This is a genomic window from Rhizobium sp. Root1212 (assembly GCF_001424985.1).
Classification (GTDB): domain Bacteria; phylum Pseudomonadota; class Alphaproteobacteria; order Rhizobiales; family Rhizobiaceae; genus Pararhizobium.
Window position 1 is genome coordinate 56,960 of sequence record NZ_LMDA01000028.1, and the last position, 56,376, is coordinate 113,335.

At 61.6% G+C, this 56,376-nt stretch carries 51 protein-coding genes, 5 tRNA genes and 1 pseudogene (2 of these 57 only partly in view); 37 read left to right on the top strand and 20 right to left on the bottom strand.

Going from position 1 to position 56,376, the window contains the following annotated elements; all coding sequences use genetic code 11:
- From ASC86_RS24290 to exoR, 3 genes are all read left to right on the top strand, one after another.
- On the top strand, window positions 1-1,894 hold the 3' portion of the coding sequence (locus tag ASC86_RS24290) for a valine--tRNA ligase (protein ID WP_056327328.1). 947 nt of this gene lie to the left of the window's left edge; the window shows 1,894 of its 2,841 coding nt (coding positions 948-2,841); its start codon lies off the left edge, out of view; its stop codon occupies window positions 1,892-1,894.
- A gap of 425 nt (window positions 1,895-2,319) precedes the next feature.
- Window positions 2,320-3,564: an OmpP1/FadL family transporter gene (locus ASC86_RS24295; RefSeq protein WP_056327329.1), complete on the top strand. Its 1,245-nt coding sequence runs from the start codon at window positions 2,320-2,322 to the stop codon at window positions 3,562-3,564.
- 531 nt (window positions 3,565-4,095) lie between these two features.
- The gene (exoR, locus tag ASC86_RS24300) at window positions 4,096-4,893 is read left to right on the top strand and encodes an exopolysaccharide production regulator ExoR (RefSeq protein WP_056327331.1); all 798 of its coding nucleotides are present in this window, start codon (window positions 4,096-4,098) and stop codon (window positions 4,891-4,893) included.
- 22 nt (window positions 4,894-4,915) lie between these two features.
- On the opposite strand, the gene xth is transcribed toward exoR, so the two are convergent.
- Entirely contained in the window at window positions 4,916-5,707 is a 792-nt protein-coding gene (xth, locus tag ASC86_RS24305; protein ID WP_056327532.1) for an exodeoxyribonuclease III, read from the bottom strand.
- A 152-nt stretch (window positions 5,708-5,859) separates the two neighbouring features.
- On the opposite strand from xth, the gene ASC86_RS24310 reads away from it, so the two are divergent.
- Window positions 5,860-7,317, top strand: a complete 1,458-nt coding sequence (locus ASC86_RS24310; protein WP_056327333.1) for a phospholipase D-like domain-containing protein — start codon at window positions 5,860-5,862, stop codon at window positions 7,315-7,317.
- Between the two features lie 6 nt (window positions 7,318-7,323).
- Here the strand turns inward: ASC86_RS24310 and erpA are convergent, their stop codons facing one another.
- Window positions 7,324-7,656, bottom strand: coding sequence for an iron-sulfur cluster insertion protein ErpA (erpA, locus tag ASC86_RS24315; protein WP_056327335.1), 333 nt, complete (start codon window positions 7,654-7,656; stop codon window positions 7,324-7,326).
- A gap of 189 nt (window positions 7,657-7,845) precedes the next feature.
- Between erpA and ASC86_RS24320 the strand changes: the two genes are divergently transcribed.
- The 16 genes from ASC86_RS24320 to ASC86_RS24395 all read left to right on the top strand — a co-directional run bounded on the left by ASC86_RS24320 (window position 7,846) and on the right by ASC86_RS24395 (window position 25,554).
- A complete protein-coding gene (locus ASC86_RS24320) occupies window positions 7,846-9,081 on the top strand; it encodes a deoxyguanosinetriphosphate triphosphohydrolase (RefSeq protein WP_056327337.1) in 1,236 nt (411 codons plus the stop codon).
- Window positions 9,082-9,176: 95 nt separating this feature from the next.
- Entirely contained in the window at window positions 9,177-10,937 is a 1,761-nt protein-coding gene (argS, locus tag ASC86_RS24325) for an arginine--tRNA ligase (protein WP_056327534.1), read from the top strand.
- 78 nt (window positions 10,938-11,015) lie between these two features.
- On the top strand, window positions 11,016-13,784 hold the full coding sequence (locus ASC86_RS24330; protein WP_348270779.1) for an SPOR domain-containing protein: 2,769 nt from the start codon (window positions 11,016-11,018) through the stop codon (window positions 13,782-13,784).
- Between the two features lie 132 nt (window positions 13,785-13,916).
- Window positions 13,917-14,927 (top strand): beta-N-acetylhexosaminidase, encoded by a 1,011-nt coding sequence (gene nagZ, locus ASC86_RS24335; protein ID WP_056327536.1) that lies wholly within the window; start codon window positions 13,917-13,919, stop codon window positions 14,925-14,927.
- A gap of 111 nt (window positions 14,928-15,038) precedes the next feature.
- A complete protein-coding gene (locus tag ASC86_RS24340; RefSeq protein WP_056327340.1) occupies window positions 15,039-15,845 on the top strand; it encodes a ScpA family protein in 807 nt (268 codons plus the stop codon).
- Window positions 15,842-16,570: an SMC-Scp complex subunit ScpB gene (gene scpB / locus ASC86_RS24345; RefSeq protein WP_056327342.1), complete on the top strand. Its 729-nt coding sequence runs from the start codon at window positions 15,842-15,844 to the stop codon at window positions 16,568-16,570. The genes ASC86_RS24340 and scpB overlap by 4 nt, the downstream gene beginning before the upstream one ends.
- A 106-nt stretch (window positions 16,571-16,676) precedes the next feature.
- Window positions 16,677-17,789, top strand: a complete 1,113-nt coding sequence (locus ASC86_RS24350) for an ABC transporter ATP-binding protein (protein WP_056327538.1) — start codon at window positions 16,677-16,679, stop codon at window positions 17,787-17,789.
- Window positions 17,790-17,821: 32 nt separating this feature from the next.
- Window positions 17,822-18,022, top strand: coding sequence for a twin-arginine translocase TatA/TatE family subunit (locus ASC86_RS24355; protein ID WP_056327344.1), 201 nt, complete (start codon window positions 17,822-17,824; stop codon window positions 18,020-18,022).
- An 80-nt stretch (window positions 18,023-18,102) separates the two neighbouring features.
- Entirely contained in the window at window positions 18,103-18,699 is a 597-nt protein-coding gene (gene tatB, locus ASC86_RS24360) for a Sec-independent protein translocase protein TatB (protein ID WP_056327346.1), read from the top strand.
- Window positions 18,696-19,514, top strand: a complete 819-nt coding sequence (gene tatC, locus ASC86_RS24365) for a twin-arginine translocase subunit TatC (RefSeq protein WP_056327348.1) — start codon at window positions 18,696-18,698, stop codon at window positions 19,512-19,514. Before tatB ends, tatC begins: the two co-directional genes overlap by 4 nt.
- A 66-nt stretch (window positions 19,515-19,580) precedes the next feature.
- A complete protein-coding gene (serS, locus tag ASC86_RS24370; protein WP_056327350.1) occupies window positions 19,581-20,864 on the top strand; it encodes a serine--tRNA ligase in 1,284 nt (427 codons plus the stop codon).
- Window positions 20,865-20,883: 19 nt separating this feature from the next.
- A complete protein-coding gene (surE, locus tag ASC86_RS24375; RefSeq protein ID WP_056327352.1) occupies window positions 20,884-21,654 on the top strand; it encodes a 5'/3'-nucleotidase SurE in 771 nt (256 codons plus the stop codon).
- Window positions 21,651-22,304: a protein-L-isoaspartate(D-aspartate) O-methyltransferase gene (locus ASC86_RS24380; protein ID WP_056327354.1), complete on the top strand. Its 654-nt coding sequence runs from the start codon at window positions 21,651-21,653 to the stop codon at window positions 22,302-22,304. The genes surE and ASC86_RS24380 overlap by 4 nt, the downstream gene beginning before the upstream one ends.
- Window positions 22,301-23,041, top strand: coding sequence for a class I SAM-dependent methyltransferase (locus tag ASC86_RS24385; RefSeq protein ID WP_056327356.1), 741 nt, complete (start codon window positions 22,301-22,303; stop codon window positions 23,039-23,041). Before ASC86_RS24380 ends, ASC86_RS24385 begins: the two co-directional genes overlap by 4 nt.
- A gap of 205 nt (window positions 23,042-23,246) precedes the next feature.
- Entirely contained in the window at window positions 23,247-23,894 is a 648-nt protein-coding gene (locus ASC86_RS24390; protein ID WP_056327358.1) for a hypothetical protein, read from the top strand.
- 139 nt (window positions 23,895-24,033) lie between these two features.
- Window positions 24,034-25,554 carry a LysM peptidoglycan-binding domain-containing protein gene (locus ASC86_RS24395; protein WP_056327360.1) on the top strand — a complete coding sequence of 507 codons (1,521 nt, stop codon included), beginning with the start codon at window positions 24,034-24,036 and terminating at the stop codon, window positions 25,552-25,554.
- 68 nt (window positions 25,555-25,622) lie between these two features.
- On the opposite strand, the gene ASC86_RS24400 is transcribed toward ASC86_RS24395, so the two are convergent.
- Window positions 25,623-26,495 carry an ATP-binding protein gene (locus ASC86_RS24400; protein ID WP_056327363.1) on the bottom strand — a complete coding sequence of 291 codons (873 nt, stop codon included), beginning with the start codon at window positions 26,493-26,495 and terminating at the stop codon, window positions 25,623-25,625.
- A 228-nt stretch (window positions 26,496-26,723) separates the two neighbouring features.
- Here ASC86_RS24400 and yajC point away from each other — a divergent pair, with 228 nt between their 5' ends.
- The 5 genes from yajC (at window position 26,724) to ASC86_RS24425 (ending at window position 31,409) form a co-directional block, all read left to right on the top strand.
- The gene (yajC, locus tag ASC86_RS24405; protein ID WP_056327365.1) at window positions 26,724-27,056 is read left to right on the top strand and encodes a preprotein translocase subunit YajC; all 333 of its coding nucleotides are present in this window, start codon (window positions 26,724-26,726) and stop codon (window positions 27,054-27,056) included.
- Between the two features lie 60 nt (window positions 27,057-27,116).
- Window positions 27,117-29,642, top strand: a complete 2,526-nt coding sequence (gene secD, locus ASC86_RS24410) for a protein translocase subunit SecD (protein ID WP_056327367.1) — start codon at window positions 27,117-27,119, stop codon at window positions 29,640-29,642.
- Window positions 29,643-29,648: 6 nt separating this feature from the next.
- Window positions 29,649-30,035, top strand: a complete 387-nt coding sequence (locus tag ASC86_RS24415) for an Mth938-like domain-containing protein (protein WP_056327369.1) — start codon at window positions 29,649-29,651, stop codon at window positions 30,033-30,035.
- A 1-nt stretch (window position 30,036) separates the two neighbouring features.
- Window positions 30,037-30,882, top strand: coding sequence for a phytoene/squalene synthase family protein (locus ASC86_RS24420; RefSeq protein WP_056327371.1), 846 nt, complete (start codon window positions 30,037-30,039; stop codon window positions 30,880-30,882).
- Between the two features lie 89 nt (window positions 30,883-30,971).
- Window positions 30,972-31,409 carry a hypothetical protein gene (locus tag ASC86_RS24425; protein ID WP_056327373.1) on the top strand — a complete coding sequence of 146 codons (438 nt, stop codon included), beginning with the start codon at window positions 30,972-30,974 and terminating at the stop codon, window positions 31,407-31,409.
- A 1-nt stretch (window position 31,410) separates the two neighbouring features.
- Here ASC86_RS24425 and trmFO read toward each other — a convergent pair whose 3' ends face one another.
- From trmFO to ASC86_RS25450, 3 genes are all read right to left on the bottom strand, one after another.
- Window positions 31,411-32,832, bottom strand: a complete 1,422-nt coding sequence (gene trmFO, locus ASC86_RS24430; RefSeq protein WP_156387186.1) for a methylenetetrahydrofolate--tRNA-(uracil(54)-C(5))-methyltransferase (FADH(2)-oxidizing) TrmFO — start codon at window positions 32,830-32,832, stop codon at window positions 31,411-31,413.
- A gap of 125 nt (window positions 32,833-32,957) precedes the next feature.
- Window positions 32,958-33,101, bottom strand: a complete 144-nt coding sequence (locus ASC86_RS25445) for a DUF1127 domain-containing protein (RefSeq protein WP_082510453.1) — start codon at window positions 33,099-33,101, stop codon at window positions 32,958-32,960.
- A 464-nt stretch (window positions 33,102-33,565) separates the two neighbouring features.
- Window positions 33,566-33,709 (bottom strand): DUF1127 domain-containing protein, encoded by a 144-nt coding sequence (locus tag ASC86_RS25450; protein ID WP_082510455.1) that lies wholly within the window; start codon window positions 33,707-33,709, stop codon window positions 33,566-33,568.
- An 866-nt stretch (window positions 33,710-34,575) separates the two neighbouring features.
- On the opposite strand from ASC86_RS25450, the gene ASC86_RS24435 reads away from it, so the two are divergent.
- The 4 genes from ASC86_RS24435 to tig all read left to right on the top strand — a co-directional run bounded on the left by ASC86_RS24435 (window position 34,576) and on the right by tig (window position 38,191).
- Window positions 34,576-35,685, top strand: coding sequence for a DUF2157 domain-containing protein (locus tag ASC86_RS24435; RefSeq protein WP_056327377.1), 1,110 nt, complete (start codon window positions 34,576-34,578; stop codon window positions 35,683-35,685).
- Between the two features lie 4 nt (window positions 35,686-35,689).
- Window positions 35,690-36,286 (top strand): GDYXXLXY domain-containing protein, encoded by a 597-nt coding sequence (locus ASC86_RS24440; RefSeq protein WP_056327379.1) that lies wholly within the window; start codon window positions 35,690-35,692, stop codon window positions 36,284-36,286.
- Between the two features lie 171 nt (window positions 36,287-36,457).
- Window positions 36,458-36,542 (top strand) — tRNA-Leu (locus ASC86_RS24445).
- A gap of 173 nt (window positions 36,543-36,715) precedes the next feature.
- The gene (gene tig, locus ASC86_RS24450; protein WP_056327540.1) at window positions 36,716-38,191 is read left to right on the top strand and encodes a trigger factor; all 1,476 of its coding nucleotides are present in this window, start codon (window positions 36,716-36,718) and stop codon (window positions 38,189-38,191) included.
- Between the two features lie 228 nt (window positions 38,192-38,419).
- Here tig and sthA read toward each other — a convergent pair whose 3' ends face one another.
- On the bottom strand, window positions 38,420-39,826 hold the full coding sequence (gene sthA / locus ASC86_RS24455) for a Si-specific NAD(P)(+) transhydrogenase (RefSeq protein ID WP_056327381.1): 1,407 nt from the start codon (window positions 39,824-39,826) through the stop codon (window positions 38,420-38,422).
- Between the two features lie 188 nt (window positions 39,827-40,014).
- Here sthA and ASC86_RS24460 point away from each other — a divergent pair, with 188 nt between their 5' ends.
- Window positions 40,015-41,079 carry a magnesium and cobalt transport protein CorA gene (locus ASC86_RS24460; RefSeq protein WP_082510457.1) on the top strand — a complete coding sequence of 355 codons (1,065 nt, stop codon included), beginning with the start codon at window positions 40,015-40,017 and terminating at the stop codon, window positions 41,077-41,079.
- Between the two features lie 61 nt (window positions 41,080-41,140).
- Here the strand turns inward: ASC86_RS24460 and radC are convergent.
- From radC to phaC, 4 genes and pseudogenes are all read right to left on the bottom strand, one after another.
- A pseudogene (gene radC, locus ASC86_RS24465) lies at window positions 41,141-41,809 on the bottom strand (DNA repair protein RadC); the annotation flags it as partial.
- A 101-nt stretch (window positions 41,810-41,910) separates the two neighbouring features.
- Window positions 41,911-42,750 (bottom strand): type I methionyl aminopeptidase, encoded by an 840-nt coding sequence (gene map, locus ASC86_RS24470; protein ID WP_056327385.1) that lies wholly within the window; start codon window positions 42,748-42,750, stop codon window positions 41,911-41,913.
- A 32-nt stretch (window positions 42,751-42,782) separates the two neighbouring features.
- Window positions 42,783-43,505, bottom strand: a complete 723-nt coding sequence (sfsA, locus tag ASC86_RS24475) for a DNA/RNA nuclease SfsA (RefSeq protein WP_056327387.1) — start codon at window positions 43,503-43,505, stop codon at window positions 42,783-42,785.
- 20 nt (window positions 43,506-43,525) lie between these two features.
- Entirely contained in the window at window positions 43,526-45,373 is a 1,848-nt protein-coding gene (phaC, locus tag ASC86_RS24480) for a class I poly(R)-hydroxyalkanoic acid synthase (RefSeq protein WP_056327389.1), read from the bottom strand.
- A 193-nt stretch (window positions 45,374-45,566) separates the two neighbouring features.
- Here phaC and ASC86_RS24485 point away from each other — a divergent pair, with 193 nt between their 5' ends.
- The 4 genes from ASC86_RS24485 to recJ all read left to right on the top strand — a co-directional run bounded on the left by ASC86_RS24485 (window position 45,567) and on the right by recJ (window position 50,544).
- The gene (locus ASC86_RS24485; RefSeq protein WP_082510475.1) at window positions 45,567-45,884 is read left to right on the top strand and encodes a hypothetical protein; all 318 of its coding nucleotides are present in this window, start codon (window positions 45,567-45,569) and stop codon (window positions 45,882-45,884) included.
- Window positions 45,885-46,007: 123 nt separating this feature from the next.
- Window positions 46,008-47,228: an LL-diaminopimelate aminotransferase gene (locus ASC86_RS24490; RefSeq protein ID WP_056327393.1), complete on the top strand. Its 1,221-nt coding sequence runs from the start codon at window positions 46,008-46,010 to the stop codon at window positions 47,226-47,228.
- Between the two features lie 74 nt (window positions 47,229-47,302).
- Complete coding sequence (locus ASC86_RS24495) at window positions 47,303-48,625, top strand: homoserine dehydrogenase (RefSeq protein ID WP_056327396.1); 1,323 nt, start codon at window positions 47,303-47,305, stop codon at window positions 48,623-48,625.
- A gap of 116 nt (window positions 48,626-48,741) precedes the next feature.
- Complete coding sequence (gene recJ, locus ASC86_RS24500; RefSeq protein ID WP_056327398.1) at window positions 48,742-50,544, top strand: single-stranded-DNA-specific exonuclease RecJ; 1,803 nt, start codon at window positions 48,742-48,744, stop codon at window positions 50,542-50,544.
- Between the two features lie 31 nt (window positions 50,545-50,575).
- On the opposite strand, the gene ASC86_RS24505 is transcribed toward recJ, so the two are convergent.
- The 5 genes from ASC86_RS24505 to ASC86_RS24525 form a co-directional block, all read right to left on the bottom strand.
- A tRNA-Glu gene (locus tag ASC86_RS24505) sits at window positions 50,576-50,650 on the bottom strand.
- Window positions 50,651-50,800: 150 nt separating this feature from the next.
- Window positions 50,801-50,875: transfer RNA gene (locus ASC86_RS24510), tRNA-Glu, on the bottom strand.
- A 169-nt stretch (window positions 50,876-51,044) separates the two neighbouring features.
- A tRNA-Glu gene (locus tag ASC86_RS24515) sits at window positions 51,045-51,119 on the bottom strand.
- 133 nt (window positions 51,120-51,252) lie between these two features.
- A complete protein-coding gene (locus tag ASC86_RS24520) occupies window positions 51,253-52,470 on the bottom strand; it encodes a D-Ala-D-Ala carboxypeptidase family metallohydrolase (protein WP_244477692.1) in 1,218 nt (405 codons plus the stop codon).
- A 119-nt stretch (window positions 52,471-52,589) separates the two neighbouring features.
- Window positions 52,590-53,030, bottom strand: coding sequence for a VOC family protein (locus tag ASC86_RS24525; protein WP_056327400.1), 441 nt, complete (start codon window positions 53,028-53,030; stop codon window positions 52,590-52,592).
- A gap of 194 nt (window positions 53,031-53,224) precedes the next feature.
- Here ASC86_RS24525 and ASC86_RS24530 point away from each other — a divergent pair, with 194 nt between their 5' ends.
- Both ASC86_RS24530 and ASC86_RS24535 read left to right on the top strand, forming a co-directional pair.
- Window positions 53,225-53,803: a cold-shock protein gene (locus tag ASC86_RS24530; protein ID WP_056327401.1), complete on the top strand. Its 579-nt coding sequence runs from the start codon at window positions 53,225-53,227 to the stop codon at window positions 53,801-53,803.
- Window positions 53,803-54,273, top strand: coding sequence for a DUF192 domain-containing protein (locus ASC86_RS24535; protein WP_056327403.1), 471 nt, complete (start codon window positions 53,803-53,805; stop codon window positions 54,271-54,273). Before ASC86_RS24530 ends, ASC86_RS24535 begins: the two co-directional genes overlap by 1 nt.
- Window positions 54,274-54,278: 5 nt before the next feature.
- On the opposite strand, the gene ASC86_RS24540 is transcribed toward ASC86_RS24535, so the two are convergent.
- From ASC86_RS24540 to ASC86_RS24550, 4 genes are all read right to left on the bottom strand, one after another.
- On the bottom strand, window positions 54,279-54,617 hold the full coding sequence (locus ASC86_RS24540; protein WP_056327405.1) for a YnfA family protein: 339 nt from the start codon (window positions 54,615-54,617) through the stop codon (window positions 54,279-54,281).
- 98 nt (window positions 54,618-54,715) lie between these two features.
- Window positions 54,716-55,138, bottom strand: coding sequence for a hypothetical protein (locus ASC86_RS26060; protein WP_156387187.1), 423 nt, complete (start codon window positions 55,136-55,138; stop codon window positions 54,716-54,718).
- 285 nt (window positions 55,139-55,423) lie between these two features.
- Window positions 55,424-55,500, bottom strand: a tRNA-Arg gene (locus ASC86_RS24545).
- A gap of 42 nt (window positions 55,501-55,542) precedes the next feature.
- Complete coding sequence (locus ASC86_RS24550) at window positions 55,543-55,848, bottom strand: ETC complex I subunit (RefSeq protein ID WP_056327408.1); 306 nt, start codon at window positions 55,846-55,848, stop codon at window positions 55,543-55,545.
- A 240-nt stretch (window positions 55,849-56,088) separates the two neighbouring features.
- On the opposite strand from ASC86_RS24550, the gene ASC86_RS24555 reads away from it, so the two are divergent.
- On the top strand, window positions 56,089-56,376 hold the 5' portion of the coding sequence (locus ASC86_RS24555) for a hypothetical protein (RefSeq protein ID WP_056327410.1). Its footprint extends 18 nt past the window's final position; only the first 288 of its 306 coding nucleotides appear in the window; the start codon lies at window positions 56,089-56,091; its stop codon lies off the right edge, out of view.

Below are 56,376 nucleotides of genomic sequence, written 5' to 3' on the forward strand. Positions count from 1 at the left end.
CCTGAGCATCGACGCCCATGTCACGCTCGCCGGCAACGAGGATTTCCTGCATGAGCTGCCGGAAACGCCGGAGCTTGAGCCGATCATATCGAAGCTCGACGGCATGGACCGCTTTGCCGCGCGCAAGGCGATCGTCGAGATGTTCGAGGAGCGTGGCCTGCTCGATCGCATCGAGCCGCACAAACACATGGTTCCCCACGGCGACCGTGGCGGTGTGCCGATCGAGCCGCGCCTGACGGAACAGTGGTATGTCGATGCCGCGACGCTGGCCAAGCCCGCGATTGCGTCCGTTCGTGAGGGCCGCACCAATTTCGTCCCGAAGAACTGGGAAAAGACCTATTTCGAATGGATGGAAAACATCCAGCCGTGGTGCGTCTCCCGTCAGCTCTGGTGGGGACATCAGATTCCGGCCTGGTACGGCCCGGATGGTCAGGTCTTCGTCGAAAAGACCGAGGAAGAGGCGCTGCACGCCGCCATCCAGCACTATCTCAGCCATGAAGGCCCGATGAAGGCTTACGTCGAGGACTTGCTCGAAAACTTCCGGCCGGGCGAAATCCTCACCCGCGACGAAGACGTGCTCGACACCTGGTTCTCCTCGGCGCTCTGGCCCTTCTCCACCCTCGGCTGGCCGGATGAAACGCCGGAACTGGAAAAATATTACCAGACCGACGTTCTCGTCACTGGCTTCGACATCATCTTCTTCTGGGTCGCCCGCATGATGATGATGGGTCTGCACTTCATGAAGGATAGTGACGGCACGCCGGTCGAGCCGTTCCATACCGTCTATGTCCACGCGTTGGTTCGCGACAAGAACGGCCAGAAGATGTCGAAGTCCAAGGGCAACGTCATCGATCCACTGGAGCTGATCGACGAATACGGCGCCGACGCGCTGCGCTTCACGCTCGCCATCATGGCGGCACAGGGGCGTGACGTGAAGCTCGACCCGGCACGTATCGCCGGCTATCGCAATTTCGGCACCAAGCTCTGGAACGCCACGCGTTTTGCCGAGATGAACGGCGTCGCCAACGATCCGAAATTCGTTCCCGAGACCTGCTCGGTGACGATCAACCGCTGGATTCTGACCGAGCTGTCGCGCACCATCCGGGATGTGACGGAGTCGATCGAAGCCTATCGCTTCAACGAAGCCGCAGGCAGCCTCTATCGCTTCATCTGGAACCAGTTCTGCGACTGGTATCTGGAACTCCTGAAGCCGATTTTCAGCGGCGAGGATCAGGCGGCCAAGACCGAATCCCAGGCCTGCGTCGCCTATGTTCTCGACGAAGCCTACAAGCTGTTGCACCCCTTCATGCCCTTCATGACGGAAGAGCTGTGGGCGCAGACGGCGGGTGAGGGCAAGGAGCGGGACACGCTGCTGTGCCATGCCGAATGGCCGGCTGCATCTTATGCGGACGACAATGCTGCAGCCGAGATCAACTGGCTGATCGAACTCGTCTCCGGCATCCGCTCGGTCCGCTCGGAAATGAACGTGCCGCCGGCCTCGGTCGGTCCGATGGTCATCGTCGGCGCAAGCACCCTGACCCGCGAGCGTCTCGATCGCCATGCCGGCGCGATCCGCCGGCTAGCGCGCATCGACGACATCTCGCTGTCTGCGGAAGCGCCTAAGGGCAGCGCCCAGATCGTCCTCGGCGAGGCGACCGTCTGCCTGCCGCTCGGCAATCTGATCGATCTCGCTGCCGAGACCGCGCGTCTCGAAAAGGCGATCGCCAAGGTCAATCAGGAGCGCGAGCGTATTCTCGGCAAGCTTTCCAACGAGAAGTTCGTGGCCAATGCCCGCCCCGATGTCGTCGAGGCGGAACGTGAACGGCTGGCGGAACTCGACGGCCAGCGGGCCTCTCTTGCGGTCGCTCTGGCGCGCGTGACGGAAGCCGGCTGAACCCTCAGGAATCGTGTTTTGGAAAGGCGGGCGCTCTCATGAGCGCCCGCCTTTTGTCATCTTGCGGGTTGTTCCGGTTGATTCCCTAATCGGCTTCGCGCGCTGGTGTTCGTCAGATGGAATTTCAAGCCCCAAATCCTTGCAAAAACACGCGGCCGAGCAAAAAGCGGCATTGTTGTGTCGATGTGACACGTTTCCGCCACGAAGGAAACGCGTTCCATTAATGGGCGTTGTGAAGGTGGTTTTTCGAAAATAATTCCAATTATTTCCGATTTTCGTCGTTTGTGGAAATTCTTACGTCAATTTTCGGAGAATGCTGCAGTGCGCTCGCTAAATTTCGCCATTTGCTAAGCCATCCGTCCTGCCGGTACCTTCCTGCCATCGGTCGGCCCTGCGCCGTCCACAGTGTTCATGGGGAGGAATATATGAACAAAAATACGACCAAGACGGCGGTGATGACAGCGCTCACGTTCGCCATGGTCGCAGGCACGGCTCAGGCAGGCGGCCTCGAGCGCGGCGGCTACAACATCGATCTTCTGTTCGATCCGTCGACCTATGCAGCGGAAGCGACGGCAACCTACGTCAACCCGCAGCGCGAACTGAACAATGTCGAAGATATCAATGCCGGTAACGGTAATCTCAACCCTGGCAATCCTCTGGGGCGACCGAACAACGGTATCGGTGACACCGAAGGCTATTGGGTTCCGCGCGTTGGCGTGAAGGCCGCATTCGGCGACAGCATCGACTGCATGGCCGACTATTCCCAGCCATGGGGCGCTCATACCAATCCCGGCGCGAACTGGGCAGGCGCCAATGACAATATTGAAACGAAGATCGAGAGCGATAACTACGCCGCGACCTGTTCCTACAAGTGGGACGTCGGTCAGGGCCAGTTTCGCATCATCGCCGGTGGTTTCTATCAGGAAGTCGGCGGCTTTAAGGAGCGTCTGGTATCTCCACCTGTGCCGGCGCTTGGCCTTTCGGGCGTCGGTCGTCTCGATCTTGAGGGGAGCGGTTGGGGCTGGCGTGCCGGCGTTGCATATGAAATTCCGGAATATGCGTTGCGGGCAAGCCTCGTTTACAACAGTGCTGTCGATCTCGACAATTTGGACGGCTCGGTCGATCTGAGCAAAGTCATACTCGGCTTTGTCGGTAGCGATCCGATCATCGGTTCACGTTACGATGTCTCCAGTTTCGCTTCCATGCCGGATTCTCTGGAACTCAAGGTGCAGTCGGGTATTGCGCCCGGTTGGCTGGCGTTTGGTTCGGTAAAGTGGACCGACTGGAGCCAGCTGCAGATCGTTGAGGTGAATCCGGTATCGCCGTCACCTACGCACCCAGCCACCAGCCTCGATCTGCTCTATCGTGACGGTTGGACCGTGACCGGCGGCGTCGGCCACAAGTTCAACGATCAGTGGAGCGGTGCGGTCAGCCTGACCTGGGATCGCGGCACCAGCCACGGCTACGGCAACCAGAGCGACACCTGGACTGTCGGCACCGGTGTTTCCTACGCTCCGACCGAAAATGTCGAACTGCGCCTTGCCGGCGTCGTTGGTATCATGACGAGCGGCAGCTCCGCTCCCATGGATGGCAGCTCATCTGAAATCACCTACGACTTCGGCACGGATATCGTCAGCGCGGTCTCCACCTCGCTCAAGGTCAAGTTCTAACAAGAACACCTCGAAAAAGCCCGGAGATTTCTCCGGGCTTTTTATTGCGGCCGCCGTCCTGGCGGCCTTTGTAATTGTGACGATTCAGCAACACATTTTTTCTATAGTCCGAGAACCTGGGCAGGGGGCAGTTTATGTCCATTTCCCGCCACAAACTGGGCGCACCCGTCATCCCAACAGACGTGCGGAAAGTTTAAAGCGTACGGCGTTTGAGGTGAAACAAAGCATGTCCATTCTTCTCGCTCTTTCATAAAATTACGGGGTGTTGGCGCTCTTCATAGAGCGTGAACGCTCTTGGAATAACGTGCGGACTGGAAGGAAATATACGGCTGCGGGGGCAGGCCGTACTCTCGCCGAAAACGGCTCCTAAAGTAGGGAACGGTCGAAGGCGATGAACTGAAGCGCGGCTGAAGGGGCAGGGCTCCGAAGGTCGAAAAAGTGTTTCGATTGGGGTTTTCAACGCCAACGACGAGAGACGGTCCAAATGTGGAAACGTCAGGCTCTCGGTGTTGATGGGAAAAATTGACTAAGATGCTGCTACGCGAATACAGGTCGTTGAGGTTTCTGGTTCTGGGTATGACGCTCACGCTTGGCGGGCTTGGTGGGCATGCTTATGCATTTGACCCTGGCGCCGGAGTCTCCAAGGAGTCGGGTCCCTTTGCCCTCTTCAAATTCGGTTTTTCCGCCTACAAGAGCGGCCGCAAGGACGAAGCGGTCGAAGCCTATCGCTACGCCGCCGAAAAGGGCCATACCGGCTCGCGCTGGGCGCTGGCCAATATGTATGCCGATGGCGACGGCGTCGCCGAAAACGATCTCGAAGCTTTCAAGATTTACAGCGAGATCGCCCAGAAGGGCATCGAGCCGGGTTCCGAAGACACCGGTTATTTCGTCAATGCGTTGATCTCGCTCGCCGGCTACTACCGCCGCGGCATTCCCGACAGCCCGGTCAAGTCTGATCTCGCCCAGGCGCGGCAGCTCTATTTCCAGGCGGCCTCGACCTTTGGCGTGCCGGAGGCGCAGTTCCAGCTCGCCCGCATGCTGCTTTCGGGCGATGGCGGCAGCGTCAATGTCCAGCAGGCGAAGAAGTGGCTGAACCGCGCGCGCAAAAGTGGCCACACCGGCGCCATGGGCGTTTTCGGCAACGTGCTCTTCCAGGAAGGCCAGACGGTGCGCGGGCTCGCCTATATGACGGCGGCGCTCAACCAGTGTACGCCCAAGGAACGCACCTGGCTGCAGCCGCTGCAGGAGCAGGCGTTCTCGCTTGCCACCGAAGACGACCGCCGCTCGGCCATCGTCATGTCGCATGACATGCATGCGGACGCTGACTGAGACCAAAGCGGGCTGAGGCTGATCAGGCAGCCTCGAAAGCAAATTCCCCGATGACCGGCACGTGGTCCGACGGTTTTTCCCAGGCGCGGACGTGTTTGTCGATCGATGTCGAGACGAGTTTGTCGAGCGCTTCGGCCGATAGCATCAGATGGTCGATGCGGATGCCGAAATTCTTCGGCCAGCAGCCGGCCTGATAATCCCAGAACGTATAGAGCGGCACCGTGTCGTTGGTGGCGCGCACCGCATCGGTGAAACCGAGGTTTTCCAGCCTGCGGAAGGCGTTGCGCGTCTGCGGCAGGAACAGCGCGTCGTTTTCCCACACCTTCACGTCCCAGCAATCGTGCGGCTCGGGAATGACATTGTAGTCGCCGGCCAGAATCAAAGGCTCTTCCAGTGCAAGCCGTGCTTCGGCATAGGCCTGCAGGCGCTCCATCCAAGCGAGCTTGTAGCTGTATTTTTCCGTGCCGGCCGGATTGCCGTTCGGCAGGTATATCGAGCAGACGCGGATCGCGCCGCCCTTGACAGAGAAGACGCCCTCGATGAAACGAGATTGCACGTCCTCATCATCGCCGGGCAATCCGCGGATCACTTCATCCGGCTTGATGCGCGAGAGCAACGCCACGCCATTGAAGCCCTTCTGGCCGTGGGTCTCGACATGATAGCCCAAGGCTTCGATCTCAAGGCGCGGAAAGCCCTCGTCGATGGTCTTGATCTCCTGCAGGCAGACGATGTCAGGGTTGGCTTCCTTCAGCCAGGCCTGGAGGGAATCGATGCGGGCGCGCACGCCGTTGATGTTCCAGGTGGCGATCTTCATGCCGGCTGTCCTCTTCTGCTTGATGCGGGCATGCGCGGCATCCCTCGTCTTCAGGTCCCTTCTTTTATCGCCCGCACCCTTCTTTGACAAATGCGAACTCCGTGATTTCAGTGGGCAATTGCGTCGCGGGGCAGGGTGTCTATAGTCGCGGCATGATCGATACCCTCATCACCTACTGGCCGCATATCCTCGCCGTTCTCTCGATCCTGCTCGGCGTGCCCGCCGCCGTCCATGCGACGATGACCAAGGACGAGGTGCGCTCCGCCCTCGGCTGGGTCGGCATCATTATCCTGTCGCCGATCCTTGGCGCGCTGGTCTATGCGATTGCCGGCATCAACCGCATGCGCCGGTCGTCGATCGGGATGCAGCGGGTGATGTTGCTCGACCGAGGCCGCGAGCCGGTCGATGAATATGACGTGACCGGCGAGAACGTCGCCACCCGTTTTGGCCAGCGCTTTGCCTCGATGAAGCTGCTCGGCGACAAGGTCAGCCGTTACGGCATGTGTACGGGAAACCGCATTGCCATGCTCGAAGGCGGCGATATCGCCTATGCCGTGATGGTACAGTCGATTGCCCGCGCCAAACGGTCGATCCTGCTCGAAACCTATATCTTCGATCGTGATCCGATTGGCCTCAGGTTTGCAGATGCGTTGATCGCGGCGGTCAAGCGAGGCGTGGAGGTGCGCGTGCTCATCGATGCGGTCGGTGCGCGTTATTCCGTGCCGAGTATCGTCGGCTATCTCAGGGATGGCGGCGTGACGGTGCGGGTCTTCAACGGCAATATCGTCATGGGTCTGCGGTTGCCCTATGCCAATCTCAGGACCCACCGGAAGATCCTCATTGTTGATGGGGCGACGGCCTTTACCGGCGGCATGAACATCCGGGCGGGGTTCACCGGAGAATTTGCTGGTGAGGCGAGGGCGCGCGATACGCATTTCCAGGTGGAGGGAGCCGTCGTCGCCGATCTTTTCGCCGTCGCCGAAGAGGACTGGCATTTTTCCAGCCGGGAGATGCTGGATAGCCAAGCTTGGCGTATTCTGCCGAATGCCGGCCGCCGTCTGTCGACGCTGATGCGGGCCGTGCCGTCCGGGCCGGACAAGACCAACGAATCGAACCAGAAGATGCTGATGGGCGCCTTTTCGGTGGCACGCCGCAGCATCCTTGTCATGTCGCCCTATTTCCTGCCGGATCGCGAGTTGATCGCAGCGCTGGTGACCTCGGCCATGCGCGGCGTTGCCGTCGATATCGTTGTGCCGGCGGTCAACAACCTGACGCTGGTCGACCGCGCGATGACCGCGCAGTTCGACCAGCTGTTGAAGGGCGGCTGCCGCATCTGGCGGGCGAACGGGCCGTTCAACCATTCCAAGCTCATGACGGTCGATGGCCGCTGGTCCTATGTCGGCTCGTCGAACCTCGATCCCCGCTCGCTACGGCTTAATTTCGAAATCGATCTGGAGGTGCTGGACATCGGCTTTGCCCAGCAGGTAACGCAACGCATCCGTCCGATCCTCGCCGAGGCGACGCCGGTGACGCTCGATGACCTGCGCGCAGCGCCTTTCGTGAGGCGGCTGATCAACAAGATATTCTGGTTGGGGTCGCCCTATCTCTGAGTGGGCTTAAATCGAAAAACTCGTGCCGCATCCGCAGCTTGCGACGGCATTCGGATTCTTGATCTGAAACGACTGGCCCATCAGATTGTCGATGAAGTCGATTTCCGAGCCGCCCATATAGACGAGCGACAGGCTGTCGATGAGCACCTTGGCCTCGCCCTTTTCGAGCACGAGATCGTCGTCGGTGGTCTGGTCGACCAGATCGAACTTGTAGGAAAAGCCGGAACAGCCGCCGCCTTCTACGGAAACGCGCATCGCTGTCTTGTCGGCGTCGCTCTTCAGGATGGCCGCGATCCGCTTGGCAGCCGCGTCCGAAAGGGTAACAGTCTCTGTCGTCATTTCTGCCTCCTGCCGGGGTCAAGATCCGGAGAGATTCGTTGTCCATATCAGCCTGACGTGCGGACATGGAAAATTCCAGTTTCAGGCGCAGCATCCAAGTCCTTGTTTTTTAAGGAGTGAGGACGCCATTCCGGTGCGGCGCTTTCCCGCGACGCTCACTATAGGTATGAAGGCTTTGATATTGCGTCAATGGCATCGAAAGTGGAAACGACATTGGACAGACAAGCGCTGGGATTTGGGTCTGGTGAACGGGCAATCTTTGCGGCCGATCCCTGGTCGAGCCGCGGCCGGCTCTATCCCGAGGAAAGCAGCCTGACGCGCTCCGACTTCCAGCGCGACCGCGACCGCATCGTCCACACGACCGCCTTCCGCCGCCTGAAGCACAAGACCCAGGTTTTCATCGCCGCCGATGGCGACCATTATCGCACGCGGCTTACCCACACGGTCGAGGTGGCGCAGATCGCCCGCGCGCTTGCCCGCGCCCTGAAGCTCGACGAGGACCTGGCAGAAGGCGTGGCGCTGGTGCACGATTTCGGCCACACGCCCTTCGGCCATACCGGCGAAGACGCGCTGCACGAGATGCTGGAGCCCTATGGCGGCTTCGACCACAATGCCCAGTCGCTGCGCATCGTCACCAAGCTGGAGCGCCGCTATGCCGAGTTCGACGGGCTGAACCTCACCTGGGAAAGCCTCGAAGGCCTCGTGAAGCACAACGGCCCGCTGATGACGGCGAGCGGCGAGGGAACGCGTGGTCCGGTGCCGAAGCCGATCCTCGACTACTGCGAGATTCATGATCTGGAGTTGGCGAGCTTCGCCAGCCTAGAGGCGCAGGTGGCGGCGATTGCCGACGATATCGCCTACAACACCCATGACATCGATGATGGTCTGCGCGCCGGCTATCTGACCTTCGAGATGCTGGAAGATGTACCGTTCCTCGCCGGCCTGATGCGCGAAGTCGGCGACCGGTATCCGGGGCTGGAAGCACCGCGCTTCACCCACGAGATCATGCGCCGGCAAATAACGCGTATGGTCGAGGACGTTATCACCGTCTCCCAGGATCGCCTCAAGGAGGTCAAGCCGCAGAGCGCCGGCGACGTCCGCGCCGCCGACCGGGTGATCGCAACCTTTTCCGACGCGATGGCCGAGACCGACCGGCAGATTAAGAAGATGCTGATGATGCGCATCTATCGTCACCCGGAGATCATGCGGGTGCGGGAAAACGCAGCCACCATCGTCACCGATCTCTACAAGGCCTTCATGGCAGACCCTGCACAGATGCAGACGGTCGCCTGGAGCGACCAGATTGCCGACATGACCGAGCCCGCCAAGGCCCGCCATGTCGGGGACTATCTTGCCGGCATGACGGACACCTACGCGGTTTCCGCCCACCGGCGTTTGTTTGACCACACCCCGGAATTGCGCTAGTCACCCGCGCGACGGTGCGGACAGATGTGCTGCCGGCGCCGGTTCACGAAACAACGCGGCCTCTTGCCAAAGGCAATGCAAAGCGGATGGATGCCATGAATCTCTTCACCGACTTCGAATCAAGAATTAAGAACGTTTTGGAATCTCTTGATATCGTTCGTGAAAAGCGATCCGAGATCGATTTTTCGCGCGTCAGTGTCGAATCCCCGCGCGATCCGAGCCATGGCGATGTCGCGACCAATGCCGCGATGGTGCTGGCGAAACCCCTCGGTACCAATCCGCGCGCACTGGCCGAACAGATTGTCGCCAAGCTTGGCGAGGACCCGGAGGTGACCGAGGTCACGGTCGCCGGCCCCGGCTTCATCAATGTGCGCCTTTCGATCGGCTACTGGCAGAAGCTGTTGGTGGCGATGGTCAAGGCCGGCACCGAATACGGCCGCAGCAACTATGGTGACGGCCGCAAGGTGAACGTCGAGTACGTTTCCGCCAACCCGACGGGGCCGATGCATGTCGGCCATTGCCGTGGCGCCGTCGTCGGCGACACGCTTGCGAACCTGCTCGAATTTGCTGGCTACAAGGTCACCAAGGAATACTACATCAACGACGCCGGCGCGCAGGTCGATGTGCTGGCGCGCTCCGCTTTCCTGCGTTACCGCGAGGCGCTGGGCGAGAAGATCGGCGAAATCCCGTCCGGCCTCTATCCCGGCGATTATCTCGTGCCTGTCGGCCAGGCGCTTGCTGACGAGTTCGGCACCAGCCTCAGGCTGATGCCGGAGGAGAGGTGGCTGCCGCTCGTCAAGGACCGCGCTATCGATGCGATGATGGAGATCATCCGCGGAGATCTCGCGGCGCTGAACGTGCACCACGAAGTGTTCTTCTCCGAGCGCACGCTGCATGACAACGGCGCCGGCCCGATCCGCACCGCCATCAACGACCTGACCTTCAAGGGACACGTCTACAAGGGCACCCTGCCGCCGCCGAAGGGCCAGTTGCCGGAAGACTGGGAAGATCGCGAGCAGACCCTGTTCCGCTCGACCGAGGTCGGCGACGATATCGATCGCCCGCTGATCAAGTCCGACGGCTCCTATACTTACTTCGCCGCCGACGTTGCCTACTTCAAGGAAAAGTTCGACCGCGGCTTCAACGAGATGATCTACGTGCTCGGCGCCGACCATGGCGGTTACGTCAAGCGACTGGAAGCTCTGGCGCGGGCCGTTTCGGGCGGGACGGCGAAGCTGACGGTTCTGCTTTGCCAGCTCGTCAAGCTCTACCGTGACGGCGAGCCGGTGAAGATGTCGAAGCGGTCGGGCGATTTCGTGACGCTGCGGGACGTGGTCGAGGAAGTCGGCCGTGATTCTGTCCGCTTCATGATGATCTACCGGAAGAGCTCCGAACCGCTCGATTTCGACTTCGCCAAGGTCACGGAACAGTCAAAAGACAATCCGGTCTTCTACGTGCAGTATGCGCATGCGCGCTGCCGCTCGGTCTTCCGTCAGGCCGCCGAGGCGTTCCCGGATGTGGATCTGGCGAGCATCGATCTTTCGGCTGCGATTACCGGTAACATCGTGGATTCAAACGAGATTCAGCTCGTCGCCAAGCTTGCGGAATATCCGCGCGTGATCGAGGCTGCAGCCCTTTCGCAGGAGCCGCATCGGGTGGCTTTTTACCTCTACGATCTGGCCAGTGCATTCCATGCTCACTGGAATAAAGGTAAAGAATCTCCGGAATTACGTTTTATTAACGATAAAACCAGAGAATTGTCTATTGCCAGACTCGGGCTGGTGCATGCTGTCGCCTCTGTTTTGAGGTCGGGCCTGGCTATTACAGGCACCGATGCTCCGGAAGAAATGCGATAAGTATTGTCACCATTTCCCCACAAAGCACTGGCAGATGCAGGCTAGTAATCGTGAGTGGAGCGTATGGCGGACAATCAATTGGCACGAAGCGGAACGACGGATATCGATCTCTTCTCGGATGACGATCCGTTGAGCGAGCTTGCACGGATTGTTGGTTACGACAATCGTCCGGCGGTTCAGCAGTTGCAGGAGCTGGAAAGGCACCGAAACGCGGTGCGCCAGGAGCCTGTACTCGATCTCGAAGACGAGTTGCTTCGCGAATTCGAAAGCTATGCGCCCGGCGCCGAGCCGCAGGCCGCTGCTCCCGTTGCGGAGCAGCCGGTCGCCGAGCCGGTCTTCAGGGATGAGCCGGTTTTCGTCGAGTCCCACCCGGAGGAGATCGCTTCCGCACCGGAAGAGATCGTCGCCGAAGAGCCTGTCTATTCCGCTCCCGAGCAGGATGAGCCGGTTTTCGAGGCGTTCGATCTCGATCTGGAGCGAGAACTCGAACTCTCCATCGGCTATGCCGAGGAGCCGGTTTCCGTTCAGGTGCCGGTTGAGCGGCCTGTCGAGCCTGCCTTCGTAGAAGTTCCCGTGGCTGAAGTTGTGGCGCCTCAGCGGGTGTCGGAGCCCGCAAGGGGTGCCGAGCCCGCTGTCGTCGGCGTCTCGGGCGGCGATCTTGTCGACGACCTGCTGGCGGATATCGAGCGCTTCCCGGTCCCGGAAAAGGCGGCGGTAGCGCCGGCAGCCGTTGCGTCGGTCGCGGCGGCTGTACCGGTGCGCAAGAACGCCTATCCCTTCACGCCGACCTTCAGCCGTGCGACGCCTGTTGCCTCCAACAGTGCGGCAGGCCAGAAGGCCTTTGCCAAGCCGATCGTAGCGACACCTGTCGTACAGTCCGCGCCGCCGGAGCAGGTCGCGCCCGCCACTCAAGTCGCGCCAGCCGTTAAGGCCGAACCTGTCGCACAGGTCGAGCCTGTCGTATTGGCCGCATCTGTTGCGCAGGCCATGCCTGCCGATCCGCTGCTCGATGCCATCGAGCCGGTGAAGCCGGCGCAGACGGCCGTTCTGCCGCAGGAACCGGTTGCCGAGCCAGTGGTTGTTGCTGCGGCGGCGTCGCTGGTCGAGCCGGCCGATCCGGAATTCGATCTCGACGGCTTCGAGTTGGATCTCTCCGATATCGACCTCGATCTCGACCCCGTCGAGGTTCAGGCCCTTGAGCGCGGTGAGCGGGTCGCGCCGGTCGTGGCCCAGCCAGTCTTCGCGGAGAAGCCGGTCGAAAAGCCGGTTTTCGTCGAACCCGTCTACGTGCCGAAGATGGAAGAGCCGCGTGTCGAAGCGCCGCCGCTCGCCAACGACTTTACCACGGACGCCGACCAGAGCGACGCCGAGTTGCCCTTCGATCCGGCCATGATTGCCGAGGCCGAGGAAAGCCTGATGGCGATTGCCGATCTCGATGTACCGCAGCTGCCGGTCGTCGAGCAGGAAAAGCCGGCTGTCCATCATCAGGATTTCGATCTCGATATCGACGCGGAAATGGCGCAGCTTTTCGGCACGCCGGCTCGCCCGGCGCGTGCGGCAAGCGATCATGCCCATGAAGATCCGATGTTCGCTGTAGCCGCCCAGTCGGTTGCTGCCGGCAAGGCCGCGGCAAGCCGTGTCGAAGACGACTTCGATGCTTTCGAGCGGGCGATGGAGGAAGATTTCCGCCAGTCGCTGAAGCCGCGGCAGGAAGCCGATCCGGCGTCCGATCATCTCGCTGTCGGTTCGGGTTATGCCGCCGAAGACGATTTCCAGGAAGAGCGTCGTGGCGGTGTGCGCCGTCTTGCGCTTCTCGCCGCAACGGTCGCCGGTCTCGCCATCGTCGGCGGTGCGGGCGTCTATGCCTGGATGGGCGGTTCGGCTCCGGGATTCTCCGGTGGCGATCCGAAGATCATTCTGGCCGACAAGACGCCGGTCAAGATCGTGCCGGTCGAAAAGGGCGGCAAGACCGTTCCGAACCAGGACAAGGCCGTTTACGACCGCGTCGCCGGTGCGGGCGCCGAAACGCCGCAGCAGGGCACGCTGGTTTCCTCGACGGAAGAGCCGATCGATGTCGTACAGCGCACGTTGACGCCGGAGACGCTTCCGCTGGAAGGCCGTGGCGACGAAGCGCTGCCGGGCATCATGCCCGAGGATGACGAGGGCGCCGACCGCCTGACCCCGGATGACGGCCAGGCGACGGCAAACGCAGGCCCGCAGGATGACAGCACGCCGGCCGTTTCGCCGCGCAAGGTCCGCACGATGATCGTCAAGCCGGACGGCACGCTGGTCGCCCGCGAAGAGCCGGTCGAGGCCGAAAGCCAGGTCGCATCCGTCGATCCGGTCGTGAAGCCGGTCAAAACCACGAGCATCAAGCCGACCGCCGAGGCAAAGCCGGCGCAGAGCGCGCTGGCCGAAGCTGCCGCCGTCAAGGTCGAGGAAACCGCTCCGGTTCGCCCGGTCGCGACGACCTCCGTCAACGAGAACGCGACGGTTCCGCAGGCGAAGCCGGTTGTAGCCGAACCTGCCGCCAGCGCCGAACAGACCGCGACGACACCGGCAACGGAAAAGCCCGCCCCGGTCCAGACCGCGAGCGTCGCTCCGGGCAGCTACGTGATCCAGATCGCCTCGCTGCCCTCGGAAGCCGAAGCGCAGACCTCCTACAACAAGCTGTCTGGCAAGTTCGGCTCGGTCATCGGTGGCCGTGGCGTCGATATCAAGAAGGCCGAGATCGCGGGCAAGGGCACCTACTACCGTGTCCGTATCCCGGCCGGCTCGAAGGACGATGCCAATGCGCTCTGCTCGCGCTACAAGAGCGCGGGTGGCAGCTGCCTCGTGACCCGCTAAGGCGCGAAAACCCGGCGAAAATAGCGAAACGCGGCTCCTGTGGCCGCGTTTTTTATGGGAACAGCTGCGAAGCAGCGCCAGCGGCAGGCGCTTTCTTCGCCATCGATGCGGCGGCCGCCTTCACTGGATATCATGAGCAAAGCATTCATTTCGGGCTGCAAGGGCCTTGTCATCACTGCCGAGGAAAAGGCCTTTTTCGCCGGCGAACGTCCCTGGGGCTTCATTCTCTTCGGCCGCAATATTGGCGAGCCGCAGCAGATTTCCGATCTTGTCGCCAGCCTGCGCGACAGTATCGGCAATCCTGAGGCGCCGGTTCTTATCGACCAGGAGGGCGGCCGCGTGCAGCGCATCCGCCCGCCGATCGTGCAGCAATATCCGAACGGGGCAGCGGTCGGCGCCGTCTATCGGCAGGATGCGGAGCGGGGGTTGCGCGCCGCCTGGCTGATGGGCCGCCTGCATGCCTTCGATCTCATGCGTTTCGGCATTACCGTCGATTGCCTGCCGGTGCTCGACGTTCCGGTCGAAGGTTCCAACGAAGTTATCGGTAACCGCGCCTATGGCTTCGATCCGCATTCGGTCACCGCGATCGGTAAGGCGATGGCGGAAGGCCTGAAGGCCGGTGGCATGCTGCCCGTCATGAAGCACATGCCGGGTCACGGCCGCGCCTTCGTCGATTCGCACCACAATCTCCCCGTCGTGGAAGATCCGATCGACGTGCTGCGCAAGAGCGATTTCCTGCCCTTCACGGCCATGAAGGACGAACTGATGGCGATGTCCGCCCATATGGTCTTCAATGCTATCGATCCGACCCAGCCGGCGACGACCTCGCCGAAGGTGGTGCACGAGATCATCCGCGGCGAGATCGGCTTCGACGGGCTCTTGATGTCCGACGACGTCTCGATGAACGCGCTGGCCGGCAATATCGAGGCGCGGGCGCGCGGTATCTTTGCCGCCGGTCTCGATCTGGTCTTGCATTGCCATGGCATCATGGATGAAATGCTGGCCGTGGCGAAGGTGGCTCCGGTTCTCGCCGGCGATACGCTGCGGCGGACGAAGGCGGTGGAAGCAGGCTTCCGCAAGCCGGACGCATCCGACGAGCAGAGCCTGCGCGAAGAATTCGCAAGCCTGTTCGCCACGGCCTGAAGCACGATGACGGAGCAACCGATGCTCCTCCGATAGGGAGACGCCGCCTTGGGCAATGCCGGCGAGCAGGACAGACGACCGCCGGTCACCGGTTCGACGGGGAGGGCTCCCATGGAGCCGCTCTGGCAGGACGATACGGCGCAGCGGGGGCTTCACGAAGAAGCCCTCGTCGTCGATATCGCGGGCTTCGAAGGCCCGCTCGACCTGTTGCTGCATCTGGCCCGCAACCAGCGCGTCGATCTCTCCCGCATTTCGGTGCTGGCGCTTGCCGAGCAATATATCGCCTTCATTGAGAATGCCCGCAGTATCCGCATCGAGCTTGCCGCCGATTATCTCGTGATGGCGGCGTGGCTGGCTTTCTTGAAATCCCGGCTGCTCATTCCCCAGCCTTTGAAGGACGAGGGACCATCGGGCGAGGAGATGGCGGCAGCGCTGGCGTTCCGCCTGAAGCGGCTCGAAGCCATGCGCGATGCCGCGACACGGCTCGTCAACCGCAACCGGCTTGGCCGCGATGTTTTCGTGCGCGGTGCGCCGGAGCATATTCCGGTCGAAAGGCGCTCGGCCTTCGATGCCTCGCTATACGATCTGCTCAGCGCCTATGCGGCGCTGCGCCAGCGCCATGCAGTGACGCAGGTGACGATCGAGAAACGGCAGGTCTGGTCGCTTGCCGATGCCCGCGAAATCCTCGCCCGCCTGCTGGGCGAACTGACCGACGACTGGACAGCGCTCGATCACTTCCTGCTGCGCTACATGACCGATCCGAAGGATCGCGCCACCGCGATCGCCAGTTCCTTTGCCGCCTCGCTGGAAATGGTGCGCGAGGGACAGCTGGAGGTGCGCCAGGACGGCGCTTTCTCGCCGATCTATCTGCGCAAGGGCGTGAAGCCGCCTCGCGGGCCTGAAGGAGGCCGGACGTGAGCGGATCGCAGGGCGCCTTGCCGGGCATGATCGAGGAGGAGGATGGCGAAGAGGCCGCCTTGCTCGATCAACGCCGTGCGACCGAAGCGGAAAGGATCGCCGAGGCGCTGGTTTTCGCCTCGGCCCAGCCGGTGACGGAAAGCTATATCGCCAGCCGCCTGCCGAAGGGCGCGGATGTCGCGAAAATCATGCAGCGGCTGAAGGCGTTCTATGCCCCGCGCGGCGTCAATCTGCTGCAGATCGCCGATAGCTGGGCCTTCCGCACGGCGGCCGATCTCTCCTTCGTCGTCCAGACGGATGAAAACGAGGTCCGCAAGCTTTCCCGCGCCGCGCTCGAAGTCCTTGCCATCATCGCCTATCACCAGCCGGTGACCCGCGCGGAAATCGAGGATATCCGTGGCGTGCAGACGTCGAAGGGCACGCTCGACGTGCTGATGGAGGCGGGCTGGGTGCGGTTTCGCGGCCGCCGTCGCACGCCGGGGCGTCCGGTCACGTTCGGCACCACCCGCGATTTCCTCGATCACTTCGGTCTTGAAGAGCTGCGCGACCTGCCGGGACTGGAGGAACTGAAAGGGGCTGGCCTGCTTTCCGGCCGCATCCCTGCCAATTTCCAGATCCCCATGCCGCGTGGCGACGATGATCTCGCCGAGGACGAAGACCCCATCACCCAGCTCGATCTCGAGGAGCTTGGGCTCTTGACACCACGGGGTGAAGAGTCCGAATAGAAAACCTGAGTTCCAGCGTCGGCTTCACTTACCTTCGCGCAAATTCAAGAAGTTGCCGATCCCTGCCGGATGCGGCTCGTGGAGACGTTCGACCTTGGCTTCTGCCGTGCCATCTTCCTCTGGTGCCGATGCGCCGGCCTCGCGCCGCCGCACGGCCGGCGTGACTTTTGCCGCCAAGCTGGTTTTCGAGGATATTCACCATTGCTACCATGCCAAGGAGACGATCCGCGGCATCTCTCTAACGGCTGAGGCCGGCGAGGTTCTGTGCCTGCTCGGCCCCTCCGGCTCCGGTAAGACGACGCTTTTGCGCATCGCTGCCGGCATCGAGGCGCAGGCTTCGGGACGCCTGCTGTTGAACGACCGCGAGATTTCCGGCCCCAACGTCTTCCTGCCACCGGAAAAGCGCGGTGTCGGCCTGATGTTTCAGGATTTCGCGCTGTTTCCGCATCTGACCATCCGTGAAAACGTCCGCTTCGGGCTGACCTCGCTGCCGAAGGCCGAAGGGCTAGCCGAGGCCGATATCGCGCTGGAGCGGGTCGGCCTGTCGCACTATGCCGATCAATATCCGCATGTGCTCTCCGGCGGCGAACAGCAACGTGTAGCGCTTGCCCGCGCGCTTGCGCCGCGCCCGGCGGTGCTGCTGATGGACGAACCCTTCTCCGGCCTCGATTCGCGCCTCAAGGACACGATCCGCGCCGATACGCTGGCGATCCTACGGGAAACCCGCGCCACCGCCATCGTCGTCACTCATGATGCCGAGGAGGCGATGCGTATGGGCGACCGTATCGCGCTTTTGAAGGATGGGCGGCTGCAACAGGTGGGAACGGCGGAAGACCTCTACCGCGCGCCAAAAACCCTGTTTGCCGCCGGTTTCTTCTCCGAGATCAATGAATTTTCCGTGAGAGTACGAAACGGGCTGGCTGAAACGCCGCTCGGAACCGTTTCTGCCGTAAATTGCGCCGAAGGTGCCGATATCGCGGCGGTGGTGCGGCTTTCGGCCGTTTCCGTCACGGAATCGGGGGGCGCGATCCCCGCGCGGATCATTTCGCGCCGCTTTCTCGGTGTCGTTGAGCTTCTGACGCTGGCCGTACCGGGCAGCGATATGCCGGTGAGGGCGCGTATCCGCGCCGAAGGCCTGCGGCAAGGATTGCGCGATGTCAGCCTTTCCGTTAACGAGCGCGACATAATGCTGTTTGAAAAAGACGCCCGAACGTCTTAAATCGGGGTAACGGGTTTCAAGGGAGTAAGGATATGGGTTCCTTTAGCATCTGGCACTGGCTGATCGTTCTGGTCGTCGTGCTTCTGTTGTTCGGTCGCGGCAAGATCCCGGAATTGATGGGCGATGTTGCCAAGGGCATCAAGAGCTTCAAGAAGGGCATGACCGACGACGAGACGGCCGAAAAGGGCGTGGACGCCAAGACCGTCGAACACAAATCCGACGAAGTCCGCTGATCACGATAGAGTTAGGCCTGCCTGTCGAAGGCAGGCCTTGTCGTTTTTCGGACCTGCAGTTTCCGCGTGGAGTTTCATAAATGCTTGATGTCGGCTGGACCGAGCTTGTCGTCATTGCCGTCGTGCTGATCATCGTCGTCGGGCCGAAGGACCTGCCGCCGATGCTGCGCACTTTCGGGCGGATGATGACCAAAATGCGCGGCATGGCGAACGATTTCCGCCAGCAGTTCGACGAGGCCTTGAAGGAGGCCGATCTGGACGACGTCCGCCAGACGCTGAGCGACGCCCAGAAACTCAACCCGGCCAACACCCTGCGCGAGGCCATGAACCCGCTGCGGCAGATGGGCAACGAGATCAAGGCCGACCTGCAGAAGGCGACCACCGTCGATCCCAAGCCGGAAGCCACCCCGGAAACGGCAGCGGCCGAGCCTGCGCCGGCAGCGCCGCTCATGACCCCGACGCCGGCCGTTGTCCCGCCGGCTCCGGTCGAGCCGGTTACCGCAGCGCCTCTTACCGAAAAGCCGAAGCGCGTGGCAAAGCCGAAGGTTTCCGAAACCGTCGTCGCGCCGAAGAAGCCGGCTACCAAGAAGGCTTCGGCCGCAGACGCTGACGTGGCGACAGCCCAGCCCAAGCCCAAAAAGACGACGGCCAAGGCCACGAAGACAGGTGACGCATGAGCGGCGATATCGAAGACAAGCCCCAGCCGCTGATCGAGCATCTGATCGAGCTGCGCTCGCGCCTCATCTGGGCGGTCGGCGCTTTCTTTGTCGCGTTCCTGGTCTGCTTCTATTTTGCCAAGCAGCTGTTTAACATTCTCGTGCAGCCGTTCCGCTGGGCGGTGGAATGGGCGGGCCTCAACCACCGCAATGTCGAGCTGATCTACACCGCGCCGCAGGAATTCTTCTTCACCCAGATCAAGGTGGCGATGTTCAGCGCGCTGGTGCTGGCCTTTCCGGTTATCGCCTCGCAGATATACAAGTTCGTGGCGCCCGGCCTCTACAAGAACGAGCGCGCGGCCTTCCTGCCGTTCCTGATCGCTTCACCGATCCTGTTCCTGATGGGCGCGGCACTCGTCTATTTCTTCTTCACGCCGATGGTCATGTGGTTCTTCCTGGCGATGGAGCAGGGCGGCGGCGAGGGCAAGGTGTCGATCCAGCTCTTGCCGAAGGTCTCGGAATATCTGAGCCTGATCATGTCGCTGATCTTCGCCTTCGGTCTCGTCTTCCAGCTGCCGGTCATCACGACGCTTCTGGCGCGGGTCGGGTTCGTCACCGCGGACAGCCTCAAGGAAAAGCGCAAATACGCGATTGTGATCTCGTTTATCGTCGCGGCCGTGCTGACGCCGCCCGATCCGGTCTCCCAGATCGGCCTTGCTCTACCGGCGATCCTTCTTTACGAGATTTCCATCTACACGGCTCGACTCGTCGAGCGCCAGAAGGCGCGCGATAGCCAGGCTGCCGCGGCAACCGAGGCGGAAGACAACCCAGGCTGACGGAGTTTTCCGTCAGCGTCGTCTCCGGGGCCGCCATCTTGAACAGGACCGGATTCTGGAACGACCATGCTCGATATCAAATGGATTAGGGACAACGCCGAAGCCCTTGACGCGGCACTTGCCAAACGCGGCGCCGAGCCGCTGTCGGCCTTTCTGATCGATCTCGACGAGAAGCGCCGCGCGCTGGTCCAGTCGCTGCAGGACAAGCAATCGCGCCGCAATGCCGCCTCCAAGGAGATCGGTGCGGCCATGGCCGCCAAGGATGGCGCGCTCGCCGACAGGCTGAAGGCCGAAGTCGCGGACCTCAAGACGACGATGCCGGCGCTGGAAGAGGATAGCCGCCGCGTCGATGCCGAGCTGATCGACGCCCTGTCGCGTATTCCGAACATTCCGCTCGACGACGTGCCGGTCGGCAGCGATGAGGGCGGCAATGTCGTCAAGCATATGTCGGGCCAGAAACCCGGCTGGAACCACAAGCCGCTCGAGCATTTCGAGATCGGCGAAGCCTTGGGATGGCTCGATTTCGAAGGCGCTGCCCGCATCGCCGGTTCGCGCTTCACCATCGTCAAGGGCCAGTTGGCCCGTCTGGAACGTGCGCTTGGCCAGTTCATGCTCGATCTGCACACCTCGGAGCACGGTTATATGGAAGTCCAGCCGCCGCTTCTGGTGCGCGATGACGCCATGTACGGCACCGGCCAGCTGCCGAAATTCTCCGAAGACCTGTTCCGCACCACCGACGAGCGCTGGCTGATCCCGACCGCGGAAGTGCCGCTGACCAACATGGTGCGCGAGCAGATCCTCGATGCCGACGTCCTGCCGCTGCGTCTCACGGCGCTGACGCCCTGCTTCCGCTCGGAAGCCGGTTCGGCTGGGCGCGATACCCGCGGCATGCTGCGCCAGCACCAGTTCAACAAGGTCGAGTTGGTCTCGATCACCGATGCGGAAACCTCGGTCGATGAGCATGAGCGCATGACTGCCTGCGCCGAAGAGGTGCTGAAGCGTCTTGGCCTGCATTACCGCGTGATGACGCTCTGCACCGGCGACATGGGTTTTGGCGCGCGCAAGACCTACGATCTGGAGGTTTGGCTGCCGGGACAGGATACCTACCGCGAAATCTCGTCCTGCTCGGTCTGCGGCGATTTCCAGGCGCGGCGCATGAATGCGCGCTATCGCGGCAAGGACGAGAAGGGCACCCGTTTCGTCCATACGCTCAACGGTTCGGGCACGGCTGTCGGCCGCGCGCTGATCGCCGTCATCGAAAATTACCTGAATGAAGACGGTTCGGTAACCATCCCGGACGTATTGCTACCCTATATGGGCGGTCTGACCCGTATCGAAAAAGCGAGCTGAGCCAACAGCGGGGAGCGACATGCGCATTCTCTTGACGAACGACGATGGCATTCATGCGGAAGGTCTGGCCGTTCTCGAACGCATTGCGCTGACGCTCTCCGACGATGTCTGGATCGTCGCGCCCGAGACGGACCAGAGCGGCCTTGCCCATTCGCTGACGTTGTCGGAGCCGCTGCGGCTGCGCCAGCTCGGCGAAAAACGCTTTGCCCTACGCGGCACGCCGACCGATTGCGTGATCATGGCGATCCGCAAAATTCTCGATTTCCCGCCGGATATCGTTTTGTCCGGCGTCAATGTCGGTGCCAACATGGCCGACGACGTGACCTATTCCGGCACCATCGCCGGCGCGATGGAGGGGCGGCTGCAGGGCGCCCGGTCCTTCGCGCTGAGCCAGGCTTATAGCCACGCCTCGGGCCAGGGCGTGCCATGGAGCGTGGTCGAAACCCATGCTCCGGCGCTCCTGAAGACGCTGATGACGCTGGACCTGCCGGACGGCACCTTCCTGAACCTGAATTTCCCGAACTGCGCCGCCCATGACGTTGCCGGAACCACGGTGACGACCCAGGGCAAGCTCGATTTCGGTCTCACCATCGACGAGCGCGCCGATGGCCGCGGCAATCCCTATTTTTGGCTGAAATTCGGTGAGCGCACCGGTGATTTCCGCTTGGGTACGGATATCCACGCCATCCGCGAAAAGCATATTTCGGTAACGCCGCTGAAGATAGACCTGACCGATTATGCGGTTCAGGATCGCATCGCCCGGCTGCTGCAGGAGGGCAAGGGGGCGTGAACGCGCGTCTTGTCGAGCAGGAGGGCTTTGCTGCGATGATGCTCCGGCTGCGCGCCGAGGGCATTACGAGCAAGGAGCTTTTGAACGCCGTCGAGCAGACGCCGCGCGGCCTGTTCGTGCCGCCGCAATTCGAGAGCGAGTCCTATTCGACGCGTCTCTTGCCGCTCGATTGCGGCTCCTTCATCGAAGGCTTCGATTTCGCCGTCCGCTTGCTGCACAATCTCAACCTGAAGTCCGGCCAGCGAGTTTTGGAAGTCGGCACTGGCAGCGGTTTCACCGCCGGCGTCATGGGCCGCATCGTCGAGCGCGTGCTGACGATCGAGCGTTACCGCACGCTCGTCACCGATGCCCAGGGCAACCTGGAAAAAGCCGGCATCCGCAACGTCGTCGTGCGTCAGGCCGATGGCAGCACCGGGCTTGCGGGCGAGGGTACCTTCGACCGCATCCTGATCACCGCTGCTTTCGAGAGCCTGCCACGGGTGTTTTCGGATCATCTGGTTTCCGGCGGCGTCATGCTCGTCCCGATCATGACGAGCCCGACCCAATGTCGCATCGTGCGGCTCAGCCGCACCGGCAGCCGCTTCGACCGCGAGGATCTGTTCGAGGCGCCTTACCTTCCGATCGTGCCGCAGCTCGCCGCGTTCCTGTGAGCGACAGCCTCGACGCCATCTATGTCGACAGGATGCTGACGACGCTTTACGATGTGCTCAATCCGGCCGGGGCGGATACGGAATTCTATTTGTCTCTTCCCAATGGGCGCTCCAGCATTCTCGATATCGGCTGCGGCACCGGCCTCCTGGCGGCAGCTTTTGCTGAGCGAGGGCATGAAGTCTTCGGCCTCGATCCGGCGCCGGCCATGCTCGAGATCGCCCGCACCCGACCGGGTGGCGATCGGGTGACGTGGATCGACGCGGATGCACGGACATTCGATCTGGAGCGTCAGTTCGATCTCATCGTCATGACCGGTCATGTCTTTCAGGTATTTCTTGATGACGATGATGTTCTCCGTGTGCTGAAAACAGCACGGAAGCATCTGATGCAGGGTGGCCGCCTCGTCTTCGACAGCCGCAATCCCGAAGCCAGAGCTTGGGAGTGCTGGACGCCCGAGCACTCCCGCAGGATGATCGAGCATTCCGAACTCGGCCGCGTTGAAACCTGGCATCAGGTCGAGACTGTCGAGCGCGGCTATGTGTCCTTCTCAAGTTTCGCTGCGATTGCCGACAAGCTTCAGCCGATCGTTTCCCACAGCAGGCTTGCCTTTCGCTCGCAAGAGGAAATCGACATGGCGCTTCTGGCATGCGGCTTTGCTGAGCGGCAATGGTTCAGTGGCTGGAACCACGAGCCTTTCCAGCGTGAATCGGCTGAGATCATCGCTCTCGCCGGCTGATTTTCCGGCTGGTTTTTCCATGTGGCCAGCTTTGCTTTGCAATTTTCGCAGGTAAATCAAATCGTTAATTTTTCATTAACGAACGCAAGCTTCGCGCAAGCTACGGGGCGTAGCCCAAATCAGCACTGATGAAGTGCCGAGAGCTGGCGTCCGATAAAAAATCCGTTTGCCGGCTCCATCAGGCGCATAGCGCAGGAGATGAGCGATGCAGATAGCAAGCAGATTAAGCTCTGCGGCCAGCGGCGACAGCCTCGGCGGCCGCGCCGGGCGGGCTGACGGTTCCGGCGTATCCGGCCAGAACGAGACTGTCGCAGCACCCTCGGTTCTGAAGGGCGGCTACGATCCGTCCTCGCGCGTTTCGCTGTCCGCCGAAGCCTTGCTTTTCCTCAGCCGCACCAAGCGGACATCGGAAAAATATCCGCCGCTCACCCGCGACGAATGGGGCAATGCGCTGTCTCCGCAGCTGGCCGCGCGCGAATATCAGGCCTTCGGCAAATATTCGGAAAGCGGCGACTATCAGGCCTATTATCGCGCCTTCATCAACTATTACGACGCGCTGCGGCCGGAAGACCAGAACAGCCTGCGTTATTTCGGTACCCGTGAGGCTGCCGTCGCTGGGCTGCGCTCGCTGGATTACAGCGATGCGGGCGACCCGGAAACGGGGTTCCAGACGCTCGTCAGTGTTCTTCTCGATGAAGAAAAGGACGCGGCGACCACGCCGGAGCCGGTTTCGGGCGGGCTTGTGGCCGGCGATATGTTCGGCTGGGATACCGCCGGTATCAGCTACGAGGATGTGAGCGAAAGTCGGGCGGAACTTTCCGAGATCGACCGGCTTTATCAGGAAAGCTTCTGAACGGAACGCTGCCGTCCCGAGACGGCGGCGACGATCATGGTTATCAAACCATCAAAAATCCGGCCGTTTTAACGGTGCGGTAACTCTAATGCGCTTTAATCCACCCTACACCGAGTTGCGTTCCAAGTAGGTAAGCGTCATGCGTATTAGAGTTTCGTCGAGTGCGGGTAAATCAGTCGTTCGTCTCTGCGCCGCCATTCTTCTGGCAGGCGTGGCAAGCGGATGCAGCTCCGACGCTTCCCGATTTGGCGGGTTTTTCTCGCGTTCGGATGATCTCACCACCAGCTCCATCGCTCCAGGCAATGTACCGATCCCACGCAACGACGTGCAGGGCGGCGGCATGGCGATGGCGAACACCTCCCGCGCCCAGGCGGTCGATCAGCCGTTCCCGGACCCGGTCAACACCGCCTCCACGCCGATGTCCGGTGCACGCGCCGCTTCGACCCCGATGAATGTTCAGCGTCAGGCGCTGGCCGATCCAACCGTTTCGCCGGTGCAGGAAAAGCCGCTCTCGCAGCCGTTTCCGGTGGCCGCCGATAAGTCGCAGCAGAAGACGCTCGCCAAGCCGACGGAAACCGCCGGCAAGAACGGCGGCTGGTCGTCGGCCAATGCTCCGGCCGTGCTGTTGCGCCAGGGTGACACGATCGCGACGCTGGCAAACCGTTTTGGTGTGCCGGAGAAGGAAATCCTCAAGGCGAACGGCCTGAAGTCCTCGGCGCAGGCCGAGCCTGGCCAGCGCATCGTCATTCCGACCTTCAATGTTGCCACAAGCGCTGCCAAGGCGTCCGCCTCGGATGCCGCCGCAAGCCTCGACGTCGACAAGCAGAAGAATGCGCCGATCCTGCCGGGCAACCGCGAGGTGGCCATCCTTCCGGGCCAGTCGCAGTCCCGCGAAAAGGGCGTTGCCCGCGCCGATACGCTGGCCGGCAAGCAGCCGGTTTCCGGTGACGGCAATGGCCAAAGCGGCGGCTACACCGTGCAGGCCGGTGATTCGCTGAACCGGATCGCCAAGGCCAACGGCGTTTCCGTCGACGCCCTGCGCAAGGCGAACAACCTGACGTCCGGCTCGATCCGCGTCGGCCAGACGCTGAAAATGCCGGCCACAGACACCGTCACCACGGCTTCGGTTCCGAAGAAGGCGGAAGAGGTGAAAGTTGCCAAGGCCGAAGTGGCTAAGACCGAGGAAGCGAAACCCGCAGCTTACGCTCCGCCGGTTGCCAAGGAATCGGTCAACGAGGTTGCCGCCAAGAGCGATGTCACCGATGAATCGCCGAAGGGCACGGGCATCAGCAAGTATCGCTGGCCGGTGCGCGGCGCGGTCATCGCCGGCTACGGCGCCAATGTCGAAGGCAGCCGCAACGATGGCATCAACATCTCGGTTCCGGAAGGCACGCCGATCAAGGCCGCCGAAAACGGCGTGGTCATCTATTCGGGCTCCAGCCTGAAGGAACTCGGCAACGCGGTGCTGGTGCGCCACGACGACGGCACGGTCACGGTCTACGGCAACGCCGCCGAGCTGAAGGTGCAGCGCGGCCAGAAGATCCAGCGCGGCCAGACGCTTGCCTCCTCCGGCATGAGCGGCACGGCAAAGCAGCCGCAGGTTCACTTCGAAGTGCGCAAGAACGCCACCGCCGTCAACCCGGCGACCTTCCTCGAATAGTCATCCCCATAACGAAAAAAGCCGCGTCCTTTGTAGGGCGCGGCTTTTGCATTTCCGGAGGAGGGCCGTCAGCTCAGCTCGATTTTCTTCTCGTGGCGTCCCGCAATATCCTGGATGAACTGGAAGGCGACCCGGCCGGAGCGCGATCCGCGCGTGGTGCTCCATTCCAGAGCCTCGGCATGCAGCTGTTCCGGCGCGATATCGATGCCGAAATGGGCGGCATAACCGTCGATCATCGCGAGATAATCGTCCTGGCTGCATTTATAGAAGCCGAGCCAGAGACCGAAGCGGTCCGACAGCGAAACCTTCTCTTCAACGGCTTCGGACGGGTTGATAGCCGTCGATTGCTCGTTTTCCATCATGTGGCGCGGCAGCAGGTGCCGGCGGTTCGATGTGGCGTAGAGCAGAACATTGCCGGGCCGCCCCTCGATGCCGCCGTCGAGCACAGCCTTCAGCGATTTGTAGGACGTGTCGTCGTGGTCGAAGGACAGGTCGTCGCAGAACACCAGCACCGGCACGGGCGCGGTTTTGAGGATTTCCATGAGGGCGGGCAGGGTGGCGATGTCCTCGCGGTGCACCTCGACAAGTTTGACGCGCACGCTGGTTTCGCGGGAAACGGCGGCATGCACCGCCTTCACCAGCGAGGACTTGCCCATGCCGCGCGCCCCCCAGAGCAGCACGTTGTTAGCCGGAAAACCTTTTGCGAAGCGCAGCGTGTTGTCGTGAAGGATGTCGCGCACGTGATCGACGCTGCGGATCAGGTCGATATCGATCCGGTTCGGCTTCGGCACCGGCTGCAGATGGTGGTTCTGCGGCGCCCAGACGAAACATTCCGCCGCATCCCAGTCGTTGACGGCGCGCTCGGGGCCGGCAAGGCGCTCCAGCGCCGCATTGAGCTTGCGCATTTCGGCAAGCAGAAGATCGATCTTTGTGTCCTGCATGGCGTTGATCCTGAAATGAAAGACTGCCCGTCGCCTAACATTAAGCCGGCGATGGCGAAAGGTCGCTTACCCGCATGGAGAGACCTCTCCGGCGATGCTTTTTCTGTATGGCGCCCATTTCACGGTAATGTCGTGGCGCTGCGAGTTGCATTCGTGGCTGGCTTTCCTATATTCCGGCCACCCGAAACGCGGGGTTGGCCCGCAACTGACGTATTCAAGGAGTGATCAATGTTCATTACCGAGGCTTTCGCCCAAACGGCAACGCCGGCCGCCGGCGGCGCGGATATCCTGATGTCCATCCTGCCGTTTCTGCTGATTTTCGTCGTAATGTACTTCCTGATCATCCGTCCGCAGCGCGCCAACATGAAGCGCCGCGAGGAACTTCTGAAGAACATCCGCCGCAACGACCAGGTCGTCACCGGCGGCGGCATCGTCGGCAAGGTCACGAAGGTTGTCGACGACAACGAACTGGAAGTGGAAATTGCTGACGGCGTGAAGATTCGTGTGGTACGCAGTGGCATATCCGAAGTCCGCGTGAAGGGCGAACCCGTCAAGGAGTGAGCTTTCGCGAAGGAGGTCGGATGACGCCGACCTCCTTCGACACCTGATGATGAGAGCTTGATGCCGTATATCGCCCGCTGGAAGACCTTCGTCGTTTGGCTTGTCGTGCTCCTGAGCATGATCATCGCTTTGCCAAATGTCTTGCCGCAGGGCACGCTCGATAGGCTCCCGGCCTGGCTGCCGAAGAAGCAGCTGGTCTGGGGGCTCGATCTCGAAGGCGGCTCGCTCATCAGCCTCAAGATGGAACGCGACGGTGTGGTTTCCACAGATCTGCGCGCTGTGGTCCGCGAAACGGCCGAACTTCTCCGCAAAGCCGATATCGCCTATTCCGGGCTCGGTGGCACCGGGCAGGCGGTGGAAGTCAAAATCACCGATCCCGCCCGCATCGATGCGGCCAAGGCTGCCTTGAAACCGATGACCGACCGGCAGGTCGAGGTTCGCGGCAAGAAAAGTGCGGAACTTTCCCTTGCACAGAATGGCGAGTTGCTTCGCCTCGATATCAGCGATAGCGCCATCGACGCCCATCTTTCCGAAGGCGCCGACAAGGCCGTCGCCGCGCTGTCGCGCCGGCTTCGGGATCTGGGCGGCACGGAGCCGAACATCCTGCGCCGGGGCGTTGACCGCATTGTCGTCCAGATGCCCGGCCTTTACGATCCCGAGCAACTGAAAAGCATCCTCACCCAGGCAGGCGATTTCTCCTATCGTCTGATCGATGTCTCGATGCCGGTCGAGCAGGCCGTCAACGGCAATCCGCCGGCGGGATCGGAAGTCGTCTATTCCGCCGATGATCCGCCGATCGGCCGGCTTCTGCGCCGCGAGCCGCTCATTTCCTCCGCCGATATCACCGATGCCGAAACAGGCATCGATGCCGCCACGGGCGAGCCGATCGTCACCATGGCGCTGACACCGGAAGCCGCCGCGCGTTATGATGAGGCCGCGAAGAAGGCCACGGGCACGACGATGGCCGTGGTGCTCGACGGCCTCGTCGTCGCCACGCCGCTGGTGCGCAACACGTCCACGGACGGCAAGCTGACTCTCGAGGCGGAGATGAGCCCCGAGGGCGCCGAAGACGTGGCGTTGTTGCTGCGCAGCGGTCCGCTGCCGACGGCGCTGACCGTGCTGGAGGAACGCTCCACCGGCGCAGGGCAGGGCACGGAAACGACGCATGCGATGCTGCGCGCCGGCCTGATCGGCGCCGGTTTCGTCGCCATTTTCATGATCGGCTTTTATGGCTTCTTCGGCCTTGTGGCCGTCGTCGCGGTTATTCTCAACGTCATCATGATCGTTGCCGCCCTGACGGCAAGCGGATTGGCACTGACGCTGCCGGGTGTGGCCGGTATCGTGCTGACCATCGGCATGGCCGTCGACAGCAACGTGCTGATCTATGAGCGCATCCGCGAGGAGGCGCGCCACGGCCGCTCGATGGCCGAGGCGATCCAGTACGGCTTTTCGCGCGCCTTTGCCGCCATCGTCGATGCCAATATCACCACGCTAATCGCCTCGATCATCCTGCTTTATCTCGGCACAGGCTCGGTGCGCGGCTTTGCCGTGACGCTGGCGGTCGGTATCGTCACGACACTGTTCACCGCCTTCACCCTGACGCGGGTGATGCTGATGGTCTGGCTGCGCCGCCGCATGCCGACGGAACTGCCGAGCGGCATCCGCACCGGCGTCTTCGACGGCGCGGCGATCCGCTTCATGGGCATCCGCAACTTTGTCTTTTCACTGACGGCAGCGCTGTCCATCCTGTCGATGCTTGCCTTCGGCGCGCTCGGCATCAATCTCGGCATCGATTTCTCCGGTGGCGCGGTGATCGAATTGCGGGCCAAGGAAGGCAATGCCGATATCCAGGATATCGACCTGCGCCTCTCCGAACTCAACCTCGGTGTCGTGACCGTCAAGTCTTACGGCTCGCCACGGGATGTCGTCGTGCGCGTCCAGTCGCGCGAAGGCGGCGAAAATGCCGAGCAGACCTCGGTGCTACTGGTGCGCGGGGAACTGGAGGACAGTTACGATGTCCGCCGCGTCGAAGTCGTCGGCCCCTCGATCTCGGGCGAACTGACAAGGGCGGCGACCATCGGCATCCTGATCTCGCTTTTGGCGATCATCGTCTATATCTGGGTCCGGTTCGAATGGCAGTTCGCGCTCGGCGCCATCATCGCCACGCTGCATGACGTGCTGCTCACCATCGGGCTTTTCGTGGTGACGGGCATGGAGTTCAATCTTGCAAGCGTCGCCGCACTTCTCACCATCGTCGGCTATTCGCTGAACGACACGGTGGTCGTCTATGACCGCATCCGCGAGAATTTGAAACGCTACCCGCGCATGCCGCTGCCGATCCTGATCGATACGTCGATCAACCAGACCCTGTCGCGCACGGTGCTGACCGGGGCGACGACGCTGCTTGCGCTTCTGGCGCTCTGCCTTTTCGGCGGCGAGGCGATCCAGGCCTTCGCCTTCGTCATGCTGTTCGGCATCGCGGTCGCGACCTTCTCGTCGATCTATGTCGCCGGCCCTGTGCTCATCCTGTTCAAGCTTCGCCACGGCGCCCCTTCTGCTGGACAGACGGCTGCAAAAGGGGCATGAGGGCGCATGCGCAGACCCCTTGAAATCCGAAAGGCCCATTTTCCGGGCCGGGCTCCGATCGACACCTATGGCAATGGCGGTTTCCGTTTTGCCGAGATGTCGCATCGCGGTTCCCTTCTTTTGCTGCCCTCCGGCATCTATGGCTGGGACGTGGTGGAAGGCGATCCGCTGACGCCGGAGGCTTTCGAGCGGGTCTTTCTGGAAGCGGCCGACATCGAGGTGATGCTGGTCGGAACGGGCAAGGAGATCCGCCCGTTGCCGGCTGCCTTGAAGGCGATGTTCCGCGAACACAAGATCGCCTCCGATCCGATGAGCACGGGAGCTGCCGTGCGCACCTACAATATCATGCTCGGCGAATCCCGCGCCGTCGCCGCTGCCCTCATCGTCGTGTGACATGACCGATCCTTACGCCCAAAGCCTCGCCGCCCTGCGCGACAGCGATCGCGACCGTTATCTGGCCTGCCTTCTCTCCCCGGAAGACAAGCGCGGCGTGCTTTCGGCGCTCTATGCCTTCTATGCGGAAATCGCCCGTGTGCGCGACAGCGTGCGGGAGGCTCTGCCCGGCGAAATCCGCCTGCAATGGTGGCGCGATCTTCTGGATGGCGCGGCCGCCGGCAACAGCGAAGCCCATCCGCTGGCCGCCGCTCTTGTAAAGGCGATCCACGCCTATTCACTGCCGATTGGCGTGCTGCACGACATGATCGATGCGCGCATTTTCGATCTCTACGACGACCCGATGGAAAGCCGTGCTTCGCTGGAAGGCTATGCCGGCGAAACCGCGTCGGCGCTGATCCAGCTTGCCTGCCTGATTCTCGATCCGCGGGCGGCCGCGGCCTCTGCCGAAGCTGCAGGTCACGCCGGCGTGGCGCAAACCATTGCCGGCGTGCTGCTGTTGCAGCCGATCCACCGCCGCCGCGGGCAGGTCTATCTGCCGGCGGAACTGCTGACAGCAACCGGGCTCGACCGGGAATCGTTTCTCGCCGGCGACGACAAGGACGGCATCAGCCGCGCCATCCGCGCCTTTGCCGGCCTCGGCCGCGATCATCTCGCCAAGGCGCGGGCGGCTGGGGGCGCGATCTCGCGCGAAAACAGGGCGGCTTTCCTGACGGTCGCCATGGTCGAGCCGGTTCTTGACCGCGCCGAAAGGGCCGGCGCCGATCTTTTCGAGCACTCGATCCAGCCTGCGCAATGGCGCCGGCAATGGTGGATGTGGCGGGCGCTGCGCGCCGGCCGCTGGTAAAGCCCGCAGGGCACATTCGCACAAGCTTCGGCCGTTAAGGTCCAGCCAACATTGCTGCTTCCGCAACAGGCGGAGGCTGGAGGCATTTTATGACCTGGATCATCGTTATCGTCTGCGTCGTGCTCGCGGGGCTGTTCTATATCAGGATGAAGGCGCGCGCCGAGGAAGACCGGCTTTTGCCGGATGCCGGACAGGCGATCCTCGATTTCGGGCGGGCGTTTCCGGAGGAAGCGATCCGCGCCATCCACTCGACCAGGGATGACAAGGCCTATTTCGTGCGCCTGCACGATGGCAAAGCCGGCTTCATGGCTTCGCACGGCACGCATTTGGTCTGCCACCTGATCGAGCCCGGCCGGGTGCAGGTGACCATGACCGACAGCGGGCAGGGGCTGGCGGTGCATTTTCTGGATTTCCCGCATCTCGACGGGCGTTATGAGTTCCGCGGCGCGGATATCGCCGCGGAAGTGTCGCTGTGGCTGCTCGGCAGCTTCCAGCCTCGCTCGGAATTCACGACGCCGGAAGCCTGAATCAGCCTGTGGTCGCAGCAAGCCAGGCGGCGCAGTCTTCCAGCGCGCGCAAGGCCGTCATCTGCTTCTTGACGATGGCCTTTTCCTTGCCGCGGAAGCGCTTGACGCCTTCCGGCTTGGTGATTGCGCCCGGTTCCAGCGGCGGAAACAGGCCGAAATTGACGTTCATCGGCTGGAACGAGCGCTTGCCCGGCTCATCGTCGGAAACGATGTGGCCACCGGTAATGTGGTTCAGAAGCGCGCCAAAAGCCGTGGTGACCGGCGGCGGCACGAGCATCTCGCCCTTGCGCTCGGCGGCGGCGAAGCGGCCGGCCAGGAGGCCGATCGCAGCGCTTTCCACATAACCTTCGCAGCCGGTGATCTGGCCGGCGAAACGCAGGCCCGGCCGCGATTTCAGCGTCAGCGTGCTGTCGAGCAGGGTCGGAGAGTTGATGTAGGTGTTGCGGTGCAGGCCACCGAGACGGGCGAACTCTGCATTCTGCAGGCCCGGAATCATGCGGAAGACTCCGGCCTGCGCGCCGTATTTCAGCTTCGTCTGGAAACCGACCATGTTGTAGAGCGTGCCGAGCGCATTGTCCTGGCGCAGCTGCACGACAGCGTAAGCCTTGACGGACGGATTATGGGCGTTGGTGAGCCCCATCGGCTTCATGGGCCCATGGCGCAGGGTTTCGCGACCGCGTTCGGCCATGACCTCGATCGGCAGGCAGCCATCGAAATAGGGCGTGCCTTCCCATTCCTTGAAGCCGGTCTTGTCGCCGGAGATCAGCGCATCGACGAAGGCATTGTACTGGGCCTCGTCCATCGGGCAGTTGATGTAGTCCTTGCCCGTGCCGCCCGGCCCGACCTTGTCGTAGCGCGACTGAAACCAGCAGATGTCCATGTCGATGCTTTCGGTATGGACGATCGGCGCGATGGCATCGAAGAAGGCGAGCGCATCGGCGCCGGTTTCGCTCTGGATCGCTTCGGCGAGCGACGGCGCGGTCAGCGGGCCTGTCGCGATGACCGTCAGGCCCCATTCCTTCGGCGGCAGGCCGGAAACCTCTTCGCGCACCACCGAGATCAGCGGATGCTCCGAAATCGCCTTGGTGACCGCGTCGGAGAAACCGTCGCGGTCGACGGCAAGCGCGCCGCCGGCCGGCACCTGATTGGCGTCGGCACAGGCCATGATCAGCGAACCGGCGAGCCGCATTTCCGCGTGGAGGACGCCGACCGCATTGCTGGTCGCATCGTCGGAGCGGAAGGAGTTCGAACAGACCAGTTCGGCAAGACCGTCCGTCTTGTGGGCATCTGTACCGCGAACGCCGCGCATTTCATGCAGGATGACGGGAATGCCGGCCTTGGCGATCTGCCAGGCGGCTTCGGACCCGGCAAGGCCGCCGCCGACGATATGGATGGGGGAGAAAGAGGATGTATCTGTCATCAGGCGTTCTTACTGCACAATCGCCGAAACCGGAAAGGGTTTGACGGCCAAAGCCGGTGGAGAGTGCACAAACGAAAACGGCACCGCTTGCGGTGCCGTTTTGGGATATTTCAAAGGCTCGGGTCCGATTAACGGAAGGAGCGCGATGCAATGCTGCGGATGTCGAAACGGGTGATGCCGATGTCGGACAGGGCATGGTTCGACAGATTGCCGAGTTCGGCAACGGTGCGGCGGTAGTTCATCCAGTTCTTGGCCATACGGATCGGGTTCATGATCTTTTCCTTCAGGTAATGTGCTGAGCGCGACGACCTCGTCCGCTGCTTGATTGAGATTGTTATACACCCGTGTAAGAGGATGTTGCAGTGCAAAGAAACGGCACCTGCTATGCATTTGTGCAAGCGTTGCCGCTTTGGAGTGCAGATTTTCCAGATGCCGAGAAAATCGCCATGGATTAACCGTTGGTTAAAGGCGATTAAATCGCTGTTTTCATGCTGCTATTTTGGAGGGGCTCGCAACGATCGGAGGGCGGGCCTATTCAAGGCGAATTGCGCGCCGAAATGCCGGTTTGGAGCGTTCGCAATCGCAGCATTATCGCCGTCGAAAAAATGCTGGGGGGCATTGAATTGCAAGAGGCTGAAAAAACAAAAACGCCCGCCGGATGATCTCCGGAGGGCGTTTGCGGAGCGTCGGCGTCAGCCGGCGCGGCAGTGCTGTTCAGGCTACTTGGTAGCCTGACTTACTTGGTAGCCTGGCGGGCAACGAACGGGATGTCGCTGCGGCCGATGCCGAGGTCGCTGAGTTCGCGGTCGCTCATGCGGCCGAGTTCGTTGACGGTCTGACGATACTTGCGCCAGTTATTGAAAGAGCGGGTGATGTTCATGATCGTTTCCTTTCAGAATGGTTTTGATCGGCGGCGCCGTTTGCGCCGGTCTCGATTTCATGAGTGGAATATAGCTGTTCGCCTGGTCGATTTGCAGAGCCAATGCTGCATCGCACCCATGCGCGGGATGCATTCCTTTCCGCCCGAAAGTCTGCCGTGAAAACGACAATGCCCGCCGGGGGAGGAGGTCCGGCGGGCATTGTCTGTCTCGATCGGCAACCGGGAGGAGGAGGATGTCGCCGATCCTTCGGGGTGCGCTGGGAGGAGGAGTGCGCTGCCCCGATGTATGATTAGTCATATAAATATGGCATCCGCATTGTGGTAGAGCCGATATGGAATGGCACCTATGCCAAAGCCGCATGGCTCACGGGGAAGTGTCGGGATGATTCGATAAAAAACCGTTGAAATAACTTAGAAATTCCGCCCGGAAAAATAACGCCCGCTGGGGGAGGAGATCCAGCGGGCGTCATTTGAAACGACGGGCAACTTGGGAGGAGAAGACTTGCCCGTCTCGATCGGAGCGGCGCTGGGAGGAGGAGGGCGCTTGCTCCGAATGTCTTGCCGCGGCCCTTGCGGGCTCGCCGACCTTCTTCCCGTCATGGGTAACGGCTGGTCTGTGCCGTGGAGCCTGCTGTCTTAAGCGCCGCTTCCATATTCTATAGATAGGAACGGCTGATCGATTTGTGCAGTGCGGCATTTTCACGGGAGCCATGCGTCAGGTGCATGCGTTGCTGGCAAAGTCCCTGATTGCTACGATAGCGGTGAAAGTTTCATGAAAAGTTAACGACGATACCCCGGTGGCCTGCTCTAGGAATGAATTCTGCCTGTGATATGTGTTTGCCGATAGCGGACTACAAGGAGTGGACATGTACCGGGCGCGGATAGAGAGGGATTTCAATCTCTGGGTCGAGAAGGGCTTGCTCGATCGCGCCGCCGCCGGCGCCATGCTCGCCGAATATGACGCCCGCCCGTCGAGCTTCAGCGCCGGCCGGGTACTGATGGTGCTGGCCGGCGTGCTGCTGGCCGCAGCCGTGCTGCTGCTGGTCGCGGCGAACTGGGAGGCAATTCCCCGTGTGGCCCGCGTCGTCGGTATTATCGGCCTCCTCTGGGCGGCCTATCTCGGGGCGGCTTTCAGCTTGAGCCGCGGTGCGGTGGCGATCGGCACAGCGCTTCTGGTGCTTGCGACCATGGCCTTCGGCGGCGCCATCGCGCTTGTCGGGCAGATGTATCATCTCTCCGGTGATTCCGCCGATGCGCTGATCGTCTGGTTCCTGGTCGCCTGTGCCGCAACGGTTCTGTTTCGCTCCGGGGCTCTTGCCGTGCTCTGCGGCGCGCTCGGCTGGTGGATATTCATCGATCTCGTCTTTGAGAGCGACGCCAGCCTCGAAGGCAACGGCTATATCTTCCTCGTGCCGGTGCTGGTGCTCATCATCGTGGCGCTGGTGCGCTATACGGGCGCCGGCATTGCCCGGCACCTTGCCTATCTGCTGATGCTTGGCTGGCTGGGCTGGCTTTACACGGAAGCGCCGGAAGCCTGGCTGGCGGCAACCTATTTCGGCATCGGCCTCGTCGCCTTCCTTCTAGCCGTGCTGCCGTTTTCGCCCCTGCGGCGGATGGCGGACGAAGCGGGTGCGGCGCCTGCCTTCTACAGCTTCGCGCTGGCGCTCCTCGGCCTCATCGCGCTGCATATGGAGATGGAGTATCTTTGGCAGGACGTGGTGATCGGCGCGACGGCGCTGGCGGTGTCGCTGGCCGGTATCGGGCTTGCCGGGCGGCTGAACGGCGCCGTGCGCTTTCTCGGTTATGCGGCCTTTGCCGGCGAGCTGCTGTTCCTGTCGTCGGAGACGATCGGCAGCATTCTCGGCACCTCCGGTTTCTTCCTGATTTCCGGCGTCGTCGTGGCAGCCATCGCCTATGCGGTGATCCGCATCGAAAGGCGGCTTGCCGCCCGGCCCGCAACCGGCACGGAGGCGTGAAGCCATGAAGGCGTTCCTTTCAAAACCCGCCATTCTCAATGTCTGGGTCTCGGCCGTCATCATTGCCGCCCTGCAAACGGCGATCCTCGGCTATATGATCGAAAGCCGGGCAGCGATCCTGCGCAACGGCCACGATGTCGTGCTGCAGACCGTTCCGGTCGATCCGCGCGACCTCCTGCGCGGCGATTATGTGATCCTCTCCTATGATATCTCGACCATCCCGCTCGACAAGCTGGTGGACACGCTACCGCAGGAGGAGACGGATGCGCAGCTTTCCGTGCGGCTCGCGAAAGCCGAGGACGGCTTCTGGCATGTGAGGGAGGCGGCTTTCGGCACGTTGCCGCCGCTCGAAGACGGCAGTGTCGTCGCCAGAACCCAGCCCTTCTACTTCTATCCCCAGCCGTCGGGCAGCCAGACGGCGCTTTCGGTGGAATACGGCATCGAGCGCTATTACGTGCCGGAAGGCCAGGGCAAGCCGCTGGAAGAGGCGCGAAACGCGCAGGCGCTTTCCGTGACCGCAAGCGTCAGCGATACCGGCGTCATGCAGATCCGCACGATCTCAATTGATGGAAAGCCGCTCTATGAAGAGCCGCCCTTCTGACGAAAGCGGAGATTTCCCGCGATTTCCCTGTGCCTGACGGCTTATTTTCCCTTTGATCCTCGAGAAACGGGTGATATAGAGACGCCGCGCTCGGGAACGCCCTGAACCCGGCGGAGGCTTGCTTTATGCTCGCGATCCGCTGCAGAGATCAGGCGAGGCGGCTTTCTGAACGCGGGTATGGTGAAATTGGTAGACACGCCAGATTTAGGTTCTGGTGCCGCAAGGCGTGGGAGTTCAAGTCTCTCTACCCGCACCAGAATATTAGGGACGCGGAGGCTTTATCTTCTGCGTCGATCAGGAAGAGTGCGCCATTTTGCTTGCAAAACGGTGACGGATTTGCGTAAAGCCACTCCCGGCAATTGGATCGGCTCACGTGCTCGAGAAACGAACACCGACAGAGCCCTGTCAACGTGAAATGAAGGTTTGAACATGCAGGTTATCGAAACGCTCGCTGAAGGGCTGAAGCGCGAACTCAAGGTCGTCATTCCGGCCAAGGACATGGAAGCTCGTATGAACGAGCGCCTGGAAGACGCCAAGGGCAAGGTCCGTATCAACGGCTTCCGTCCGGGCAAGGTGCCCTTCGCGCATCTGAAGAAGATGTACGGCAAGTCGATCATGGCCGAACTGGTCAACGAGATCGTTCGCGACAAGCCGACCGAAATCCTCTCCGAGCGCGGCGAAAAGTCTGCGACCCAGCCGGAAATCGCCATGACCGAGGACGAGGCGGAAGCCGACAAGATCCTCAACGCCGATGCCGATTTCGAATTCACCCTGGCCTACGAAGTCATCCCGGCGATCGAGCTGAAGGACGTTTCGGGCATCAAGGTCACCCGCGAAGTCGTCGATATCGACGACGCCGAAGTCACCGAGCAGATCCTCAAGATCGCCGAAAGCGCCCGCACCTACGAAACCAAGAAGGGCAAGGCTGAAAACGGCGACCGCGTCACCATCGATTACCTCGGCAAGGTCGACGGCGAAGCCTTCGACGGCGGCAAGGACGAAGACGCTGAGCTGGTTCTCGGCTCCAACCGCTTCATTCCGGGCTTCGAAGAGCAGCTGGTCGGCCTGAAGGCTGGCGACGAGAAGGTCATCACCGTCACCTTCCCGGCTGATTACCCGGCTGCAAACCTCGCCGGCAAGGAAGCCACCTTCGACATCAACGTCAACGACGTCGCTGCTGCCGCTGCCGTCGAAATCAACGACGAGCTGGCCACCAAGCTCGGCCTCGAATCGGCTGACAAGCTGAAGGAAATCGTCCGCGGCCAGATCGAAAGCCAGTACGGCTCGTTCACCCGCCAGAAGGTCAAGCGTCAGATCCTCGACCAACTCGACGAGATGTACCAGTTCGACACCCCCGGCCGTCTGGTCGATGCCGAATTCGACAACATCTGGCGCCAGATCAACACCGACCTGCAGCAGGCCGGCAAGACCTTCGCCGATGAAGACACGACCGAAGAAGACGCCCGCGCCGAGTACCGCAAGCTGGCTGAGCGCCGCGTCCGCCTCGGCCTCGTTCTCTCCGAAATCGGCGAGAAGGCTGGCGTCCAGGTTTCCGACGAGGAAATGCAGCGTTCGCTGTTCCAGCAGCTGCGCCAGTTCCCTGGCCAGGAAAAGGAAATCATCGACTACTTCCAGAAGACCCCCGGTGCCGCCGCTTCGCTGCGCGCTCCGCTCTTCGAAGAAAAGGTCATCGATCACCTGCTCTCCGAAGTGAAGGTCACGGACAAGACCGTCAGCAAGGAAGAGCTGATGGCTGATGACGAGGACGAAGGCAAGGCAGACGCCAAGAAGGCCCCGAAGAAGAAGGCCGCCAAGGCTGAAGCTTCCGTTGAAGGCGAAGAAGCCGCAGCCCGGAAGAAGAAGGCTCCGGCCAAGAAGAAGGCCGCTGACGACAGCGCCGAATAAGCCGGTTCCTCATAGGACCCAATTGAAAGGCCGCCCAATGGGCGGCCTTTTTGCGTTGTGGAGTTTTCTGGGAGGGCTGTCTTCCTCTCTTCCGTCATGCTCGGCCTCGTGCCGAGCATCTGCTGGTCCCTCCATTCTCTGGGAGACGCTGAAAGATCCTCGGCACGAGGCCGAGGATGACGACGGTGAGTGGGGGATGAGGGCAACCCCTTGATAAGGGGCTGGCCTTTATGCCTTCGGCGCGACCTCGCCCATGCGGTTCCAGGCGTCGAGGCCGGCGATCTTGTAGGCCTCGGCGAGCGTCGGGTAGTTGAAGGTGTTCTCAACGAAATACTCGACCGTGCCCTTCAGGTTGAGCACCGCCTGGCCGATATGCACCAGTTCGGTGGCACCTTCGCCGACGATATGGACGCCAAGCAGACGGCGGGTCTTCAGCGAAAAGATCAGCTTCAACAGGCCCGAATCGAGACCCATGATGTGGCCGCGCGAGGTTTCGCGGAAACGGGCGATGCCGCACTCATAAGCGATGCCGCGTTCCTTCACCTCTTCTTCCGTCAAGCCGCAGGTCGAGATTTCCGGAACGGCGTAGATGCCGTAGGGGAAGAATTTCGGCGGTTCCTTGGCCATGGCGCCGACGGCGACGCGGGCGGCGATGCGGCCCTGTTCCATCGAAGTCGAGGCAAGGCTCGGGAAGCCGACGACGTCGCCGGCGGCATAGATGTTGGGCACCGAGGTCTGGAAGGTTTCCGGGTTCACCTTGAGACGGCCGCGGCTGTCGGCTTCGAGGCCGGCGGCCTCGAGATTGAGCGTATCGGTGGCGCCCATGCGGCCGGCGGCAAACAGCACCATCTCGCAATGGACCACACGGCCGCTGTCGAGCTTGATCTCGCATTGGCCGTTCGGCAAGCGCTCGACCTTCTCGGCCTTTTGGCCGAGATGGAGCTTCATGTTGCGGTCGCGCAGCTGATAGGTGAAGTCCTCGACGATCTCCCTGTCGATGAAATCGAGCATCGTCACCTTGGGGTCGATCAGGGTGATCTGCGTATCGAGCGCCGAGAAGATGGTCGCATATTCGATGCCGATGACGCCGGCGCCGATGACAGCCATTGAGCGCGGCAGCTCCTCGATATCGAGCAACTCATCGCTGTCGATGATCGCCTTGCCGTCGAAGGGGATATAGTCGGGGCGGAAGGGTTTGGTGCCGACGGCAAGCAGAATGCTGGTGCCCTTGACATGGAGAATTTCGCCGTCGTCCTTCACCACCTGCATGGTCGTCGGATCGACGAAACTTGCCTTGCCACGAATGTGCTGGACGCGGTTGCGGGCGAACTGATGCTCCAGCACCTCGACCTCATGGTCGAGGGTGATGATCAGGCGCCGCCGCAGGTCCTCGGCGCTGATCTCCTCCTTGACGCGATAGGCGCGGCCATAGAAGCCGCGTTCGCGCCAGCCGGAGAGGTTGAGCGCCGTTTCGCGCAAGGTCTTCGAGGGGATGGTGCCGGTATGGACGGAGACGCCGCCGACGCGCTTTCCCTGCTCGATCACAAGGACTTTCCTGCCGAGCTTGGCAGCCTGGATGGCGGCGCGGCGGCCCGCGGGGCCGCTGCCGACAACAACGAGATCGTACTGGTTCATGGGCGTATCCGCTGATGATGAGGATCGTTGTGCACTGCGGCAGATTTCAGTCATCGTCTATAGCCTCTATCTTACAATTTAATAAAGTCTTGTGTGCTTCCGGCAGGATTATGGATGCCGGTTTCCGGCGATATGCGCTATGCTTCGAGGAATATGCCGGGAGCGAGTGGCAGTGGATGGAGGCTTCTATGGTTCGGCACGAAGGCAGGGAAAGCTTTGTTCCGCAGGAGGAGGTGGAGGGGACCGGATCGGAGGCCGCGGGACTGCGCGGCCCTGAGACAAGGCCCGGCGTCATTGCAGCAGCTGTCTATCAGAACGGCAAGCGCATCTGCGACATTCCGATCAGCGATTCCCACCTCTGGCGGCAAAAGGAAAATACCGTCGTCTGGATCGGCCTGCATGAGCCGGACGCGCTTCTGTTGGCGGAGGTGCAGCGGGAATTCGATCTCCACCCTCTGGCGATCGAGGATGCAGGCCACGCCCACCAGCGACCGAAGCTCGAAATCTATGGCGACGCCATGTTCGTCGTGGCGCGCACCGCCCATATGATGGATGCCGAGATCGTTTTCGGCGAAACCCACCTTTTCGTCGGCCGCGGCTATGTCGTCTCCGTGCGGCACGGTGCGTCGAGTTCCTATAATCTCGTGCGCCAGCGCTGCGAGGCATCACCGGTCGCGCTCGCCCACGGCGAGAACTACATCCTTTATTCGATCCTCGATTTCATCGTCGACAACTACGTACCGGTCATCGAGATGATCCATGAGGAAGTAGAGGAGCTGGAAGAACGGGTGCTGCGCGAGCGGCTGGACAAGGCGGATGTCGAGCGGCTCTATATGCTGCGACGCAGCCTGCTTCGGCTGCGCAATGCCGTCGTGCCACTGGTCGACGTCTGCCGCCGCCACGAGCATCTCGACCTGCCGGGCATGGATGCGATGCTGCACGCTCTGTTCCGCGATGTAACCGACCATGTGCGCCGGGTGCAGGAGGATATCGACAGCCTGCGCGAGGTTCTGGCCTTCACTTTCGAAGCGAGCCTGATGATCGGCCAGTCCGAGCAGACGGAAATCACCCGCAAGCTCGCATCCTGGGCCGCTATCCTCGCCGTGCCGACGGCGATTGCCGGCATTTACGGCATGAATTTTGTTGATATGCCGGAGCTGCACATGCGCTACGGCTATTTCTTCGTGCTGGCGGCGATTTTCGTCATCTGCACCGGGCTGTACCGCTTCTTCAAGAAGGCGCGGTGGCTTTAGGGTTTTCGTTTGTCTTGTCGGGAAAACCGGGTTCCACTTTTCCCTGACAAACTCGGACGGATCAGATCAGCCGCAGACCCTTGAGGCTCGCATGGCCATCGCGGCCGATGATGATGTGATCGTGCACGGTAATGCCCAGCGGTTTGGCGGTATCGATAATGGTCTTGGTCATCTCGATATCGGCGCGTGACGGTGTCGGATCGCCTGATGGATGATTGTGGACCAAAATCAAGGCTGTAGCGGAAAGTTCTAAAGCGCGTTTCACCACTTCGCGCGGGTAAACCGGGGTGTGGTCCACTGTACCCGTCTGCTGCACCTCGTCGACGATCAGCGCGTTGCGCTTGTCGAGGAAGAGGATGCGGAACTGCTCGCGGTTCTCATGCGCCATCGCCGCATGGCAGTATTCGATAACCGACGACCAGGAGGCGAGCACCTTCTTGCCGCGCAAATCGCTCTTCAGCGTGCGGTGGGCGACGGCGGCGATCAGCTTCAGGTCGAGCGCTACGGCTTCGCCGATACCCTTGACCTCCTGCAGCAGCGCCGGCTGGGCGCCGAAGACGCCGGCGAGTGTCCCGAAACGATCGAGCAGCGCCTTGGCGACGGGCTTGGTGTCCCGTCTTGGAATGAGCCGGAAAAGCAGCAGTTCGAGGATTTCATAGTCGGCAAGCGCTGCATCGCCATTGTCGCGAAAACGGGTGCGCAGCCGGTCGCGATGGCCATGGTAGTGGGCTGTTTCCGTGGAGGCGGCGAGGTCGGCGCGCGACGGGGTCTGCTCGCCGAAGAAACCTGCCTGTTCCGCCGGTTGCGGCTCGATTCGGCCGGGCGGTTTCGTCATGCGGCACTCAGCGGAGGGAGACCGGGACGGTCGAGGCCGCCGGGCGACAGCGTGAAGATTTCACAGCCGGTGGCGGTCACGCCGACGCAGTGTTCGTATTGCGCCGACAGCGAGCGGTCGCGGGTGACCGCCGTCCAGCCGTCGGCGAGCACCTTCACATGCGGCCGGCCGAGATTGATCATCGGCTCGATGGTGAAGATCATGCCTTCGCGCATTTCCGGGCCTTCATTGGCGCGGCCGTAATGCAGGATGTTGGGCGCATCATGGAACAGCCGGCCGACGCCGTGGCCGCAGAAATCCCGCACGACGGAGCAGCGTTCGGCTTCCGCAAAGCTCTGGATCGCCTCGCCGATCGCGCCGGTGCGCGCGCCGGGCTTCACCGCCGCGATGCCGCGCATCAGGCATTCGTAGGTGACTTCGAGCAGCCTCTCGGCCGCCCGCTTGATCTCGCCGACCGGATACATCCGGCTCGAATCGCCATGCCAGCCGTCGAGGATGTAGGTCACGTCGATATTGACGATATCGCCCTCGCGCAGCGGCTTGTCGTTCGGGATGCCGTGGCAGACGACGTGGTTGATCGAAGTGCAGGACGACTTGGTGTAGCCGCGATAGTTAAGGGTGGCGGGCAGGGCGCCGTTGTCCATGCCGAATTCGAACACGAAACGGTCGATCTCATCCGTGGTCACGCCGGGGCGCACCAGAGGCGCAAGCGCGTCGAGACAGCGGGCGGTCAGCTGGCAGGCGCGCTTGATGCCGGCGAAATCCTCCGGGGTGTACAGGCGGATGACCCCGGTGTTTTTGTAAGGCGCAGAATCGGCCTCGATATAGGTGACCATTCTCTAGAACTTTCGCTTGTCGTGATCTGATGTCATAGACCGGCAGGGGCCGTTTCGTCCATGGCGATCAGGCCGTCGGCGACGATTTGCGTGGGCGAGATGCTGCAGCGCACGGCAAAGGCTTCGACGCCGCGCTGCCGTGCCCGGACATAGGCGCGCGCATAGACCGGATCGAGATCACCGCAGATGCGAAAGTGACTGCAATCTGCCCTTTGCACCAGATAAAGCATCACGCCGCGATGGCCCTCCGCCACCATGTCTCCCAGTTCCTCCAGATGCTTTGCGCCGCGGCTGGTCGGGCTGTCGGGAAATTCCGCCAGCCCGTTTTCGCGGCTGAAATGCACGTTCTTGACCTCGACATAGCAGCGACGGCTGCCATCCGGGTCGGAGAGCAGGAAGTCGATGCGGGAATTCTTACCGTAGCGTTGCTCGCGCCGCACCAGCGGATAAGTCCCAAGATCGCCCACGAGCCCGGCGGCGATCGCCTCGCCGGCGAGCGCATTCGGAAGCCCGGTGTTGATGCCGACCGGTGCGCCGTCCACCTCCACCAGTTCCAGCATATGCCGGTATTTTCGCGTCGGGCTGTCATGTTCCGAGAGCCAGATTTTCGATCCGGGCGTGGTCAGGCCGCGCATCGAGCCGGTATTCGGGCAGAAACCGGTGATCGCGCGGCCGTCTTCCAGAACGGCGTCGAACAGGAACCGCTTGTAGCGCTGGACGAGCACCGCCGGGACGAGGGGACTTTCAAACTTCATCGTGTGCGGGCGCGCCGTCGTCAGGAACGAATGCGCACATAGGAGCCGGGGGCGGCCTCGATTGAGTTCAACGGGCCGCCGGTATGGCGTGGCGGCACCCGCCGCTTGTCCTGCTTTTCGATCCAGGCGTGCCAGTGCGGCCACCAGGAACCGGGCGTCTCCTCGGCCTTGGCCACCCAATCCTCGAATTCACCGGTCACCTTGCCGCCGGTCCAGTACTGGTACTTGCCCTTGGCCGGCGGGTTGACGACGCCGGCGATATGGCCGGAGCCGGACATGACATAGGTGACCTTGCCGCCGAAGAACTGGCTGCCGACGAAGACGGACTTCGCTGGCGCGATATGGTCTTCCTTGGCGGCGAGGTTGTAGATCGGGATTTTCACGTCGTGAAGCGAGAGTTTCTTTCCGGCCATCACCATCTCGCCCTTGGTCAGGTTGTTTTCGAGGTAGCAGTTGCGCAGGTAGAAGGAGTGGTTGGCCGCCGCCATGCGGGTGGAATCGGAATTCCAGTAGAGCAGGTCGAAGGGCGGCGGCTCTTGTCCCTTGAGGTAGTTGTTGACGAAATAGGGCCAGATCAGGTCGGAGGACCGCAGCATGTTGAAGGCTGTCGCCATCTTCGAGCCTTCGAGATAGCCGGTTTCGCCCATGCGCTGTTCAAGCTGGGAAATCTGGTCCTCATCGACGAAGACCTTGAGGTCGCCAGCATGGGTGAAATCGACCTGGGTGGTGAAGAGCGTCGCCGAGCGAATGCGGGTATCGCCTTCCTGTGCATGCAGCGCCAGCGTCGCGGCGAGCAGCGTGCCGCCGACGCAGTAGCCGATGGCATTGACCTCGTCTTCACCCGTCGCCTTCTTGATCGTATCGAGCGCGAAGCCGACGCCTTCGCGGGCATAGGCTTCCCAGTCCTTGGTCGCGTGGCGGGCATCCGGATTGACCCAGGAGATCACGAAGACCGTGTGTCCCTGTTCGACCGCCCAGCGAATGAAGGATTTTTCCGGGTTTAGATCGAGCACGTAGAACTTGTTGATCCATGGCGGGCAGATCAGCAGCGGGCGCTTCAGCACCGTATCCGTCGTCCCGTCATACTGGATGATCTGGCAGACGTCGTTCTGGGCGACCACCATGCCGGGGCTGATGGCGATGTTTTCGCCGACCGTGAACTTGCTCGAATCGGTCTGGCGCATCTTCAGGTCGCCCTGGCCGGCGACGATGTCTTCCGCCAGCATCTTCATACCCTTGACGAGGTTTGCACCGCTGGAGGCGACGGTTTCCCGGTAGAGTTGCGGATTGGTGGTGATGAAATTGACCGGCGAAAGCGCGCTGGAGATTTGCTTGACGTAAAAGGCGGCCTTGTGCCGGGTGTGGGGATCGAGCCCTTCGGCATTTGTGACCATGCGGTCGGCCCAGTCTGAGGTGACGAGATACGCTTGGCGCAGGAAGTCGAAGAAGGGGTTGTTGACCCAGTCGGCATCGCTGAAGCGCTTGTCGGGCCGGGCCGGGGCTTCCGCGGAGGCGTCGCCGGACATCTTCTGCAGCGTGCGGGTCCAGATCGAGAAGAAACTCCCCATCAGCTGGGTCTGGGCTTCGAGCGTCCGTTGGGGTTCGGAAATCCAGTATTCGGAGACTTTCGAGAGCGTCTTGACCATATCGACCACGGGATCGGCGACATAATCGGTTTTTGCGCCGCTTTCGCGGGGGGCGAGCCATGCGGAGGCGGCCTTGCCGAGCTGTTCCACCGTGCGCGCCATGTTCATGGCGAGCGCTTCGGGGTCCTTGACGATGTAGGGCTCGACCGATTTCGGGTCAAATCCCTGAAATCCTTCGGTTTTACCTTCAGCTTGGCCTGCGTTTCCCTTGCCTTCCGCCACTCAAGTCCCTCCCCAGACGTTTGACGTTTTGTCTTTTTACATTCTGCCCGAAAATGATTACAAGTGCCAGCGCGCGGCACTCATGGCTGTTATGCGCAATGAGGCCGGCAACGGAAAAGCGGACGGGGAAGACATGAAGCATTCGCTCAAGATTGGGTCGCTCAAGGCGGCGGCCCATTATTGCACATTTACAGTGATTGCCGCATCGGCGGCCGTTATGGCCGGCTGCACCTCGTCTTCTGCGGTCAGCGGTCGCTCTTCGGAGTATACGCAAACCATGGCCCGCCCGATTGCTGCCGATGCTTATCCGGTCATCGAGGGCAAGCTGCCGGCCGCCAACGTTCAGATGAGCAATGAAGAGGCCACGGATATCTCGGCGCGTCTCACCGCGCTTTCCGGCAAGCGCAAGTCCGGCGAGATCAGCGAAGCCGAATATCAGCGGCGCCTTAAGGAGTTGCAGGCGCTTGCCGCCAATCACGGCACCGACACGCTGAAAGAGATACAGAATTAGCACTTGCGTTTCGATGATTTTGGACGCAAAGCCTTGTATGGCCGCGTGGGCCGATAGCACCGCGCGCGTCTCCCTCGCACCTTAGATTCGCTGCTGGCGGGACGCGCAAGACGAGGTTTTAAGATGGAAGAATTTCACAAAGTCCGGCGTCTGCCGCCTTACGTTTTCGAACAGGTCAACCGTTTGAAAGCCAGCGCGCGAGCGGGTGGAGCTGACATCATCGACCTCGGCATGGGCAACCCCGACCTGCCGACGCCCCAGGCGATCGTCGACAAGCTCTGCGAAGTGGTCCAGGACCCGCGCACGCATCGCTATTCGTCCTCCAAGGGCATTCCCGGCCTGCGCCGCGCCCAGGCCGCCTATTATGCCCGCCGCTTCGGCGTGAAGCTCAACCCCGATACCCAGGTCGTCGCGACGCTGGGTTCGAAGGAAGGCTTCGCCAACATGGCGCAGGCGATCACGGCGCCGGGCGACGTCGTGCTCTGCCCGAACCCGACCTATCCGATCCATGCCTTCGGCTTCCTGATGACCGGCGGCGTCATCCGTTCGATCTCGGTCGAGCCCGACGACACCTTCTTCCCGCCACTGGAGCGGGCGATCCGCCATTCGATCCCCAAGCCGATCGCGCTGATCATCAACTATCCGTCGAACCCGACGGCCCATGTCGCGACGCTCGATTTCTACAAGGAAGTGGTCGCCTTCGCGAAGAAGCACGACATCGTCATTCTTTCGGATCTGGCCTATGCCGAGATCTATTTCGACGAGAACAATCCCCCGCCGTCGGTGCTCGAAGTGCCGGGCGCGATGGACAACACCGTCGAATTCACCTCGATGTCGAAGACCTTCTCCATGCCCGGCTGGCGCATGGGCTTTGCCGTCGGCAACGAGCGACTGATCGCGGCGCTGACGCGGGTCAAATCCTATCTCGATTATGGTGCCTTCACGCCGATCCAGGTGGCGGCGACCCACGCGCTGAACGGCGACGGCTCCGACATCGCCGAAGTGCGCAGCATCTACAAGCGCCGCCGCGACGTGATGGTCGAAACCTTCGGCAAGGCAGGATTCGAAGTGCCGCCGCCGGCAGCCACCATGTTCGCCTGGGCGAAAATCCCGGAAAAATTCCGTCATCTCGGTTCGCTGGAGTTTTCCAAGCTGCTGGTCGAGAAGGCTGATATCGCGGTTGCACCGGGCGTCGGCTTCGGCGAACTCGGTGACGATTACGTCCGCATCGCGCTCGTCGAAAACGAACATCGCATTCGCCAAGCCGCGCGGAACCTGAAGAAGTTCCTCGCGACCGCCGACGATACGCTCCACAACGTCATCTCGCTCAACGCCCGTCGCTGACGGACGCAAGAGCCGGTCGTTTCAGTCATGCCCCGGCCGCAGGGCCGGGGCTCTTATATGTTAGGAAGTTTAAAATGGCAGGTGCCCTTAAAATCGGCATTGCGGGCTTGGGAACGGTTGGTGCCTCGCTCGTGCGGATTCTCCAGGAACGTCACAATTCCCTGGCCACGACCTGTGGGCGCGCCATCGAGATCACAGCCGTCACCGCCCGCGACCGCACCCGCAATCGCGGCGTCGATATCTCCGGCATCAGCTGGTTCGACGATGCCGTGACACTGGCCACTGAGGCCGATATCGACGTTTTCGTCGAACTGATGGGCGGTGCCGGCGATCCCGCCTATTCCGCTGTCAAGGCGGCGCTGTCGCGCGGCCTGCACGTGGTGACCGCCAACAAGGCGCTGCTTGCAGCCCACGGCATCGAGCTTGCCGGCCTGGCCGAATCCCACGGCGCTCTTTTGAACTATGAAGCGGCCGTCGCCGGCGGCATCCCGGTCATCAAGGCGCTCCGCGAATCCATGACCGGCAACACGATCTCGCGCGTCTACGGGATCATGAACGGCACCTGCAACTACATCCTGACCAAAATGGAGAAGGAAGGCCTGTCCTTCGAGGCCTGCCTCAAGGAGGCCCAGCGCCTTGGCTATGCAGAAGCCGACCCGGCCTTCGACATCGAGGGCAATGACACGGCCCACAAGCTGTCGATCCTGACCAGCCTTGCCTTTGGCACGGCGATCGCGGCGGACGATATCTATCTTGAGGGTATCACCAATATCTCTATCGACGATATCCAGGCTGCCGCCGATCTCGGCTACCGCATCAAGCTGCTTGGCGTCGCCCAGCGCACCGAAAGCGGCATCGAGCAGCGTGTACACCCGACCATGGTGCCGCTCGAATCGGTCATCGCGCAGGTCGATGGCGTCACCAACGCGGTGGCGATGGAATCCGATATTCTCGGTGAATTGTTGATGGTCGGCCCCGGCGCCGGCGGCAATGCCACGGCATCGGCCGTGCTCGGGGATATCGCCGATATTGCCAAGAGCCGTCCTGGCGCCCAGCATGTGCCGGCTTTCGGTCGCCCGGTCACGGCGCTGTTGCCCTACAAGCGCGCCCAGATCCAGAGCCATGAGGGCGGTTATTTCATTCGTCTCAAGGTCGTCGACCGCGCTGGCGTCTTTGCCAATGTCGCGACCCACATGGCGGAAAACCGCATCTCGCTCGAATCGATCGTCCAGCATTCCAAGCATCACGTCGAAGCCGACGAGCCGCAGACGATCATCCTCGTCACCCATGCGACGACGGAAGATTCGGTGCGCAAGGCGGTGGCCTCGATCAAGGGCGAAGGTTATCTCGTCGGCGAACCGCAGGTGATCCGCATCGAGCGCCCGAAGGCCGGCTGATCGGCAGCTGATGACATGAAAGCGGCCCCGTCCGGCATCTTGCCCGGCGGGGCCGCTTTCGTTTGTCGAAGGCGCGGAAAACGGTTACCAACAAGCCCAGTTTCAAGGATGAACACATGAACGAACTGCCAGATCCGATTCAGCGCGCATTTTTAGGCGTCGAAAAATCGGTCGGCGGCCAGCGTTGGGTGTCGCGGCTCGATCAGGCCGGGCAGAACCGCGCCCTTGCCATCGCCCAGGTCCACGGGTTTTCCGATCTCTTGTCGCGGGTGCTCGCCGGCCGTGGTGTGACGCAGGAAAATGCGGTCGCCTTCCTCGATCCGACGATTCGTTCGCTGATGCCCGACCCCGATCTGCTGACGGATTGCGCCAAGGCGAGCGACCGTCTCGTGCAGGCCGTCGCGCGCGGCGAGAAGGTCGCCATCTTCGGCGATTACGACGTCGATGGTGCGGCCTCCTCGGCGCTTCTCTACCGCTTCCTGCACCATTTCGGCATCGATGCGACGATCTATATCCCGGACCGGATTTTCGAGGGCTACGGCCCAAATCCGACCGCGATCAGCCAACTGATCGACAACGGTGCGACGCTGATCGTCACCGTCGATTGCGGCTCGGTGAGCCACGAATCGCTCGCGGTGGCGCGCGATCGCGGCATCGATGTCGTCGTCATCGATCACCATCAGGTCGGCACCGATCTGCCGCCATGCCACGCGCTGGTCAATCCGAATCGGGAAGACGATCTTTCCGGGCAGGGGCATCTCTGCGCCGCCGGCGTCGTCTTCCTCGTCGTCGTCAACACGCTACGCCGTCTGCGTCAGGCGGGCGACCGCCGTGTCGCGGATTTCGATCCGCTGGCGCTGCTCGATCTCGTGGCGCTGGCAACCGTCTGCGATGTCGTGCCGCTCAAGGGCCTGAACCGCGCCTATGTCGTCAAGGGCCTGATCGCCGCCCGGCATATGCAGAACCCCGGCCTTTCGGCGCTGTTGCGCAAAGCGGCCATTGGCGGGCCTGTTACGGCCTATCATTTCGGCTTCCTCGTCGGCCCCCGTATCAATGCCGGCGGGCGGATAGGCGATGCCGCGCTCGGAAGCCGGCTGTTGACGCTGGAGGATGCCGCCAAGGCCGAAGAGATCGCCAACCAGCTCGATATCCTCAACCGCGAACGCCAAGCGATGGAAGTCGCCATGCTGGCGGAAGCGGAAGCCGAGGCGCTGGCGGAATACGGAACGGGCGAGGGCGCTTCCGTCATCGTCACCGCCCGCGAAAACTGGCATCCCGGCGTTGTCGGGCTGCTCGCCTCCCGGCTGAAGGATCGCTTCCGCCGTCCCGCCTTTGCCATCGCCTTCGATCCGAACGGCAAGGGCACGGGCTCAGGCCGCTCGATCAGCGGCTTCGATCTCGGCCGTATGGTGCGTGGTGCAGTGGAGGCCGGCCTGCTGGTGAAGGGCGGCGGCCATGCCATGGCGGCGGGCCTGACCGTCGAACGCGCCAATCTCGGCCGCATCCGGCATTTCTTCGAAGAAAAGGCGGCCGCAACGGTCAGCGAACTCGTTTCCTCCGAAACGCTGAAGATCGACGGCGCACTCGGCGCATCCGGCGCAACGCTGGACCTCGTCGATCAACTTGAGCAGGCCGGCCCCTATGGCGCCGGTCATCCGCAGCCGATCTTCGCGCTGCCGGCGCATCGCGTGAGGGACGCGCGCCCGGTCGGCGTCAACCATATCCGCGTCACGCTCGAAGGGCAGGATGGCTCCCGCCTGGAAGCGATTGCTTTCCGCGCGCAGGAAACGGCGCTGGGCGACCTTCTCCTCTCCTCGCGCGGCACGTCGCTGCATGTCGCCGGCTGTCTTTCTGCCGATCACTGGCAGGGCGCACGCAAGGTTCAGTTCCGCATTCTGGATGCGGCGAAGGCGTTGTGATGTCGGTGAAGGTTGCTTCGGTCAAGCAAAGTGGCACGCCCTAGGGGAGTCGAACCCCTCTTCCCAGAATGAAAATCTGGTGTCCTAACCGATAGACGAAGGGCGCGTGCGGTGGGCGTCTTATAGTCAGCACGACTAACTCCCGCAAGCGCCAAAATGCGGATTCGAAAGGTTTTTTTGAAGAAAATTCCGACGCGTCAGAACACGCAAAAGCGCTTGCCGAGAGAGATCGAATTGTCTGGGGGAGGAGAGACAGTGGCACGCCCTAGGGGAGTCGAACCCCTCTTCCCAGAATGAAAATCTGGTGTCCTAACCGATAGACGAAGGGCGCACGCGCTGTATGGGCGCCTTATAGGCGGGCGATTTCAGAACCGCAAGCGACAATTTTCGAATTCCGACGCTTTTTTGATGAAATGTGTGAACGCGTTGCGAGGCGGCAAAACGCGCAGCACAAAGGCTCAAGCGAGGGCAGTATCAGCATGTCGGGGGAAAGAAAACAGTGGCACGCCCTAGGGGAGTCGAACCCCTCTTCCCAGAATGAAAATCTGGTGTCCTAACCGATAGACGAAGGGCGCACGCGCTGTGTGGGCGTCTTATAGTCACGCGATTTCAGAACCGCAAGCGGCAATTTTCATTTTTCTGTAAAAAATGCCGCGGACTTGTGGATGAAATTCGCGCCTCGGAAAGATGCACCAAAACAAGGTCTTGTCAGACCTTTCTCGTGCAGCCCCAGTTCCAGTCGCGTCGTTTACCGGTGTCGATGTGGACGGATTGGGTGTGGCAATAGGTGCCGATGCCGCCGCGGCCGGGGAGCGCGCGCAGATAGGAGGCAAGCTCCCATTTATCGACGCCCGGCACCTGGATATCGGCTGCTTCGCAGCTGATATGGCGCGAGCGCGGCGCGCCGCCGACGGAGGCATTGTGCGCCACGTCGCGATGCCCCGAGGTGACGATCACCTTCTGCCCGTAATGCTGCTCGACGTTTTTCAGGAGCCCCATCAGTTCGGGCTGGAAACAGCCGGTATCGACTTTCTCCGTCTGCAGCCAAAGGCCATTCGGCGCCAGCCGGGCAAGGCCGGGCAGGGCGGCCATTTCGATCGCCGGGCTTTCGTCGTCATGGCTCGGATCGTCGTCCTCCACGGTCGCGAACATCGAGATGGCGCGGTTGCTCGGCCAGGCCGTATAGCCAAGCGCAGCCACCTGATCCTGCGGAAGCCCCGAAGCGGCCTGCCGCCCCTTGCGCTTGGCGCTGAACAGCCCCGCAAGCGAAAGCGCCTCGGCCGCATCCGCCGGCTTATCGCTGCCGGCCGGTGCCGGCTGCGAGATGTGCTCGACGCCGGCGACTTCGTTTTCCGCCGCCGTTCCGGGAAGGGGGCCTGCGCTCGTCGCCTGATTCGGATTTCCATGGGGTGCGGCGCGCGACGCGCCTTCGCCCGGAAGCAGAACCTTCTTGGCTTCGCTACCTTCCACTGGCATCGGCTGCTGCTGGCCGGCATTGAACAGGCTGTTTGAGCTCGGGGTCACGCCTTGTCCCTCCGGCATCTGCTGGGCCGGGACGAGCGCGCGGGCAGGACGATTGGCAAAAATGCTGCTGGATGTGGCCTTCAGACCCGTACTTTGCAGCACCAGCGGGCCGGGTTCGGTATCCGCGACCGGCATCGCTGCCTGTGCCGGATAGCCGGCTTCCTGCTGCCCGGCGCCGAGCGCCACCACCTGCTGATCTTGCGAAGCTCCGGCAGTGGCAGCGACTTGGGGATTACCGCCTTCACCGTCGCCCTGCGCCGCTTCTTCGGCGGAAGTCTCGGGCTTGATTTTCGATGCACCTGTTGTCGAGACGCAGGCGCTCAGCACGGCAAGGGATGTGACAAAAGCCACGCTGCTGCCGAGATGGCGCAGGCTGATACTGAATCCCTGAACTTGAAACACTGTCTGGTCCCCGCTTTGCGCCGGCATGCCTGTCGGCCGGGCGGTACCGGCTCACGAAAAACCGGGCGCATTTGGCCGAACGATAGCGGGATATATCGCTCGGCCGCATTGTGCGGGGCTTACCAGACGCCGGTGTTTTCCATCGAAGCCCAGGGCTCCTTCGGCGCGAGGTTATCGCCCTTCTGCAGGATTTCGATGGAGATACCCTCCGGCGAGCGTACGAAAGCCATGTGGCCATCGCGCGGCGGGCGGTTGATGGTCACGCCGTTGTCCATCAGCTTCTGGCAGGTCGCATAGATATCGTCGACCTCATAGGCGAGGTGACCGAAGTTGCGTCCGCCGGTATAGTCTTCCGTGTCCCAGTTGTAGGTGAGTTCCAGGCAGGGCGACAGCGCCTCTTTCGCATGGTCGAGATCGCCGGGTGCGGCGAGGAATACCAATGTGAAACGGCCCTTTTCGTTCTCGTAGCGACGGATTTCGGAAAGGCCGAAGATGTTGCAATAGAAATTGAGCGCGGCGTCCAGGTCTTTGACGCGGACCATGGTGTGCAGATAACGCATTGTAATATCCTTGTTTTGGCGGGAGGCGGTTATATTTAGCGCGCCGACAGCCAGAGGCAAGCCTCGGCAACTATGGTGGATCGAAGGCAAAATTCACCGAAACCCTTGCAAAGATGCGCCGGGACGATGATATCTTGCTATCAAGAATCAGTTAACCGTATTGGTGTGACGCGTAATCGAGGGGCTGGCAGGGAATGGCGGACAGGATTTCACCGAAAGGCATCATGCCGGGGGATGATTTTGGCGGCGATGCTCTTGACCTGATCGAGATTACCGGCGTCATCAAATGGTTTGATGTCGCCAAGGGTTTCGGCTTCATCATTCCCGACAACGGAATGCAGGACGTTCTCGTCCATGTGACCTGCCTGCGCCGCGACGGATACCAGACCGTTCTAGAAGGCGCGCGCGTCGTCGCCCTGATCCAGAAGCGCGATCGCGGCTATCAAGCCTTCCGCATTCTTTCCATGGATCAGTCGACAGCCGTTCATCCCTCGCAGCTTCCGCCGGTGAAAACCCATGTGCAGGTCACGCCGACCAGCGGCCTGGAACGGGTTCTCGTCAAGTGGTTCAACCGCACCAAGGGTTTTGGCTTCCTGACGCGCGGTGACGGCACCGAGGACATCTTCATCCACATGGAAACGCTGCGCCGCTTCGGCCTGACGGAGCTTCGCCCCGGCCAGACCGTGCTCGTGCGCTTCGGCGATGGCGACAAGGGCTTGATGGCGGCGGAAATTCACCCGGACGTGCCGGCCCCCAGCGGACGCTCGCACTGATGCGTTCCGCGATCCAGATTCTGGGAAGCGCCCTCGTGGCGCTTTTTTTGTTGGTGCTGCCGGTCGCTGCCGCCGATGTCGGCTTCGATACTGCACCGCTGAGCGTCGTCACCGCCGATGGCAAAACCCACGATTTTACCGTCGAACTGGCACTCGATAGCGAGCAGCGGGCGCTCGGTCTCATGAACCGGCGCGACATGGCCGCCGATCACGGCATGCTGTTCGATTTCGGCCAGACGCGTCAGGTGCTGATGTGGATGAAGAATACCTATCTGCCGCTCGACATGCTGTTTATCCTCGCGGACGGCAAGGTAGCGACAATCCGTGAAAACGCCGTGCCGCTCTCCGAGGCGATCATCGATTCACGTGTGCCGGTGGCTTTCGTGCTCGAAGTGAATGCCGGCACGGTCAAGCGGCTCGGCCTCCATGAAGGCGACCGCGTGGTCGCAGAGCGGATCAAGGGCAAATAGCCGTTTCAGTTGCCACGCGGGGCAAACAGAATGACCGCCGCCGCAACCAGCGCCAGTGCCGACCCCGCAATATCCCACCGATCCGGCTGCTGGCCTTCGACCAGCCATAGCCAGATCAGCGATGCGACGATATAAATCCCGCCATAGGCCGCATAGGCCCGCCCCGCCACTTCGCTCGGCACGAGGGTCAGCAGATAGGCAAACGCAATAAGCGACACCGCGCCCGGCGCCAGCCAAAGGGCCGATTTGCCAAGCTTCAGCCACGCCCAGAAGGCGAAACATCCGGCGATCTCGCAGATCGCGGCGGCGGCAAAGATCAATCCGGTGGAGAAATAGACAGGCATTCGGATTCGAAGAAATGTGGCGGGAAGGATTGCTCAGGAGACGTAGCAGCTTTCGACCATAAGCGGGAGTTCGCCGATGTCCAGCACATGGGATCGCTTTATCCGATTTTGCCGGGCGTTCTGGCTGGCTGAAGCCGCTTATCTACTGCCTTTTGTGAAATTGACCTTGGACTTGCTGGATGCATTGTTGGGGTGTGCACACGCAAAGGAAGATCGCCATGCATACGTGGAAAGAGGAGCCGGCGCTTCCAGTGCCCGAAGATTGGGAGCGTGCCTAGGAAATCCATAAGGACGCCGACGCCAATCTGCACAGCAGAATAAACGTATTTGCATCCACGCAAGCATTCCTTTTCGCCGGTTTCACCGCCGTCTTGGCACTCGACATTGGAGAACCCATAAAAAGCCATTTGCTTCTTGTGGTTTTTGTTGCCGGAGCCATCTGCACTCTCGTTTTTGCCTATTCGCAGAACCGGATTTTGGCTGGCATCGAACGTCTGAAGAATCGATATCTGCTCGAGCACGACAAAATTTAGAAAGATTACTATTGGGCGATGGAGCGGGCTCTCAACCCCGAATTCGAAAGCGGCGAACCTGTCCAATACAGAGTTGCAAGGAGCGGTCCGTGGGCGTTTTTGCTGATCTGGTTGATCGTTTACGCTTGCAGTACGGACAACATTGTTGCGAGAGCGTTTGGTTGGTTGCCTAACGAGGAAATACAGCGCACGAGCACCGGTTGGCCGCATCCCGGATACGGTAGAACCTGCGGCGAAAATGTTTATGTGATTTCAGTTGCTGGAGAGAGGAATTGGCGACCCCTGCAGGATTCGAACCTGCGACAACCTGCTTAGAAGGCAGGTGCTCTATCCAACTGAGCTAAGGGGCCTTTAAGGGCAGGGCGGTGTGCCTTGCCGGATATTTTCTCGACCTAGTGGGTCCAGGGCTGCATACGAGTGAAGCGGAAGTTGTCGCTGTAGGAGACATTCTTGCGGGTTGCCTCCTTCGGCGCGATCACCCGGTATTCGATGCCGTTGCGCTCGGCGTATGCGACGGCGAGTTCGGCCGATTCGAAAGTCAGTGAAAGCTGCTGGCGCGTATCGCGCGAGCTGGTGTAGCCCATCATCGGATCGATGGTCCGCGGCGTTTCCTGATCGAACTCAAGCACCCACAAATGCGTCTTGGCCTGTCCCGACTGCATGGCGGTCTTTGCCGGGCGATAGATTTTTGCGGACATATAATGAACTCTTTCCAGCTTTCTTCCTTCGCCGGATCGCCGATCCGGTCGTCCCTCAAGCCTTAGCGCAGAACGAGTAAAAACAAAATGGCCTTGCTGCCGGTGACATCAGGATTTTCAGCCCTTTCCGAAAAGTTTTCGCTCTCATTCCACGCAGACGGAATGCTCTCCAACCGATAGAGAGGTTCGAACACGGAAAATTTGTTTGAACGACACCGCTGCTGCTGCTTAACTGCCGATATGAAAAACCTGATCCTCGCAATTGCCCTGCTTTCGCCAACCGCGGCCTTTGCCGCCAGTGCTTACGAGATTAACGCGCGCGATTACGATTGCGCCGGAATTCGCAAGGTGATCAGCCAGCACCATAAGGTGTTCCTCCGCACGGGCCTTGCCGGCCGCAGTTTTCGCGCCCCGCCGGCGCGCTGCGATCTCGGCGATATGTACACGACGGTTTCGGTGCGAGATGCCAAGGGCCAGCAATGCGTGCTGCAATATGCCTGCATCACCGATCCGTCTTCGTTCCGCAAC

Excerpts from the sequence above, each read along its gene's own strand:
- ASC86_RS24440 (WP_056327379.1), top strand. The coding sequence starts at position 35,690 with ATGAAGGCGTTCCTTTCAAAACCCGCCATTCTCAATGTCTGGGTCTCG.
- erpA (WP_056327335.1), bottom strand. The coding sequence starts at position 7,656 with ATGACGACAGAGACTGTTACCCTTTCGGACGCGGCTGCCAAGCGGATC.
- ASC86_RS24530 (WP_056327401.1), top strand. The coding sequence starts at position 53,225 with ATGGCGGACAGGATTTCACCGAAAGGCATCATGCCGGGGGATGATTTT.
- ASC86_RS24340 (WP_056327340.1), top strand. The coding sequence starts at position 15,039 with ATGGAGCCGCTCTGGCAGGACGATACGGCGCAGCGGGGGCTTCACGAA.
- ASC86_RS24420 (WP_056327371.1), top strand. The coding sequence starts at position 30,037 with ATGACCGATCCTTACGCCCAAAGCCTCGCCGCCCTGCGCGACAGCGAT.
- ASC86_RS24490 (WP_056327393.1), top strand. The coding sequence starts at position 46,008 with ATGGAAGAATTTCACAAAGTCCGGCGTCTGCCGCCTTACGTTTTCGAA.
- ASC86_RS24495 (WP_056327396.1), top strand. The coding sequence starts at position 47,303 with ATGGCAGGTGCCCTTAAAATCGGCATTGCGGGCTTGGGAACGGTTGGT.
- tatC (WP_056327348.1), top strand. The coding sequence starts at position 18,696 with ATGAGCGGCGATATCGAAGACAAGCCCCAGCCGCTGATCGAGCATCTG.
- tig (WP_056327540.1), top strand. The coding sequence starts at position 36,716 with ATGCAGGTTATCGAAACGCTCGCTGAAGGGCTGAAGCGCGAACTCAAG.
- sthA (WP_056327381.1), bottom strand. The coding sequence starts at position 39,826 with ATGAACCAGTACGATCTCGTTGTTGTCGGCAGCGGCCCCGCGGGCCGC.
- ASC86_RS24310 (WP_056327333.1), top strand. The coding sequence starts at position 5,860 with ATGATCGATACCCTCATCACCTACTGGCCGCATATCCTCGCCGTTCTC.
- ASC86_RS25445 (WP_082510453.1), bottom strand. The coding sequence starts at position 33,101 with ATGAACCCGATCCGTATGGCCAAGAACTGGATGAACTACCGCCGCACC.
- ASC86_RS24390 (WP_056327358.1), top strand. The coding sequence starts at position 23,247 with ATGCAGATAGCAAGCAGATTAAGCTCTGCGGCCAGCGGCGACAGCCTC.
- surE (WP_056327352.1), top strand. The coding sequence starts at position 20,884 with ATGCGCATTCTCTTGACGAACGACGATGGCATTCATGCGGAAGGTCTG.
- tatB (WP_056327346.1), top strand. The coding sequence starts at position 18,103 with ATGCTTGATGTCGGCTGGACCGAGCTTGTCGTCATTGCCGTCGTGCTG.
- ASC86_RS24460 (WP_082510457.1), top strand. The coding sequence starts at position 40,015 with ATGGTTCGGCACGAAGGCAGGGAAAGCTTTGTTCCGCAGGAGGAGGTG.
- ASC86_RS24525 (WP_056327400.1), bottom strand. The coding sequence starts at position 53,030 with ATGCGTTATCTGCACACCATGGTCCGCGTCAAAGACCTGGACGCCGCG.
- argS (WP_056327534.1), top strand. The coding sequence starts at position 9,177 with ATGAATCTCTTCACCGACTTCGAATCAAGAATTAAGAACGTTTTGGAA.
- map (WP_056327385.1), bottom strand. The coding sequence starts at position 42,750 with ATGGTCACCTATATCGAGGCCGATTCTGCGCCTTACAAAAACACCGGG.
- secD (WP_056327367.1), top strand. The coding sequence starts at position 27,117 with ATGCCGTATATCGCCCGCTGGAAGACCTTCGTCGTTTGGCTTGTCGTG.
- exoR (WP_056327331.1), top strand. The coding sequence starts at position 4,096 with ATGCTGCTACGCGAATACAGGTCGTTGAGGTTTCTGGTTCTGGGTATG.
- ASC86_RS24540 (WP_056327405.1), bottom strand. The coding sequence starts at position 54,617 with ATGCCTGTCTATTTCTCCACCGGATTGATCTTTGCCGCCGCCGCGATC.
- ASC86_RS24415 (WP_056327369.1), top strand. The coding sequence starts at position 29,649 with ATGCGCAGACCCCTTGAAATCCGAAAGGCCCATTTTCCGGGCCGGGCT.
- ASC86_RS24395 (WP_056327360.1), top strand. The coding sequence starts at position 24,034 with ATGCGTATTAGAGTTTCGTCGAGTGCGGGTAAATCAGTCGTTCGTCTC.
- ASC86_RS24295 (WP_056327329.1), top strand. The coding sequence starts at position 2,320 with ATGAACAAAAATACGACCAAGACGGCGGTGATGACAGCGCTCACGTTC.
- recJ (WP_056327398.1), top strand. The coding sequence starts at position 48,742 with ATGAACGAACTGCCAGATCCGATTCAGCGCGCATTTTTAGGCGTCGAA.
- ASC86_RS24400 (WP_056327363.1), bottom strand. The coding sequence starts at position 26,495 with ATGCAGGACACAAAGATCGATCTTCTGCTTGCCGAAATGCGCAAGCTC.
- nagZ (WP_056327536.1), top strand. The coding sequence starts at position 13,917 with ATGAGCAAAGCATTCATTTCGGGCTGCAAGGGCCTTGTCATCACTGCC.
- ASC86_RS24425 (WP_056327373.1), top strand. The coding sequence starts at position 30,972 with ATGACCTGGATCATCGTTATCGTCTGCGTCGTGCTCGCGGGGCTGTTC.
- ASC86_RS24435 (WP_056327377.1), top strand. The coding sequence starts at position 34,576 with ATGTACCGGGCGCGGATAGAGAGGGATTTCAATCTCTGGGTCGAGAAG.
- serS (WP_056327350.1), top strand. The coding sequence starts at position 19,581 with ATGCTCGATATCAAATGGATTAGGGACAACGCCGAAGCCCTTGACGCG.
- ASC86_RS25450 (WP_082510455.1), bottom strand. The coding sequence starts at position 33,709 with ATGAACATCACCCGCTCTTTCAATAACTGGCGCAAGTATCGTCAGACC.
- ASC86_RS24355 (WP_056327344.1), top strand. The coding sequence starts at position 17,822 with ATGGGTTCCTTTAGCATCTGGCACTGGCTGATCGTTCTGGTCGTCGTG.
- ASC86_RS24320 (WP_056327337.1), top strand. The coding sequence starts at position 7,846 with ATGGCATCGAAAGTGGAAACGACATTGGACAGACAAGCGCTGGGATTT.
- ASC86_RS24535 (WP_056327403.1), top strand. The coding sequence starts at position 53,803 with ATGCGTTCCGCGATCCAGATTCTGGGAAGCGCCCTCGTGGCGCTTTTT.
- yajC (WP_056327365.1), top strand. The coding sequence starts at position 26,724 with ATGTTCATTACCGAGGCTTTCGCCCAAACGGCAACGCCGGCCGCCGGC.
- ASC86_RS24550 (WP_056327408.1), bottom strand. The coding sequence starts at position 55,848 with ATGTCCGCAAAAATCTATCGCCCGGCAAAGACCGCCATGCAGTCGGGA.
- xth (WP_056327532.1), bottom strand. The coding sequence starts at position 5,707 with ATGAAGATCGCCACCTGGAACATCAACGGCGTGCGCGCCCGCATCGAT.
- sfsA (WP_056327387.1), bottom strand. The coding sequence starts at position 43,505 with ATGAAGTTTGAAAGTCCCCTCGTCCCGGCGGTGCTCGTCCAGCGCTAC.